Below are 56382 nucleotides of genomic sequence, written 5' to 3'. Positions count from 1 at the left end.
CTTGTTCACATGCGCGACCCAGTCGCGTTCGGCCTGCTCGGTCGCCTCGATCTCGTTTATTCCGTCACGCCGGCAATGGTCGAACAACGCGACTAGCCAGTCGACCTGCTCCTCGGTCGACAGCAATACGTTGCTCAGCAATGACGGGCTGCCCGGTCCGACGATCACGAACATGTTGGGGAAGCCGTGCACCCCGATCCCGAGAAAGCTGACCGGCCCCGCCGACCATTTCTCACGCAACGTGCACCCGCCGCGACCGACGATCTCCGGCTTCAGCAGCGATCCGGTAAATGCGTCGAACCCGGTCGCGTAGATGACGATGTCGAACGGATATTCGGCATCTCTGGTCCGGATGCCGTGCTCGGTAAAGCGCTCGATCGGGGTTTCGCTGATGTCGACGAGCGAAACATTGGGCCGGTTGAACGCCGTGAAATATCCGCTGTCGACCGAAGGGCGGCGCGTTCCGAACGGGAAGTCGCCTGGCGTGAGCTTTGCGCGCAAGTCTGGATCATGGACCTGTTCGGCGATCTTGCCGCGGATGAACGCCGACGCGGTATCGTTCGATTGCTGGTCGAGCAGGATATCCTTGAACGTCAGTGCAAAGCCGAAGCCTAGCCGGTTCCACGCGGTCTCGAACGCGGCGTTACGCTCCGCTTCCGGCACGTCGATCGCCGCGCGGTTGTCGGGCACGAAGCCGAGACCGCTCGGCGAATTGCGCGCCGCCTCGCGTCGTGCGGGATAGCCAGCCTTCACCGCCTGGTCCTCGGCATCGGTGACCGGTGCATTGGCGGCGGGGATCGAGTAATTCGCAGTGCGCTGGAAGACGGTGAGATGTGCTGCGTCGCTGGCGATCACCGGCGTCATCTGAACGCCCGATGATCCCGTGCCGATGATCGCGACGCGCTTGCCGGCGAAATCGACCTTGTCCTTCGGCCAGCGCGCGCTGGAGATGACGCGCCCGGTAAAGTCGTCCTGACCAGGATATCGCGTATCCTTGGGCGTCGACAATTGTCCCACCGCGAGGATCAGCTTTTCGGCATTCCAGCGTCGCCCGTTGCTCGCCTCGACGATCCAGCGTGCGGTCGCTTCGTCGAACGTTGCGCGTTCCATTCTGGTGCGGAGTTCGATATCGCGACGCAGGTCGAAGCGATCGGCGACGTGGTTGATGTATCGCAGGATCTCGGGCTGCGTCGCGTAGCGTTCGCTCCAGCGCCATTCCTGTTCGAGTTCGGGCGAAAAGCGGTAGGAGTAATCGTAGCTTTCGACGTCGCAGCGCGCGCCGGGATATTGATTGAACTGCCAGACTCCGCCGATATCGTCGCCCGCTTCGAGGACGGCGACCGAGAACCCCTGGGAGCGCAGCGTATGCAACGTGCGCAATCCGCCGAACCCGGCACCGACCACCAATGCGTCAACGAACGTCGTCATGGACCTCTCCTGTGCGCCGGTAATCCCTCATTTCTGCATGCTCGTCAACGGTTGTGTGGAATATTATAGCCACTTGGTTCCATCGCATTCGTCCCGCGAACCTGATCGATTTTCCACGACTACATTGACGATCGCGTTTGCGCGGGATTAGATTGTGGTCGTCGGCTCGGGTCGACCAAGGATTGACCTCCGGCCGGTATGGCGTCGCGCCGTATCCGGACCGGCAATGGCGAGGTACGCAGGAGATGATGGGTTCGGTCGCCGATCGGCAGCGGGCGTTGCGGGCCGCGATGCCCGTCTGGAAGCCCCGGACGCTGCACGCGGTGCTCGACGATGCGGTTCGCGCGACGCCGGATCGCCCGTTCGTGATCACCGACGACCAAAGCTGGACCTATGCCGAGATGGCCGCTTGGTCGAAGCGGCTCGCGGCCGGGCTGGTCGCGCTCGGCGTTACGCCCGGCGAGAAGGTCGCGCTGGTACTCGCCAATTATCCCGAGTTCGTCGCGATCAGATATGCTGTGTCGCGGATCGGCGCGGTCTGCGTGCCGATCAACATCCTCAATCGCCGCGACGAACTCCGCTATCTGCTCGATCAATCGAATGCGGTGCTGCTCGTCACGATGGACCAGTTTCGCGGCGTCGATTACCTCGACATGCTCGACCAGATCGCGCCGGGATGGGAGAACGCGGGCGGAGGCGACGGTTTGCCGAACCTACGCCACGTCGTGGTGCTGCCGACCGGGGAGGCGCCGGATCGTAAATCCGCACGGACGTTCTCGTCGCTTGAGACCAACGACGCCTGGGCGGATATGCCGGTCGATCCGCTCGCCGTTTGCGACATCATCTACACCTCGGGCACGACCGGACCGCCAAAGGGCGTGCTGCTGACACACGACATGCTGATGCGTACCGCGTATGGCAGCGCCTATGCGCGTGCGTTCGAGGATGACCGCCGCATCCTGTTCTCGCTGCCGATGTATCATGTGTTCGGCTACGTCGAAGGACTGCTCGCCGTGCCGTTCGTCGGTGGCGCGATCGTGCCGCAGTTGCGCTTCGACGCCGCGGCGACGCTGGAGGCGATCGCCCGGCATCATGCCAGCGATGCCTTGTTGATCCCGGCAATGTCGCTCGCGGTGCTCGATGCGGCGGGGGCAGGGACGTACGACCTGTCGCGATGGCATTCGGTGCTGGCATCGGGCGGACGCGCACCCGAACGCGTCTGGCAGGGGATCCGCGAGGTGCTGGGGGTGGACGAGATCACCACCGGCTACGGCATGACCGAGACGACCGCGTCGACCACGGTCACCCGTCCCGACGATCCGGTCGAGCGGTTGCTGACCACCAACGGCCGCCAGCGTGACGTCGGCGTCGCCGGCGATCCGAAGGACGGCGGGCGGCTCGTCACCTACCGCGTCGTCGATCCCGGCACGGGTACGTTCCTGGACAATGGCGAGACCGGCGAACTCGTCGCCAAGGGCTACGGCGTGACGCCCGGCTATTACAACAATTCCAAGGCGACGGCGGTGGCCTTCGATGCCGAGGGCTGGTTGCGCACCGGCGATCTGGGCCGGATCGACGACGACGGCTACATCACGCTGCTGGGCCGCACCAAAGAGTCCTACCGCTGCGGCGGCGAACAGGTGCTGCCGACCGAGATCGAGGATCTGCTGACGACGCATGCCGACGTGGCGCAGGCGCATGTCGTGCCGATCCCTGACGAACGGATGGGCGAAGTCGGCGTGGCGTTCGTCGTCGCGCGGCCGGGCGCGACGCTCGATCGATCCGAGTTGCAGCGACTGATCGCCGACCGTCTCGCGCGCTACAAGGTACCGCGACACATCCTGCTCGTCGATGCGGCAGCCATACCGACCACTGCGTCCGGCCGGGCGCGCAAATTCCTGCTGACCGAACAGGCCCTGCATATCCTGGAGCTGCCATGACGACGATCTTCACTGCCCCCGACCGTAAGATCGCGATCGTCACCGGCGGCGCGCGGGGCATCGGCGCGGCGATTGCCACGCGGCTTGCGGCAGAGGGCCACGACGTTGCGGTGTTCGATCTGGACGCCGACGCCTGCGCCGAGACGGTCGGCCGGATCGAGGCGACCGGAAACCGCGCGCTGGCGGTCGCCGTCGACGTATCGAACGAGGATGCGGTCGTCGCTGGAGTTGCGCGCGTCGTCGAGAAACTCGGTGCGCCCACAATCCTCGTCAACAATGCCGGCATCCTCCGCGATCGGACGCTGGCGAAGATGACGCTGGACGATTGGGAGGTCGTGATGGCGGTAAACCTCCGCTCGGTCTTCTTGATGTGCCGCGCGGTGCAGCCGCATATGCGCGCCGCGCGCTGGGGCCGGATCGTCAATCTGTCGAGCATCGCCGCGCTCGGCGTGATCGGCGAGGCGAACTATGCGGCCGCAAAGGCCGGGGTTCAGGGCATCACGCGGACATTGGCGATCGAACTCGGCCGTCACGGCATCACCGCCAACGCGGTCGCCCCCGGTTTCGTCGTTACCGACATGACGCGTGCGGTTGCCGCACGCATGAACATGCCGTTCGAGGATATGGTGACCGAGATGATGACCGGGATCCATGTCGGGCGCCCCGGCGTGCCCGACGACATCGCGCAGGCGGTCGCGTTCTTCGTCGACGAACGGTCCGGCTTCGTGACGGGGCAGGTGCTCTACGTCGCCGGCGCGCCAAGGGGGTGACGCCGCCCGCCCTCGCCAAGCGCGACGCGACCCCTTAGTCCGGCATCTCGTATCGAAGGGCATCAGAGTGGCAAAGCAACCATCGTTGATCGGCAAGCGGCGGTCCGCCGCGGGTAAGGAGCCGCGCGAGTCCTATCAAAACCGCCGCCAGGAAATCTCCGAGGCGGCGATCCGCGTCTTCCACCGGCTCGGCTACAGCGCCGCGAGCGTCAGCGCGGTCGCGGCGGAACTCGGCGTCGATCGCGCAACGCTGTATTATTATTTCTCGTCCAAGGAGCAGATGTTCGACGAGATCGTCCGCACGGTCCTGGAAAGCAACGACGAACTGGCGCGCCGCATCGCCGACAGTCCGATCAGTCCGGCGCGCAAGCTGCGCGAGCTGATCACCGCGTTGATGAACTCCTACGGCTCCAATTATCCGCTTCTGTATATTTATATCCGCGAGGACCTGACGCATGTCAGCGACACCCGATCGAGCTGGTCCGAACACATGCGGCAGCTCAATCGCAACATCGAGCAGTCGGTGATCGACATCGTCGAGCAGGGCTATGCCGACAAGAGCTTTCGCCGGGTCGGGGTGCCGCGGATCGTCGCGTACGGGATCCTCGGCATGCTCAACTGGTCGCACCGCTGGTACAAGCCGGATCGTGGCGCATCCGCGGACGAGATCGGCAAGGTGTTTGCCGAGATGATTCTGAGCGGGCTCGAATCGCCCTATTGACTGCGCCACGCCAGGCGGAGTCGTGAAAATCGTACGTCTATGATGAGATTAACATACTCAACGTGCGTTGTTTGAAAGAACGAATGGACGAATGACCGAACTTGGCAAGCGATATACGCGTGGCGAATGTCTGGGTGTGGGTCACCGCTGTCGTAGTCGTCAAGAGGTCGACCACGACAGAGGTCTCGGCTACCTTTATCAACATGCTTGCGAGATCTGATCAAACCGACGATCTCGACCTCGACCAGGACGGGGCCGAACTCTTCGCCCAGGCCTTGGATGAAGCCGCGCTTACCCGCCTTGAGGCCGCCCTGGCTGCGCTTCCAACGAATGTGCCGGGCGTTCGGATCGGGGAGGGGCGCACTCTTAAGCCGTTTCTAGAAGTCGCTGGATCAATCGGTGGGATAGCAGCCACCGCGCTCGGGCCCGATGCTCGTCCGGTTCGTGCGATCCTGTTCGACAAGACGTCCGAGCGTAACTGGGCGCTCGGCTGGCATCAGGACCGCACGATCGTGGTAAGGGAGCGGATTGGCGCAGATGGATTTGGACCGTGGACGTTGAAGTCCGGCCTGATCCAAGTCGAACCGCCGTTTGATATCCTCGAGCGCATGGTGACCTTGCGCGTGCACCTGGATCAAGTTGATGCGAACAACGCTCCGTTGCGCATCGTGCCTGGCTCGCACCGGCTCGGTCGCTTGAGTGAAGCCGAAGTGCAGCGCTTGGTGACGACCTCGGGCGAGCGGCTCTGTCTAGCCGAACGCGGCGACGTTTGGCTCTACGCTACCCCTATCGTACACGCCTCGCTGGCCGCTAATCCCCCGCGACGCCGTCGCGTGATTCAAGTCGATTATTCGGCTGATGCCGCGCCATATCCACTCGCTTGGCACGGCATATAGGTGGTAGATTGAGCGCGCGCGTCCGAACGGTCCTGTTCGTTTGTAGCCAGAACAAGCTGCGAAGCCCTACCGCCGAGCAGGTGTTCTCGCGTCGGGAAGATCTCGAGGTAGACTCCGCCGGGACCAACCATGATGCCGAGAACCCGCTCACGGCTGAACTCGTCAGCTGGGCCGACCTGATCTTCGTTATGGAGAAGGCGCAACGGCGCAAGCTTCAGCGTCGTTTCCGGGCGGCTCTGACAGGCACGCGTGTGATTTGCCTGGAAGTGCCGGACAATTTTGCATTTATGCAGCCGGAGCTGGTCCGGCTGCTCGAGACGAAGGTGAGCAGGCACCTACCAGCACGCGCCAGGACAACCGAGAAGCGGTCACAATCGGAACATGAATGAGCGGCGGTTTTCGGGAAGCGAGTAGGCCGGTCTGAATGTCGTCTATTGGGTCTTTCGGCTGTCGGTCCTCTAAAGGTACACCATGATCAAGTTCACCAGGAACGGTAACGCGAGCGCTCATGGGCAGGTGTCAGGCATCGTCCGCCGGTTCGCAACCGAGCGGTGTCTTGGATTGTTTGGTTGTATGAAGGAGAGCAACGATGGTGACCGCCCTGCAAGCCGAAGAGCCCGGTTTTGAAGCCGACGTCAACGAACTACCGGACGACAACAACGGGCTAGAAGATACCCTTGAGGATAAACCAGTCGCCGACGAACCAGAGCCAAACGATCTTGAGAAGGCGCAAAAGGAAGGTGCGGAGGAGCGAGAAGAGGGCGGCTTATACTGACATAGGTATGGAGACGACGTGGTCCGGAGCGTAACCTGCTCCGGACCATTGAACCAGTTGAATCGGAAACGTGCTTCGACGCTAAAGCGCCACGTCTGAAGTCGTCAGCAGGATCGGTGGCTCACCACCAAGGCGTTTAACAAATTCACGCTGGGCGATGCGGTGAATGTCGCTTTCGAACTCGATGAAAACCTCGACCGCAGTTTCTGGGTCAATTCCTTCTAGCGCCGGGTTCGGCATTTCGGCCAACGCTTCGCTGGTGATCAGAAACTCGACGGGACCAAAGTCGGTCGTGCCGGTGAAGCCGATGCTATCACGCTCCGCCACCCAATATCCGTCGCCGCGCTCGAACCGGACGCTGGACTTCACCATAGTTATTACTCCTCTACGGTTGGAGTGGACGGCAAATGCTCGGCTAGGCCTGCGATCGCTTCGCCAGTGAACGTCGTACTGGAAACCCCTTCGATCTGAACGGCATGATCCGTGGTCAAGGTCGCCGCTTCCCTATGTTCAGGGTCCAGCCTGACCCAATCCCGCACGGCTCGCTCTAGGTTCGTCACTTCGGCAATATCGGTGTCACCGCGGGCCACGTTTTCCAATGACGCACTCATCCGCCAGTTGATGTCCGGAGTCTTGGCGCTTTTGCCCCATGTCGCTTCTGTCATTGTCAGTCACCTTACAGGGTTCAACGGCTAGAATAGCACAGGCGATCGGGCATGGTCCGCGTCCACTGTGACCAAGCCTTCAACCCGCATCAGCTGCGAGGGGTAGGGCGCAACCAAGTCCTTCAGATCGTCCCAGGGGGCGGTCAGCCAACGGTCGTAATCCTCGTCGTGTAGGATGACCGGCATGGCCTTGGGGTGGATGGGGGCCACGATCGCGTTCGGCTCCGTCGTCAGGAAACCATAGGCATTGTCGCGCGCGGTCGGACGCCAGATCCCTGCAAAGGCGAAAATTGGGCGGCTGGGCACGTCAAACCAGTGCAAGGGCTTCTTGCCGTCTTCGCCAAGCGCCAACCCATATTCAGAAAAAGCGCTGACCGGGACGAGACAGCGTCGCGCCGGCGTCGTCAGCATCGATCGCCAGAAGCTGGAGTTCAGGTTCCGCACGTTCGTCACGTACTTGGTAAGTTTGACCGAGGGGTCGCGCGCGCTGGGCACCTGCGTCGGCACGCCCCATTCCATCCGCTCGAGCTTCCGCTCAGCACCGTCCTGTACGATCACCTTGCCGTAGAACGGTGTCTTCTTGCCAGTCGGGAAAATGTCACCGACGGGGTATTCCTCGTCCCTCTCATAAGGAGGCCGGATACCGAAGGTGACCCCAAGGTCGGCATCCTTCGCCGTCATACGATACCGGTTGCACACGAAGCGTATTCCTAGGGTTGGCGCCGACGAGATGATCCCGTCGGCGCACGCGTCTTACATCTTGTCTTTCAGCCCCTTGGCGGCCGTGAACGCAACCTTCTTGGAAGCGGCGATCGTGATCGTCTCGCCGGTCCCGGGGTTACGGCCTTCGCGCTCCGGGCGGTCCTTGACGGTAAACTTGCCAAACCCTGGGATCGAAACCTCCTCGCCCTTCACGGCTGCGGCCGCGATCTGGTCGAAGACGGCGGTGATCGCCTTCTTCGCGTCAGCTTCGTTCGAACCGGTCGCCTCAGCGACGCCCTTGGCCAGGTCACTTACGTTCATGCTATTCGTACTCCATTGGAAAGACCGGCGGGACCTTAGCCATGGCGAACGACGAGACAAAGACCGTACTGGACGAGTCGAGCGTCGCGGCGGTTCGCCTCACGCTGAGCACGCTCGCGGGTCATCACGTCGCCGAAATCTTTGAGGCGGCCGCAGGGCGAGGGCCGATCGCAGATCTGGCGCCCGAGGCAATGCGTGCCCGAAACATCGATCTCTAACGGCCAGCGACACGCTCGCGCGTGACGCGAGGATCCTCATAGAGATCGCGGATCGCGCGGAGCCGAAAGACATTCCACCATCGTTGCCAGCGATGCTCGGCTGCATCGTGGATCATATGGCAGCGCTGACAGAGCGCCTTGAGGTTCGAAGGCGCGCTGTTGCCCGGATCATGATCGAGATGCGCGCAAGCCAGGACGACATAGGTCACGCGGACCGACGCCAGCACAAACCCGGCTTTCATGGAAATACGCTTGCCGCGGTCCGACCGCCAGCACCGGACATCGGCATCCCACCAGCGTCCGTCGCCAAGATGGACCACACGGCGCAGGTGTGGTCGACCGCATCCCTCGCATTTGGCTCCGGCACGATCGAACCGGACCGTCTGCGACAGCTGCCGCCAGTCGATCGGGTAGAGCCAGCGGTTCTCGGGGCGGATCGGCATGACGATTCTATGAGTCACCCACTGGGCAAACGAAAGCGAATAATTCGCCATTTGTTGCCGCTTCGTATTTTTTTCGTTCCTCTTCGTACGCCGAGGAGGAAGTCGGGTCATCAGCCCGGATCGGGACGATCAAACCGCTTGCAATGTAGGACCTAGTAACGGAACATAAAGGGAACGAGTAGAGTCTTAGACCATGATGTCCCCCGTCCCCGCGTCCCTTGCAACCAGCCTTGCCCACTTGCGGATGATCGCCACGCCGGTCACCGACTACCGGGTGCTGCCGTTCGGCGTGGCTGCGATCGATAGCAGACTTGGGGCTGGAGGCTTGCGTGCCGGCGCGCTTCACGAGGCGACGGCGCGTAGCGGATCACTGGTGGATGATGCCGCAACGACACTGTTCCTTGCCGGTATTGCGGCGCGCGAGGCGGCCAATGCGAGCGGTCCTGTTTTGTGGGCCACGTGCCGCACCGACCTCTACGCACCGGCTTTGGCTCAGGCAGGCCTTTCCTCGTCTGATGTTATCTATGCTCAGCCCTATGATGACGCAGCGTTGCTCGCGGTAATCGAGGACGCGGTTCGCGACGGGACGCCATCGGCGATCATCGCGGAAGCAAGCAAAGTGTCCATGGTTGCAACCCGTCGTCTGCAGCTGGTGGCAGCGGAGGCCGACATGCCAGTGCTGTTGCTGCGGCGTCGACGCGGCCGTGACCAGGATCCTTTCTCGGAACCATCCGCCGCGTGGACACGCTGGCGGATCGGCTCCGCGCCTTCGGCGCGGCTGGAGGTCGCGGGTGTAGGACGAGCAAGATGGACGGTCGAACTGGCGCGGCAACGCGGCGGTGAAGGGTTTTCCCTGATAGTGGAGGGCAGCGATGAGACGGGTCGTCTCGCTGTTCCTGCCGAACTTGGCCATCGAGCGGCTGAGACGGTTGGAACGGCCCGCTACGCGGCTGCCTGAACGGCCAGCCTTGCAATTACCGGTCGACGACGATCCGGGTGCCTGTTCGGTGCCGCGGGGCGGCGGGTGGCGCCCTGGCGCCCGCTGGGCACGCGAGGGTGCACAATCACGCGGGGATGTTAAGGCACAGATCGCCGCGTTACCAATTCATGCGCAGCCGCCCATGCGCGAGCTTGGCCGCCGATCAGAGGCGGCGAGCCACCCGTACAAGGCCCCGGCGCCCGCCATGCATTTCATCGCGCCTGTAGCGCCTCCAATTGAGCACGCGCCGCTTGCGCTAGTCGGCAAGGTTGGCCGGCGCGAAGAGGTCGTGCACGCCTGCACCGGTGCTCAAGCGCTCGGCATCCACCCCGGCATGGCCGCCACCCATGCACGCGCGCTGGTGTCGGATCTCGACTTCCGGCCAGCAGAGCCTGAAGCCGACGCGGCGCTACTCGATCGCTTAGCGCTACTGGCGGTCCGTCGCTGGTCGCCGATCGCGGCGGTGACGCCAGCCGATGGGCTTTGGATCGACCTTGCCGGCTGCGAACACCTGCACGGAGGGGAAGAGCGGTTCTGTCGTCGTCTGATCGCCTTCTGCCGTCGCGCAGGCTTCACCGCCCGCGTGGCGGTTGCCGACACGCCGGGTGCCGCGCATGCAATGGCTCGCTTCGGCCGGGACGATCTGACGCGCGTCGAACCGCGTGGCACCGTCGAGGCGCTCAGCCCGTTACCGATCGCCGCGCTGCGCCTGACGCCCACGGCATTAACTGCGGCGCGTAAATTCGGCTTCGAGCGGATTGCGGACCTCCTGCCGGTCGCACGCGGACCGCTGGCACGGCGACTTGGCCTACCAGCGATAACGCGGCTCGATCAGGCCCTGGGCGGAATGGCAGAGCCGCTAACGCCGCGCGAGGATGCCGAGGTGCCGGCCGTCGAGCGGCGCTTGCTGGAGCCGATCAGCACCGCCGAGGCGATCGAGCAGGTTATGGGCGACCTCCTGCGCGACCTCGCGGAGCTGCTGCAGGCCAAGGGGCTTGGCGCCAGGTCATTGCGCCTGACCGGCCTGTGTGTCGACGGCAGTGAGCAGATCGTGGCGGTTGGTACATCTCGGCCGACGCGCGAGGTGAAGCATCTTCTGCGGCTGCTGAAGCTGCGCATCGAGCGCATCGACCCGGGCATGGGCCTCGAGCAGTTTTGGCTGGTAGCCCCGCACACCGAGCCGCTCGACGCGGTCGACCTTGGCGCTGTCCTCGCCGGTGAGACAATGGTGCGCGATCCGTCGCGCCTGGTTGACCTGATCGCCGGACGGATCGGGGGGCATGCCGTCTTCCGCATAGCGCCCGTCGAAAGCCATGTACCCGAGCGGGCCGTTGTCCGCTCCGACCCAAACCTGATGCCAGGAAGCTGGCCGAGTTGGCAACGCCCGATCCGTCTCTTCGCGCATCCGGAGCCTCTGCACCGAGTCATGGCGCTGATGCCCGACCAGCCACCGCGTCGGTTCGAGTGGCGCGGCAAGACATACAAGGTCGTCGCGGGCGACGGACCTGAGCGGGTCCACGGCGAATGGTGGCGCCGCGATGCCGAGGTCTGGGCTGTCCGCGACTATTACCGCGTCGAGGACGAGGGTGGCGGCCGCTACTGGGTCTTCCGCCGCGGGGATGGCTTCGAGGATGACACGGGTGATCTGTCCTGGTGGATGCACGGGGTCTTCGGATGACCCATTATGTCGAGCTTCAGGTGCTGACGCACTTCTCGCTGCTGCGGGGTGCATCCAGTCCGGACGAGCTGTTCGCGGCCGCGGCCGTGCTTGGCTATCCATCGATTGGGGTGAGCGACATCGGCACCGTTGCCGGCGTTGTGCGAGCATGGGAGGCCCAGAAAGCAACCGGCGTCCGCTCGATTGCCGGCACGCGCGTTGACCTGTCGTGCGGCCGGCGACTGCTGCTGTACCCAATCGATCGCTCGGCCTGGTCGCGGATCACCCGGCTGCTGACCGTCGGCAAGAAGCGGGCAGGGAAGGGCGGTTGCCTGCTGCACTGGCACGACCTCGAGCCATGGTCAGAAGGCGTCGTTGCAATCCTGCTGCCGAACGAGGCGAACGAGGAGAACCTTGCGGCACTGGCCGATCTGAAGGCAGTCTACGGCCGTCGTGGCTACTTGGCGCTGTTCCAGCGGCGCCGACCGGGAGACGCGGTCCGCATCGATGCGCTTGCTCGACAGGCGGGCGGTGCGGGCGTGCGCGCCGTCGTGACCGGCGACGTGCTTTACCATGCACCCGACGCACGGCTGCTGCAGGACGTGGTGACCGCGGTGCGCGAGAAATGCACCGTCGACGAGCTTGGCTATCGCCGCGAGGTCAACGCCGATCGCGCGCTGAAATCACCCGACGAGATGGTCCGTCGCTTCCGCGCCTACCCCGACGCGCTGCAGGCCAGCGTCGACATTTCGCGCATCTGCACCTTCGACCTTGGCGAGCTTCAGTATCAATACCCGCATGAGAAGCTGATCGACGGACTGACGGCGCAAGAAGCGCTTCAGAAGCTGGCCACCGAAGCGGTCGAGCGGATGTTCGATGGCGACGTTCCGCAAGCCTATACCGACCAGATCACGCACGAGATGCGGTTGATTGGCGAGCTTGGCTATGCGCCCTATTTTTTGACCGTTTACGCGATCGTCCGCGAAGCGCGCCGACGCGGGATCCTGTGTCAGGGGCGGGGCTCGGCTGCCAATTCCTGCGTCTGCTTCGTCCTCGGCGTCACCTCGATCGACCCGATCAAACACGAGCTCCTGTTCGAGCGCTTCGTCTCCGGCGAGCGCCGCGAGCCACCCGATATCGACGTCGACTTCGAGCATGAGCGCCGCGAAGAGATCATCCAGTGGATCTACGAGACCTATGGTCGCAATCACTCTGCGCTGACCGCCGTCGTCACGCGCTACCGGGCGCGTGGCGCGGTACGCGACGTTGGCAAGGCGCTTGGACTGCCTGAAGACCTGACGTCATCGCTGGCGGGTTTGGTGTGGGGCTGGTCGGCCGACGGTGTTGGCGAGAAGCAGGTCGAAGAGCTCAACCTCGACATCGGCAACCGCCGCCTCCGGCTCACGCTGGAACTGGCGCGCAAGCTTATCAGCGTGCCGCGGCACATGTCGCAGCACCCAGGCGGGTTCGTCCTGACGCATGACCGCCTCGATGATCTTGTCCCGATCGAGCCCGCGGCGATGGAAGACCGCCAGATCATCGAATGGGACAAAGACGACATCGATGCGCTGAAGTTCATGAAGGTCGACGTGCTAGGTCTCGGCATGCTGGGCTGCATGAACCGCGCTTTCAACATGCTCGAGGCGGACAAAGGGCTGCGGGTAGGGCTTGCCGACCTGCAGGACGATGATCCCGACGTCTACGCCATGATCTCGAAGGCCGACACGCTCGGCACCTTCCAGATCGAGAGCCGGGCGCAGATGTCGATGTTGCCGCGGATGAAACCGCGCCGCTTCTACGATCTCGTCATTCAGGTCGCGATCGTGCGGCCGGGACCGATCCAGGGCGACATGGTCCACCCGTATCTGCGCCGACGCGAGGGACTGGAAAAGCCGGAGTATCCGCGGCCGGAACTGCGCGCGGTGCTGGAGAAGACGCTTGGCGTGCCGCTCTTTCAGGAGCAGGCGATGAAAGTCGCGATCGTCGGTGCCGGATTCACCCCGGCTGAGGCGGACCAGCTGCGTCGGGCCATGGCGACCTTTAAGGTGACCGGCGGAGTATCCCATTTCAGCGAGAAGCTGGTCGAGGGCATGGTCGAGCGCGGTTACCCGCGTGATTTCGCTGAGCGCACCTTCCGCCAGCTCGAGGGCTTTGGTTCCTACGGCTTCCCGGAGAGCCATGCCGCCTCCTTCGCCAAGATCTCCTACGCGTCGTCGTGGATGAAGCATCATCACCCCGACGTGTTCTGTGCAAGCCTGATGAACGCGCAACCCATGGGGTTCTACGCGCCGGCGCAGATCGTCGGCGATGCACGCGCGCACGGTGTCGAGGTTCGGCCGCCATGCGTCAACGCTAGCCGGTGGGACTGCACACTGGAGAAGAACGGCGGGCGCTATCTCGCGGTACGGCTTGGACTGCGGCAGATCCGCGGGCTGTCGAACGCCGATGGCGCAAAGATCGTCGGTGCGCGTGAGCTTACGGCCTTCGAAAGCGTCGAGGACGTTTGGCGGCGATCGGGGGTACCGCGCGCCGCGATCGAAAAGCTGGCCGATGGCGACGCCTTCCACAGCTTCAGCGTCGATCGCCGGCAAGGCCTGTGGAAGGTGAGGGGCCTTGGCGACGCACCGCTCCCGCTATTCGCCGCGGCCGACCGCGTGGCCGAAACCTTCAGCGCAGAAGGCATTGAGCCAGACGTCGCGCTGAGACCGCTGACCGATGGCCGTGAGGTCATCGAGGACTACCGCGCGCTGCAGCTGTCGCTTCGTGCTCACCCGCTGACGTTCGTGCGTGACGAGTTGGTCAGGCGCGGCGTCACAAGGTGCGTCGACCTCGCCAACATCCGCGACGGCCGCCACGTCGAGGTCGCGGGCATCGTCCTGGTCCGGCAGAAGCCGGGGTCCGCCAAGGGTGTTCTCTTCATCACGATCGAGGATGAGACCGGGATCGCCAACGGCATCCTCTGGCCTGATCGCTTCGAGGCCCAACGCCGCACGATCATGTCCGCCTCGATGGTCGGCCTGAAAGGCAGGATCCAGAAGGAAGGCGAGATCATCCACGTGATCTGCGACCGGATCATCGATCACGGCGACCTGCTGCACCGGGTTGGCGACATGTCGTTTCCGCATAGGACTGGCCGCGGTGATGCTGGCCAGCATCCAGGCTCACCCGATCGCGGTGACAAGGGCTGGAAGCCGGAACCGCGCAACAGCTACTGGCCACCGCACGCGGAAGGCATGGATCCGGAGGAGGTCGTGCGGTTCAAGTCGCATGACTTCCACTGATCCCGTGTCCACGCTGCCAAGGCATCAGCGTGTCGTGATCGCGCTGTCCGTTCACATTCTGCGCTGTGGCGTGTCGCGCTGTTCCGAAGCCCGGGTCGATGTTCCGGAGATCAGGCTGGCCCTCAGATGCCTGCTGCCGCATTGCCCCGAGAAATGGCCACTCGCTCTCTACTGGGACTCTGGATCGCAGACGAACGAGATCGGTCGCGCCCAGGGCGTCACCGCGGCGTTCAACGGTATTGTCCGCCAGCTGCGCCGCGCAGGCTGTTATGAAGAGGTGTCTGAACCGTGAGTATGAGACTACCGCGAGCGGCCGTTGCTCGCGTTCCGGAAGGCACGCGTATCGTCAGCGTGGAGCGCATGTCGCGGGCGTTCACCAAATACCATCTGGATGACGGACGCGCGCTGCACCGGTTCAAGATGGAAGAGCCGCACGCCACGCCGCATGACCACCCCTGGAGTTTCGACACCGATATCCTCGATGGTGGCTATGTCGAAGAGGTGTTTCACCTGGATCCAAGTGGCGGTTGGCACAGCAAACTCGTTCGTCGGCTATCCGGCGAAACCTACCACGTCGACGCTGCGCACATTCACCGCATCGTCGAGCTGCCAACAAGCGAATGCTGGACGCTCGTTCGTGCAGGTCCCCACACGCGGGAAACCCGGTTCTGGCGGTTCGGCGACATCGTTCAGTCCCGGGCGTGGCATGAGCGACGGTGGACGCGTTTGGAATAGGCCGTCACGGCGAGAGCCAGTCCACCGCGATGTTCAAGACGGCATTGGCCGGGGAAGAGTATCGAGCGCTGCCGATACCTGCAGGCGCAGATCCTCGTCGCGGGTGATCTCCAGCATCGCGCTCAGGCTGCTGCGTGCGCCGGCCACATCACCAGCGACCAGCTGAAGTCTGGCTCGCTCCCACCAACCATGGGCGTGCGTGGGCGCCACGATCGTCATACGGTCGTACAGGACCAGCGCGCGTGCGGAATCCCCGGTCTGCTCGGCACGGGTCGCCTGGTTGAGCAGCAGGCGGACGAGCGCCGACCGGTTCGACAGGGGAAGCATCCCGTCGGAAAACCGGGCCTGGCCCGTCATCTGCTCCAACAAGGCTTCCACCTGTTCAGGGGCGACGATGCGACCATCGTTGAAGGGATCGATGATCAGCGCATCCGATGCGTCGCCGAGGCGGACCAGGACGTGGCCGGGGGTATTGAGCGGCATCGCCGACCATCCGAGACGTCGTGCCATCGCCACATAGAGGATCGAAAGGCTGATCGGCAGACCGAGCCGGCGATCGACGACCGCGATCAGGTCCGCATTCTGAGGGTCGTCGTAGTGCGTCCGGTCGCCGGAGAACCCGAACTCTTCCACCATCACGCTGCTCAGGGCTTGGGCCTGAGCGATACTACCTACTGCGTCGCCGTCAGCAGCGCGCAGGGCTATTTCTATGTCGGTGAGCTCGTCGAGATATTCATCAAGATGGATACCGGGATGATCGAGCGCTGCGAGTTCGAGCGCAGCCAGATCGAGCTCAATTTCGCCGTCTTCCATCAGCCCGAGATGAAGAATGCTATTGGTCATGAGCCGTTAGATGGGGGGCTGCTTCGATCGTTTCTATGGCAACGTTCGGGTAAGCGGCCCGGCGTACCCCGCGTCATGTGCGATCCCACCATGCTGGTGCGGCAATCCACCCGAAAGCCATCATCACGATTCTGGATCCGGCAGACATCGATACCTGGCTGCGCGGATCCTATGACGATATCGTTAGCCTGCACAAACCCTATGACCCTGCCAAAATGACCGTCTGAGAGCCTGTCTTCGCAACCCGCAGCAAGGAACGGTAGCGTTCGGCCATCCTCGGCAAGCAAACAGGACTGCGCCGAACGATCCATTGTGTCCGCTACGCGTTGTGCGACGGTAACAGGGAGCCGAAACGATGACGCAGGATGACGAACGTTGGATGCGTGAAGCGATCGCGATCGCGCGATCGAAGGGTTCCGATCCCTCGACGTCGCCGCTGGGGTGCGTGATCGTCCTCGACGGCAAGGTTATCGCGGGCGAGCGCAACCAGACGAAGGAATTGCCGGACGCGACCGCGCATGCCGAGATGATGGCGATCCGACGGGCGTGTGAAAGCACGGGGGAATTGGAACTGCGCGGTGCGACGCTCTACTCCACGCTGCAGCCCTGCGGCATGTGCACGATGGCGTCGATCTGGTCGAAGGTCGGCCGCGTCGTTTACGGGGCGGGCCGCGATGATGTTCATGTGATGTATTTCGAAGCGCAGCACGTCGACACGCTGGCATTCATCGGCGACGCCTACCGCGACGATATCGTCATCGAGGGAGGGTGCCTTCGCGACGACTGCGCCAAGCTCTATTATGGTCCCGACGCTGAGCTACCAGTCGACGAGCAGGCAAATCTATAGCGTGCTGAGGCGGCGCTAAACCGAACGAAACTTACCCCTGAGTCGGCGCGTTGCGGTGGTGCCGGAGCAGTTTGCTTCGCGGCTATCCGCTCAGCGAGGACACTATCATGGGCCTGTTTTCCAAAGACATCGTGACGTTCGACGACCTGTTCCTGCATCAGCTGCAGGACGTTTATTACGCGGAAAACCAGATCACCAAGGCCTTGCCGAAGATGGTCGACAAGGCGACGGCACCAGCCCTGAAGCAGGGTTTCGAAACCCATCTGCTTGAGACGGAAGGGCAGATCACGCGCCTCGAGAGCATCTTCGACCTGCTTGGTGAGAAGGCAAAGGCCGTGACCTGTCCGGCGATCGACGGCATCATCAAGGAAGCCAACGAAGTCGCTGGCGAGATCGAGGACAAGGCGGTGCTCGACGCTGCGCTGATCGCGTCGGCACAGGCGGTCGAGCATTACGAGATCACGCGGTACGGTACGCTGATCGCCTGGGCGAACCAGCTCGGCCGCGCCGATATCGCAGCGATCCTGAAAGAGACGCTCGACGAGGAATATGCGACCGACGACAAGCTGGCGGCGATGGCGACGTCGAGCGTGAACGCAAAGGCGGAAGCAGTTACCGCATAAGCGTTTCAGTGTCGGGGGGCCGATGCCCCCCGACCAGTTTCCAGCTTTTCATGAAAGGCACGTTCGATGGCCGACGATATCGCATTCACGCTTCCCGAAGCCTTGCGTGCGCAAAAGCACATGCGCGATGCGCTAGGCCTGGGCGAGGAACGGTTCCCGGTGCCCGCCTTCATCAACATGGTAAGCGACGAGATCGAGCAGCTGCGCGACGCTGGCAGGACCGATGGCGAAATCGCCGCGCTTGTCAAAGAATCGAGCGGTCATGCGCTCACCGAAGCGGATATAGCGCGCTACTACACGCCGGTCGAAGACCGGCACTCCAACGAGCATTGAATCCGCCCCTACCAGGCCAGCGATTACGTCCCTTGTCAGGGGTAGGGGCACAGGTTTGCTGTTCTGATCAGGACCACCGATCGCCGCGTCGGAGTAAGCAGGAACAGATGGCGACTGGGGGGCTTTATAACTGAAAGCCGTCTGGAGTGATCTTATGTTCAAAAATGCCGTGATCAAATCGATTGAGCTTCACGGTTTTCCCAGTTCGGTTGGCGTTGCTCCGCTGCCAAGTCGGCAGGAACGACGTCGCGAGGCAGCAAAGGCAAAACGACTGGCTCCCAAACACTGTGCGTGCTGCGCCCCGGACCAGAACTGATGGTCGCAGACCGGCCTTCGCCAATGGAAGCCAAGCTCGTAAATGAGCTGCCGGTCGAACCGGGCTGGCAATATGAGCCCAAATGGGACGGTTTCAGAGCGCTGGTCTTCCGTGATGGCGAGGCCGTCGACATCCTTTCCAAATCGGGAAAGCCGCTCGGGCGCTACTTCCCTGAGATCGTCGCACTCGTCGCATCGGTCCCGCAGGAGCGTTTCGTGCTCGATGGCGAGATCATCCTGCCGATCGCGGACATCCTCTCGTTCGATGCGCTTCAGGCACGGCTGCATCCGGCGCAAAGCCGGATCGATCGTCTGGCGAAGGAGACGCCTGCGCAGCTGATGCTATTCGATTGCCTGGGCGTCGATGATGCCGACCTCAGCAGTGCGCCGCTCTCGGCTCGCCGGAAAGCGTTGGAGTCGTTCCATGCGCGACATGCTCGCGCTGGTCTCCTGCTGTCGCCCTGTAGCGACGAGATCGACGACGCTGCGGCCTGGCTGGCGACGAGCGGCGGGGCGCTGGACGGCGTCGTCGCGAAACGGCTGGACGAGCCTTACCGTGGCGGGGAACGCGCCATGCTGAAGGTGAAGCAACATCGGAGCGCGGATTGCGTCGTAGGCGGCTTCAGACGGGTGAAGGAGGGTAGCGAGGTAGCATCGCTTCTGCTCGAGCTTTACGATGATAACGGCAAGCTCAACCATGTCGGCTTCACCTCAGGTATAGCCGCGGTCGATCGCGCGGCGCTTACCGCGAAGCTCGAGCCACTGATCGAAGCACCGGGCTTCACTGGTAAAGCTCCCGGCGGTCCCAGTCGCTGGAACGACGGTCGTGAGAGCGAGTGGGTCCCCTTGCGGCCAGAACTCGTCGTCGAAGTCCTGTACGATCAGGTGACCGGGAACCGGTTCCGGCACGGTACGCGCATCCTGCGCTGGCGTCCCGATAAGGCACCTGAGGCGTGCACGATGGATCAGCTGGAGCATGAGCTTCGCCCTGCTGAACTGGGTATAGCGTCATGACCGGTTCCTCCTCCAGCGATCCCCTGGCGAAATACCGGGAAAAGCGGGATTTCGCCAAAACCGCCGAACCTGAGGGCAGGATCGCCAAGGCGGGAGGCAATCGCTTCGTCGTGCAGAAGCATGCCGCGTCTCGCCTGCACTATGACTTGCGGCTCGAACTCGACGGCGTTCTCAAGAGCTGGGCCGTTACGCGAGGACCCAGCATCAATCCCGACGACAAACGGCTCGCAGTCCGCACGGAGGATCATCCGGTCGAGTACGCCACGTTCGAGGGCACGATCCCGAAGTCGGAATATGGCGGCGGGACCATGATGTTGTGGGACACAGGAACGTGGGAGCCGCTCGCTGGCAAGGACCCGAGCAAGACGCTGCCTGAGGGACATCTCCACTTCTTCCTGCATGGGCATCGCCTCAAAGGCGAATGGATGCTCTTCAGATTAAAGCCCCGCGGGAAGGAAAAAGGCGAGAACTGGATCCTGCGCAAGGTCACCGACGACCAGGTCGGCGGATCGGAGGATCTTGTCGGAACACACCTTACGGGGGTGGTCAGCGGACTTACTATGGAACAGATCGCCGCAGGCGAGGGAGGCAAGTCGAGGGCGCCGGCAACGCCCACCGCAAAGCCTGCGACGAAAGCTGCAAAAGCACGAGCGACAAGCCGTAAGAAGGCAGGCTCACCCCCGCCATTCCAACCTGTCCAGCTCGCGACGCTCGTCGATCATGTGCCCGCCGGCAACGCCTGGCTGCACGAGATGAAATATGACGGGTATCGAACGCTGGTGGCGGTCGGCGGGGGGACGGGCAGGGCCTATACGCGGTCCGGGTTGGACTGGACGGACAAGTTCGCCGGCATTGTCGCCGACGCCGCAAAACTGGATGCGTCGTCTGCTCTTATCGATGGTGAGGCCGTGGTCGTCGATGCCGACGGCAAGACCAACTTCCAGGCGTTGCAAGCTGCGCTCAAAGGAGACCCGGACGCGATCCTGTACTACGCGTTTGACCTGCTGGCACTCGACGGTGAGGATCTGACCGGACTACCGCTATCGGAGCGCAAGGCGAAGCTTGCGGCTCTGCTCGCGGGCGGCACCGACCGGATCCGCTACTCGGATCATATCGCCGGCCGCGGCGAGGAGCTGTTCGAGACGTTTTGCGCCGAAGGTCTCGAGGGTGTCATCTCGAAGCGCGCGGACGCGCGCTACGCCGGCTCGCGGTCCGGCAGCTGGCTGAAGACGAAGTGTATCCAGAGACAGGAGTTCGTCATCGTCGGCTGGTTGCCGTCCGACAAGCAGCGAGGGTTCAAGTCGCTCCTCTTGGGCGTCAACGAGGACGGTCATCTCCGCTATGCCGGCAAGGTCGGAACAGGGTATACGGGCGAGGAGATCGACAAGCTGATGGATCTGATGACGCCGCTGGCCGTCACGAAGCCGACCGTCGCCGCACCACGCACAGCCGTGCGCGGCGCACGCTGGATCAAGCCGCAGCTGGTGGCCGAAGTGGCGTTCATGGAAGTGACGAGCGACGGGGTGTTGCGCCATTCCAGCTACCTTGGCTTGCGCCAGGACAAGAGACCCGAGGCGGTCGTCGTCGAGAAGCCTGCGCCCGTTGCCAAGCTCGAGGCACCCGAGCCGTCCGTCGTCCGAGTGACCAATCGGGAACGGGTGATCTTTCCAGAGTCTGCGATTACCAAAGGCCAGCTTGCCGACTACTATCAAGCCGTCTCCGGTATCATGCTACCCTGGTGCGGAAGTCGCCCGATAAGCCTGGTTCGGTGTCCGCAGGGCAGGGGGAAGAAATGCTTTTTCCAAAAGCATGACGCCGGAAGCTTTGGCGATCATGTCCACCATGTCGGGATCGCCGAGAAGGACGGACATGACGAACCCTATTTGTTCGTTGACGATGCCGAGGGTCTCGTCACCTGTGTCCAGATGGGTACGATCGAGTTCCACGGCTGGGGTGCGCGGATCGAAGATGTCGAGAAGGCTGACCGGCTGGTGTTCGATCTCGATCCCGATGAAGGCCTCGATTTCAAGGACGTCATTTCCGCGGCCCTTCATGTCCGCGACGTGCTGGCCCAGATGGGCCTTGAGACTTTTCCAATGGTGACGGGCGGAAAGGGTGTCCACGTCATCGCGCCGCTGACACCGAAAGCCGAGTGGCCGGCTGTGAAGGATTTCGCGCACCGCTTGGCGATTGTCCTGGCCCAGTCCGAACCCGATCGATTTACCGCAGCCCTTGCAAAGGCCAAGCGAACCGGACGCATCTTCATCGACTATCTTCGCAATCAGCGCGGGGCGACGGCTGTCATGCCGTATAGTGCTCGTGCTCGCGAGGGCGCTCCCGTTGCCGTCCCCATCACGTGGAAGGAGTTGGGGAAACTCGACCGCGCATCGGGCTGGCACATCGGCGATGCGGGTGCGCTGCTGAAGCGCGCAGCGTCAAAGGATCTCGTCGGTTGGGGACGCGCTGACCAAATTTTGCCCGACCTATGATCGACTCTGTTCGCCTGGTGCTTCGATGAAGATCGCAACCTACAACGTGAATGGCATCAACGGTCGCCTGCCGGTGCTTCTGCGCTGGCTGGAAGAAGCACAGCCCGACGTCGTCTGCCTGCAGGAACTGAAGGCGCCGGACGAGAAGTTCCCATTGAGTGCAATCGAGGCGGCTGGCTATGGCGCGATCTGGCAGGGCCAGAAGAGCTGGAACGGCGTCGCTATTCTCGCTCGTGGCGTAGAACCCGTCGAGACGCGGCGCGGGTTGCCGGGCGACCCGGACGACGTGCAGAGCCGCTATCTCGAAGCGGCCGTTGGCGGTATCCTGATAGCCGGGTTCTATCTGCCCAATGGCAACCCGCGGCCGGGCCCGAAGTTCGACTACAAGCTCGCCTGGATGGAGCGCCTGATTGCTCATGCGGCCACGCTGTTCGACACCGATGCGCCGGTCGTGCTGGCCGGCGACTACAATGTGATGCCGACCGAGATGGACGTCTACAAGCCGGAACGATGGATCAAGGATGCGCTGTTTGCGCCAGAAGTCCGAGCCGCGTTCTTTCGTTTGATCGACCAAGGTTGGCTGGATGCGCTACGGGCAAAACACCCGGACGAAACGATCTACACGTTCTGGGATTACTTCCGGGACGCGTATGGCCGCAATGCCGGGCTTAGGCTCGATCATCTTCTGCTGAACGCCCCTGCGGCAGCACGTCTGGCGGATGCGCAGGTCGATCATCACGTCCGGGGCTGGGAGAAGTCCAGCGACCATGCCCCTGTCTGGATCAAACTGAAGGCCGCGAGACGGAAGCGTTCCGCAACCTGATTGTCGGGCCGACGCAAGCGATCATCACACTGTATACTACATATGCGTCGCTTAGGCAGCCCATCCAACGCCGCTCCAACTTGTAGGCGCAGGTCGCCATCCCTCATGAACTCGATCATCGCGCTCAGGCTATTGCCGCGCCGGTGACGTCTGCGCATTTTGACGTGATGCGGCTGACCTTGCCGGTAGTCAGGCGCTACCGCGCTGACCGTTTACCTTGCCAGCTGCAGCATCGAGCTTCTCTCGGTCGTTTCCGACCTCGGCAATCAGTTCACGCGCCTGCTGCGCACTCAATCCATGCTTCTGCGCGAAATACTCGACCTCGTAAGGTTCGCTACCCGAAACACGGCTGCGATCACGGCCGTCGGTCTTGCTCTTGTCGTCTGCCACTGCGTGTCTCCAATACGTTCTGATGCGAAAACGCTTGGCCTGCCGGGCGTTTCCTGCAGACGACGCCTAATTTCACTGCCTGAGTTGGCTTCGGCATTCAGGCTGGGTCGCCCATCAGTGCCACTAAGTGACAGCTATCGAAGCGCCGATACGGAAATGTATGGTGGAGCAGATCACTCAGTCAGATGAGGCGCTCTCGTTATCAAGGCTGCGCGATCATCGGTTATGGCAGTTTTTTCAGGACCATCCTCGCGAGACCGCGACGAGCACAATCGCGAGCGACATGACGAACAGAGAAAGCCAGATCGCGATCTGGCCAAAGATATGCAGCACCAACCCCGTCCAAGAGTAACGACGGCGCAACAGGACGGCGCTGCCAACGGCGACGAAGAATGCGACCGTCGTAGGCATGGTGATCGAGGGAGACCGGGATAGGGAGGCTTCGGCAAGCGGTGCCAATCCAATCGCCATAACCAGCAGCCAAGAAAACCCAAATGTCAGGGCGCCAGACATGTCACCGAGTGCCGGGGGGCGGTGCTGAACAGACTGAAAAGCCTTACGCTCGTGCGTTGCCGTCGTGCTCATTTCGCTGTACCATTTGTTAGAGAGGTGCGCCGTGAAAATTGACCCGACCCAGCCCATCTACTTTGATACCGACATCAAGGCCGGAACCGGTCGTGGTTTTTGGCAGCTTAACCCGCCGCCTGAGTTTGACTGGAGTGAGACCTCGGAGGGCGACTACGCGTCTGCCGCCGAAAAGACATGGGTTGGACGGTTCGTTCAACGTCTCTTCTTCGCGGTGGTCCTTGGAGTGATCGCGATCGGCGCGCTCGACATGGTGATAAGGTAATCTCACCGCTCCGGACCTGTGGGGCCGGTCGCTAGGGAAAACCGTGCGTCAACATCACGCCGATGTTTCTCGCCAAGGAGTTCAGACGTTCCAGCGGTGATGAGGCCTACCTCACGATCCGTCGAAGGTTTGCCGCTCGAAACAGGATGGGGGGATGCGACCCCGCTACCTCCGGAATAGCGACCTACGATGCTCCCCTCGGAAGCCACACCAGGCAGTTCCATGCCTTCTAGCGCTGGATTGCTGAGGGCGCTCTGAATGTCGCGTTCGATCGCTTCCGATCGCTGATTAGCCCACTTCCCGATAGCGGCGTTGCGCATACCCTCTTGCGTCGAACTAAGGTTCGTTTCCCACAGGCCGGGCAGGACACCGGAAGGTGCGTTTGCCACCTCCTTGTCATAATACCGGGCAAGATCTTGGCTGAGATCCTGCGTAAGGTTAAACCCTGAGCTTTCGGCGAAGCTGGCGTGCTGCTCCAGCGACTGGGAAAGTTCCCGATAATGACGGGCTTGCTCGTTGTAGGACTCAATGCGGCTGAGCGATTCCTCGATAGCTTTGGTTCGGGTTTCGCTTTGCGAGGACCGGGAAAACTCACCAGATTGACTGAAAGTACCTTCGTTTGTGCTAACGGTTGCACCAGTCGAATGGTCGCGATTGATGCCATTCGTCGCCGACACTGCATTATCGCGGCTACTCGATGCGCTATCGCTATCGTTGGTTGTATCCGACCGCGTATAATTTTGATTATAGCCAACGGTCGCACTTGCCTGGACACCAAGAGCGCTGGCTGCCTTGCCAAGCAAGCCTCCTCCGCCGCCCTTGCCCCCAACTCCAACGCCAGCAGTAACACCTCCGGTGACGGCATCTGACCAGCTAGTGCCCTTGCCGGTCTCGGACTGCTTACGCGTTCCGTTGCCGACACTCTGGCTATTCTGGACGCCGTCGCTCCCGGTGATCGTATTCCGATCACTGACTTCGGTGTTACTCCCGCTACGAACACCGGAGCTTGAGTCGAAACCAGACGAGTTCTCGCTCGACCAAGAATGGCCGTTCCGAAGCGCATTAAGGTGCGAGACCTCGCGACGGCTTGCCTGCTCGAACCCGTCAGCGACGCGCGCTGCCATCGTCGCCTGCTGGCTTTCAGTGGCAACAGAGCCTTGGCTAAATTGCGGCTTGAACCCGATATTCGACATGGCGCGCGAGTTGTCATAAACATTCTGGCCGTCGCCAAAACCGTTCGTCGTCGCGCCGTTGTCGTGCCGGAAGCTGGATGCAAATGCACCGGTCGAGAATGCAGGCGCATCCGACCACTGGTTGCTCTGACGCATGTTGGACGTCGAGTTCGAGAAGCTGGCATTACCATAGGAGTAATTGCCTGTGGTCTGCTCAGCGGCTGCAGCCTCCGCAGCGTTCTGCGCGGGCGATAGCACCGATGTCGCCTGGCCCGAGATACTCATAGCGCCCTTGGCTAGACCCGCGGCGAGGAACGGCACGCTCATCAACATGAAGCCGGCGATCGTCGCGGTTTCGGCGTTTACCGCGCCAATACCTGCATAGGACCCCAACGACATGCCGCCATCCGCTACACCCTGAGCCGCGGCTGTCGCACGCGTCATGCAGATCATGTGGAGGATGACATAAAGCGGCCCCCACGCGGCCAGATAGAAGAACCCGGTCAGGTAGCCCTTGAGCGCGCCGACCCCGGTCTGCGGCATCAGGAACAGCGGGAAGATAACCGGGAACATCGCATAGAAGACTACCGTCAGAACGATGTTCAGGATCGGCACCCAGCTCATCGCCTGCTGCGCGATCGAGTTGTACGTGTTGCGCGCCTGGATATCAGCCCGCGTCGTGGCGAACGTATCGATCGAGGCCGCACCAGGACCACCGGCCATGCCGTCACGCGCCTGCATGAATGCATTGATCGCCGTATTCTGCCGAACGATGTTTTCGTAGCCGGCGCTGGACGCCGTGAACGCCTGATTGACGATCGGAACATCGGCCCGCAGCTTCGCGGAGGCGACGGCGGTCGAGAGCTTTGGATAGCTTTCCTTGGCCCAGAGCAATGTCTGGGCGTCGATCATGGTATGCCAAAGACCATCAAGCATGCCGTAGGCCTGCCGGCAGCTGACGATGCTGCTGGACGTTGTCGCGCCGGAGCGTTCCACCCAAGGTTGGGACCGCGCAGCAGAGCCGGGCCCCATCGTTGCCCAGAGGTCTTTCGCGGAGGCAAGATCGGTCATCGACTTCTGACCGAGCATGACGTCGCCGAACACGCAGTTTTTGAAATGCGACGACAGGTTGGTCGCGAACTCGGCGTCGCGGATCTGAAAATTGCGCGTCGCATCGAGCAGACGGGCACCATAGACCATGCCGTTCGACGAATAGCTAAGCTGGCTCGGCATCGTGAAAACGGTTTCGGCCGTCCGGGTCAGCCAGTCACCGACCTGACTGGTAAAGCTGGCGATTACCCCCAAGCCGAGGGGTACGTTGCCGACAACGGCGGGAGCCAGTGACGGGTTAATCCGGTCCGTCACCTTAACCGTGACGGTCGGGACCATAAGGCACATGTAGATGAGCGATGAGCCAAGGAACCAGTTGAGCCAGACGCGCACGTTCATGGTGAAAGCGACGGCAAGAAGCGAGTAGATCAGGCCAAGGACCATCACCACCTGTAGGAGGGAACGGTAGCCGCCTCCGCCTGTCCAAGCTGCTACCGCGTTGAAGGTGTTGACGATGTATTCGCCACCGCCAATCGTGAAGACCTCAACCATGCTCCGTCACCCGTCCTAGTTGAGGCCTTGAGCACTCAGGCCCCGCGAGAAATTCAGCGATGCGGACATCGCCGGCGACATGCTGTTCTGAAGCGTGGATTCGAGCATCACCGACTTATTGATAAGCGCGATCGTCTGATTGAGCGTGGCCTTCAGTTCGACGTTGCGCTGAGCATACCGAATGCGTGCCTCCGCAAGCTGGTCACGCCACATCTTGCCCATTTCCGCGTCGGCAGGCTGGACTTGAACGGTCGACTGGCTGATCCGGTCGAGCATGTTCTCGATCATGGACGACAGAAGGTTGACCGAGACGATCTCGGCAAGAGCGCTGGTCTCGCCGTCGGCAAAGTTTTGGTGCGCCATCGCCTGTACCGCGAGCATCTTGTAGAGCGGCAGCGTCGTCATGTTGAGCAGCTGCTGTTCCTGAGCGTCGAGCGCTGCATCGGTACGGATCTTGCCGTTGATCGAGTCGATCATCGCCTTGATCTTCGTGCGCAGACCCGGCCCGGGCCGCAGCGTCTGTTCAGTCATGTTCAGGCACTTTTCGTCGTCGTCGCAGTGCAGGATCTTGACGGGTGTGCCGGTGCCAGCGCCATCGAGAAGAGCCGTAACCACCGCATCCTCGGCAGGCCCGACGAAGCCGACGATCGCACCCTCTGCCGCCTTGGGATTGATGACGATTGTCCCGACCAGCGTCATCAGGAACTCGGAAAACTCCTTGTCGGTGCCGGCGAACTTGTTCGACTTTTTGATCGCATCCCAGGTGTAATTCCGTGGGTTGCCGGGAATCTTGTCGGCCATCGCCGGATCGGTGTTGGCGTCGAGCGTAGCGTCCTGCTCCCCACCGGCACCGCAGCCCTGCCGGGAGCGCGCCCAGTCGGAGAACTTGCCTTGGCTGTTACCAACTGCCGCGCAAACCGTAGATCGTGCACCGGCCATCTTCGGCCAGACCGATCCAACCAGCCCTTGCGCCGCCTCGCACGACGAGATGTTCATCTGGTTCATCTGCTGCGCCTTGTTGGCCATGGTATCCATGACCTTGCCGATCTCAGGCGAGACGCTGTCGATCGCGAGCTGGAAGGCAAAACCCAACGCGTTGTTGGCAGTCGCCTTCAGCATGGCGACCATCTCGGCGCCATTGATGAAGCTGAAGGAGCCGGTGAACAGATCGATGCCACCGCAGCCGGCGGATACCTTAGGCATCTGCAGATTGAACGGCTGCACGCTCTTTTGCGGGAAGCGCGTCCAGACGTTGCCCATCGAATAATAGCCGGCGGTCTGCCCCTGATAAGCGCTCGGTCCGGTCACGTTCGCGGCACCGCCCGCGTCCTGGAAGAAGCTGTCCATCTGCCCCGCGACATCCGCGCGCGCCATCCCAACGGGGATCATGCTTGCGGCACCAAGGCTCATACCGACGGCCGCGGTCCGGCAAAGGAGGGCGCGGAAGGGGGAGGGGCGAGGCGAAGGGGCGTTCGACATCAGAAGTCACTCCCGACCTTGGCGTTGATGAGCATGAAGATCCGCTCCATCACTTCGTCGGCCGACATGATGCCAAAGCCGATTGGGACGGTCTTGCGGGTGACGGTATCGAACAGCACCAGTGCCGGCGTTGCGAGCGGCACGCCCATGCGCTGACGCTGGCCGCTGTCGACGACGTAGTTGGGGAACTGGCGGCTTGGACCACCGTCCGTCGATACCGCCATCACTGTGATGCGGTGGCTTTCGGCAACCGAGCGCAGGATCGGCGAGAAGACCTCACAGGCAGCGCAGGACTGCGCGAAGAAATAGAACATGCCGTAGCGCTGACCAAGGCGCGAAAGGACCTGGTCACGCGTCGCGGCGCGGTTGTCCGTCCACGCCCGCTTGCCGACGGTCGAGACCGGCCGCTGCAGCGTGTAGTCGATGTCCGGGTTCTGCCAGAGCGCCCGCTGCCAGGTGTCGGAGAAGGTAGACGCCCGATCGAGCTGCTCGCGCTGGTAGCGGACGTAGGCGATCACATTCGCCTCACTCGGCTCCAGGATGGCGCGGGCTTTTAACTCGTCCAGCTGTTTGGTGATCGCTTTAAGCTGTGCCGTCGATGACTGCTGCGGTTGCGTGGACGCCTGCGGGCCGGCCGGTTTGGCCTTGTGCCGCTCGCAGTAGAACCACTGGCCGAGCTTCCGCTCGCCACAGTAGAAGTCGCCTGTTTGCTGCTGCTCCGCGGTGTCAGACGTACGATCAAATTGGGACTCGACCACCACGTTGCTGGCCTGCGCATCTTCGTCATCGATCGCCTCCGACATCGACGCGCTCTGCAGGTCCACGGCCTGTGCGAGCGCAGGGGTTGCGACAGGTGCGGTCGCGGCCAGCAGCATAAGAACGATAGCGGTCAGCCGCCCGTCACGCTTAGTCTTGATCGTCGTCATCATCATGCTCCCCGTCGAGCTCAATCATTGCGAGTTTGAGAACTGACATCATCGCGGCAACGTCGAGCATCCTGGTGCCCTGATCGAGCATCCGGACGATGCCGCGAAGGTGGCTGCGGCCGTGCTTTCGCCCCTTGATGGTCGCGCGCATTCCGGTCTCCCGGCGGACAAGCCAGCCCTTGTCGGCCATCCGGGGAAAAGCCTGCTCGACCTCATGCGGATCAATGTCGCACTGAAACCAATGCGAGATGGTTTGCGCGACCTCGCCAGCCGAGGTGCCCCGGCCGGACCGGTGGATGCGGAGGAAAATGGCAAGATCGAGCACCGACATGTCGATCGAACATGGCCCCCCCGGACCGCTTGCATCATTTGCTCCCGTGAAGGTCATAGTACCCCTGAATTTTGGTTTGAATGTCGGCCATCACGGAGACCTCACTGGGTAGCTTTGCTGCGTCCATGAACTCCGCATAGACCTCGGAAAAATTCATCTGGGACAAGTCGAGGCGTTGAAACTCCTCGATCGAGAAGCCCTTGCAGGTCTCGTCTTTGGGTTTGCCCCAAGCCTTGCCAATCTGCTGGCGACCCTGTTCCTGGAGGATGCGCGAGAGCTTGCTACCGAAGCAGCAATAGGCGTCCTTCGACGTGACACAGATGCCAAGCACCTTGTCCGAACAGTAGGATCCAACCTTGTGGCAGAGTCCCTTGTCGTCCTTCTCGTCGAGCTGCTTTTCGGCCGAGCTACACAGCCACGGCGTCAGAAGCGGGACGCCGCTCCCTGAACAGCAATTCGACGCACCGAAAATCTTCTTATTGCAGGTGCCCCGCTCGCCCGAAAACACGGTCAGATTGGCTGGGTCGAACTGCTTGCCGGCATCGCCGATCGAATGGAGTGCGACGAGCGCATCCTTGAACTCGGTTGAAGCCTCGCGCTCGATCGTCTCGCAGCTGCCATTCAGGCAATAGACGTCACCGCCACAGACATACTGCTTGTCAGTCGGTGCTTTATCGTCGGGCAGGGGGCAGCTGTAGACGCGCTGCGATACCTTGCAGGCGCCGCTTTGCGGATCGTCGAGGCACTCGTCGCGGAGGAATTTGCACAGCTTGTTGTCGTCGAGCGCGCTGCAATCGCTGGCCAGCGTGAGGCGCTGACAGGTGAAGGAGCGCGACCACGCCCAGCACGCCTGCGTCACCGACACACCGTCGATAATCCGGGTTTCAGGGCCTTCGGTGCAGACTTCGGCCGCTTGCGGAACGCAGGTCGTGTCGGCCGCCAGCGCCGGGCAGGTGCCTTCGTTGCGGGCGACGGTAACGCTGACCGTCCCTTCCTTCTTCAGATAGGCCGTACCAGTCGCAAAGTTGTGGTGGCTGGCGATTTCAGCGGCCGACAATTCGGCATTGCAGGAATACAGCTGCGCCGTGCCGCTGACATTCTTCTTGCAGTATTTGCGGTAGCCTTCGACGTCATTAGCGCCACCGCCAAGATCGATCTGCGCGTCGCAGATGTGCTTGGAGACCGGTTCTGCCCGGCAAACCCCCGCATTGACCTTCGCCTGCATGACGCTGTTTTTGGCGAACCCGTAGCCCTCGTTTTTGTCGAGAACGGCATAGTAGAACCAGCGCGCGGTGTTGACGACGGTAGGCACGACGTTTCCGCGGCAGGCCTCGACCGTGTCCGTAACTTTCGACCCCTTGTTGCAGGTAGCCTCGTAATAGCCCTTTGAGCCGACGGAAGGAGGAAGGGCCGTGCATGTTCCCTCCGCACCGCCAAGGCTTTGACCGCCCAGATAGGTGTCAGGGTCCTTCTCGATCGCGGTGCCGCGCGAGGTCGCCGCCAGGATCTCGGCATTGCTGAAAGTCGCCCGCGTGCGTGCGCGATTGGTTACCGTGCCGAACGCCTCGTCGGTGCCAGCCTTCGAGCCACCGTCGACTACCAAGCGGTCGGGATCGTCGAAATAGACCTTCTCGGCCAGATCGGTGCCGCCATATCCCGGCAGCTGCGCGAGCTTGGCATCGTTCGGGCCAAAGCTTTCGTCAGCACGCATCGACTTTCCAAGATCAGCGCCCTGCTTGCGTGCTTCCTCGATCGTCGTCTGTGCGACGACGCCGCTGGTGGCGCCCGCCAGGATGCTCAGTAGCAAAGAGAAAGCGACGCGCTTCACTCAGACGCTCTTGCTGAGGTTACGCAATGCGACGGATGCCACACCGGCACCGGGGCCGTGCGCCGCGACGAAGGTGTCGAGCACGTAGCGAACCGAGACGTTGCCGGTGATCTTGTCGTGTGTCGGCACCGAGGTGGTGCAATTCAGGCCGGAGCAGAGATCGAAGTCGGTCGAGACGGCAACATAGGTCGGGACCGCCTCGACGTTGAATGCACGAAAGAGCCGCGGGTCGATGCCGACATTGGACAGCTGATCTTTGTCGGTGACGACCTTGCCCAGCATGGCACTGAAGGCCTTCATCGAGTTGTTCGGGAAGCCCCGGAAGACAACCACACCGCCCGCCTTGGCCGTGTCGGCAATGAGCTGACGCAAGGCTGCTGGCGGCATCGACAGGCTGGCAAAGGCGATGAACTGCGGCGCGTCACCCCTGGTGCCAGCGACATTCTGGCTTGCGCCCTTGATGATTTCGTCGAAATCGAACGCGCCGTCACCGTTCACCCGTAGATCCGCATTTGCGAGCGATGCGAGATTTGCGCCGCTTTTCGCCTGGATGGCCACGGCTTCCCCGCGAAAGGCATCGCCGCGGTTACGGACGTGTTCGGCAAAGATGTCGGCGTCACCCTGCATGGCGGCCGAGCGGCGTTTGATCGCCTCAAGGTCGAGCCCGTCGACGGTCTGTGCGATCGCCTGGATGCCGGCGAGACCGACGAGTGCAGCGATGACGATGGTGATGCGGCGCATGATCGTCTCTCCTCAGAGCACGCAACAGTTGCGTTTGCGCCAGACGAGGTAGCCCATGTCCTCACCCTTCACGGGGAAGGACCGGCCTGCCTGTGGTGGCATGGTGGAGGCCCCAAGCGGCGAGCAGGCCATCTTGCCGCTGACCATCGGGATCGGGTTGACCATCTGGACGCGGTATTGCTGCTTGCGCAGAACCGGCATCGGATACTTGTTGCAGAGGCCCTTCGAGCCCATCGTGCCCCAGGCTAGACCTTCGCGGTGGATCTTGAACGCGAAGCGGGCAAGCGCGAGACGCGACGCCTGCACATGGCCGATCGAGGCGGCGATGTTGCCGTTGACCGGATACATTGGACCCTGACACCCAGCACACCAGAAGGTCGCATCGAGCGGCAGCTTGGCGGTTGCCGCGATGCAGTCGCCGGCGCACGCAGCCTGTGCGATCGGCGACGAAAACAGCACGGCTTCCGGGTTGATAAGCGCGGTAAGCGAGTCATCCTGCCAGAGCGGGTCGACCTCGGTCATGTAGGCGATGTCGAACGACGCCTGCTCGAAGCACAGGAAATCGGTCAGGATCTCCATCCAGTACAGGAGCGGGTAGACGTACCAGTGGACGTGCCACTTGGACGTGTTCTGGCCGTTTCCGCCGGTCTGCGATGGTCCAGACAACTGGCCCTGACCGATGTCGAAGCCGGGCGCGATCTTTGTGCCACCCAGATTGACGAAGCACCACGGCTTGGTGGTGACGTCGGCAAGACGAACGGGCTCCCAGAAGCCGGCCGAAATGCCGATGCGCGGCACCGGACTGCCACATGCGCAGACGGGGAGGGACGGGTTTTCCGTGTCGGCGCGATTGCTCGGCCAGATCTTGAGACCGCCCACCGAAAGCGGGAACAGGCACGACCAGCAGACGTCGGTGATCGGGTTCACGAATTTGCCCGAGCACTTCGATTGCGCCTCCGCGCGCGGGCTGAGTGTCGTCGAAAGCACGAACGTACCCAGCAACAGCGTCAGGAAGCGCAAGAGCTTCATGCGTGCTCTTCCGACGACTGTGCGGCGTCGAGGAACGCATTGTCGGCGCGGTTCTTACGGAAAACGTAAAGCGCGGTATGCAACGCGGTCGTGGCCAGGATCGCCGCTACGACGAACGAGGCGGGACGGCCGAACAGGGCAACAAGCGGCGAGATTGCGATCACACCGATACCCGACAGCACGCAGAGCACCTGGAAGGTCCGGCGCATGGTGCGCAGGTCGTCGGTTTCAGGTGCAGCCATCGGCGTGCGCAGGAGGTCGAGCCACAACGGCATCAACTTATTCCCTTCAGCTTGATTTCCGAGAGCTTCAGGACGCGGCCATTCTGCACAGCAACGGCCGGGGTGTGCCGAATGCCGAGTTTGCCGGTGAGGCGACCTTCCTGATCGAAATAGAAGCGCCGCTTGCGGTTGGTCATCTCCTCGATCGGCGAGCCGTTCACGAGGATGATCTTGGCTTTCATGTCGCTGTACTGCGACGTGGCCCATTCCATTTGTGCGGCGTCATCGCCGTCGACGAACACGAGGGCCTGATGGACCGCTACGAAGTCGAGCGGGTTCACCGTCTGGCCGGCACGGGCGATGTAGTTGCCCTGCTGGTCCTGAACGTCGCGCTCGATGACGATCGTTGGATCATAGGCCCAGCTGCGTGGCTCCGTTGCCGCGGTAATACCGGCGACGGGCTTCGGCCGACGCACGCGCGCCTCGGACCGCTTGGCGAACTCCGCGTTCATGCGGTCCATCCCGCCGGTGGCTTGGAGACGCTGCAGGCGGGCCTCGATCGTCGTCAGCAAATCTGGCTCGATGATCGGAAAGGCCTGGCCGACGACGCCGTGGTCACTGGCGATCGCAACGGAGGAGGTCAGCAGCGCGCTGACCGCGAACATCACACAGAGATCGGGGGCGGTCCTCACAGGATTGGGTCCCCGACGCCAACGATCTTGTTCGAGCAGGCGTAGCCGATCGCGGCATAGCGGCTGTCGAAACCGTCCTTGTGCGGGCTGCCGACATAGTAGCAGCCCTGCGGGATCACGCCCGTCGGGCCGGCCACCAGCGGCTCACCCAGTTTGGTGAAAGGCTTCATGTGGCTGACGAGCTTGCCGACGACGAACACATCCGCGCCGCGGTGCACGACGGTATCACCCGGCATGCCGTAGACGATCTTGCCGAACATCTGCTTCTTCGCACCGAAATGCTTGATGACGAGCGGCACGGCAGGCGGCGCGAAAAAGACGTATTCGCCAAGCTTGGGCACTGCCGTCTTGTGGATGACGAATGCCCAGTTCGGCAGCGATTCCGACGCGTTGATGAGCAGTCCGTGCGTGTCGCGCCACTCGGCGATCGCGTTCAGCGAGATCCCACCGGCGACGAACAAGCCAAGCGCTGCCCAGAGGTGTTTGCGGGGACGGAAGCCCTCGGCCGCTGCTGGCGCCGCAATTGCCTTACTGGCCACCGGGACCACCAAAGCTTGAGACCATGGCGCCGGCAACCGACGGATCAACCGGCGCGACGTCCTGCGCAGTGGCGGGGGCAGGCACTGCGGCAAAGGGGTTCGGCGCGGCGGGAACGGGTGCGACCTGCGCCATTTCGACAGGCGCGATCGCCGGCGCGGCAGGCACCTGACCCTGCATCATCGAGCCCATCTGCGCGGGCGTCGCCGGCATCGGTGCCCTCACCCCGGAGGCATAGACGGCTCTCGCGACGTCCGCGGTGATATCAGGCACGCTCTTGGACAGGACTGCCTCGCCGACGAGCACGACCTGGCCAGCCGCACCGCGACGCTGCAGCTCCGTATCGAGCGATGCCATGAACGTGCGCATCTGCGCCTGGACCTGGCCGGGCGGGGTCGCGCTGCGGGCCTGCGCCTGCACGTACTCGCCAACGATCCGGGACAGGTCTGCCTTGACGATGTGCTGCGGCTCTTCAGCTATCACCAACTTGGTGACCCACATGGCCCATACCAGCGCTAGGACGAGGCCGGCAGCGATCAGCAGCTGCGCGGCGGTGTAGCCTGCGAACACCGTCTTGCGCCGGACAGTGATCGCGGCAGGAGCAGTCACAGCGGGTTCGGCCGTGGGGGTGTCAACGGCCTCGGTCATGCGCCGTGCTCCAAGTGGGCGGCACCACGCGGCAAAATAGCGTGACGGCGGAAGAACATGATCGCGCCGGAGATGACCATATGAACGATACCGACGATCATCTTGAACTGGTCGAGCCGGCCAATGTCCGCGGCGAGGTAGCGGCTGGTCAGGTTCTGCAGATGGTTCATCATGCCATCGAGCGAGAAGCTGCCGAGCGCCAAGAAGAAGAGGACGAACACGCCCCACGTCATCAGCAGCGTCGTGGCCAGGAAGCCCGCGAAGTGCAGTCCGAAATAGAGGAGGTAGCCGTAGTCGACTTTGCGTGTCGCATTGAAAGGCTGAATAACGGTTGCCATGGTGGTCACTCCGCTGCGATCGCCAGCGCGTCATCGGCGCTCGGATCGGTCCATTTCTCGGGGTTGTCGGGGTAGGCGACCCGTTCGATCGCCTCTTCCATCGTCAGACCCTGCGCGAGCAGGTCATGGATCGCCGCGAAGGTGCGGGGCGATGACGAGTAAACCGTCGCAGAATAGGGATCGAGGACGAGCCGGCCGACCGCCAGCGTCTCTGGACCCTTGATCATCACGTCGGAATATTCGGAGCCGTTGCGCTTCAACGAGCGGAGCAGCGCGTCGGTGTAGTCATCCATCTCGAAGCGATCGTGCTTCTTGAAGTCGGCGATCGTCTCAGCCTTTTGCTGGAGGATGACGAACCAGTCGCTGTTCTCGAGTGCCGCCTTCGACCCGTCCGACTTGTAATAGTCGTTGAGGCTCTGCGTGGCGGTCACCAGCGACGCGCCGTATTTGCGGCAAGTACGTGCATAGGCTTCGATGAAGTCGGCCATCGAGCCGCCCTTGAGCATCTGCCACGCCTCATCGAGCAGCAGCGCCTTGGGGACAGAGCGGTCCTCGCGACGCATGGCCTGTGACGCCATGAACATGATTGCCGTCAGGGCGACGGAACGAAGCTCCTCGCGCGACGACAGATCCGACAGCTCGAACACCGTCAGGTTGTTCTTGAGCTTGAAGGACACCTCGCCCTCGAAGAAGCGGCCATAGGTGCCGTTAGTCGAGAAGGGCCGCATCGCGATCGCGAGATTGATGGCGAGCGGGTTCTTGGTCTCGTCGAGCGCGGCAATGACGTCGTTGACCGAGCCCTGCCGACCTTTCTCCGTCCAGACCTTGTTGATCGCGCCATCGATCAGGCCGCGCTCGGTATCGTCGAGCTTGTCGATGTGCCGCGCCATCTGGTTCACGATTGATTTCAGCATCGCGAAGCAGTCCATGAGGTAATCCTCATCGGTCTCCGCCAGCACTGGATCGATCATCGAGAACGGATTGATGCAGAAGCCCGACGACATCGTGAACTCGACGAACGCGCCGCCCTGCAGTTTGCAGGAGTGCTCGAACGAACGGCCGTCGTCGATCACAACGACCTTGGCACCGGCGCCGACCATCGAGGCGCACAACTCCTGAAGGGCCACCGACTTGCCCGAGCCCGACTTGCCGAAGACGGCCACGTTATGGTTGCCCGCCGTGTTTTCGAATGGCGACCAGAAGAAGGGCTGGCCGCGCCTGCCGATCAGCATCAGGTGCGGGTTGTTGCCGCCAAGATATTCGCCTTGCAGCGGCATCAGGCTGGCAGCGGTCGTGGTCAGTACAGTGCGCAGCCGCTTCATGTTCTTGAGGTCGAACGACAGACCATTGGCCATCGTCATGGGCATCGCCGCGAGCAGGCCCTGGATCTGCAGATAGCGATCATCGAGCAGATCCCAGCCTGCCGCGCGGTACACCGACTTCAGGATGCGCTCATTGGCGTCGCCCTTGCCCTTCGGGCTGAACGAGGTGACCGAGTAGAAAGCCTGCACCAGCTTGCGGCCCTGGCGCAGCTCGTCCTTCACGAAACGCCACTCCTCGGACTGGTCCTTCAGCTGTGGCAACATGCGCGCGGACTTGCTGTCGGCGAGGCTGGTGGTACGCATGAACTTGCGGCCGGCGCGTTGCCCGGAGGCCTCCGCGTCGGGGAAGTCGAGGCACAGGTTGGTCGAGACCGGGCAGGGCATGCGCAGCTTGTCGGCGAACATGTCGCCGATGAGCTTGGCCATGTCCCAGGGCGCCCAGCGTTGCGGCAGGTTGCGCACCGAGAAGGAGCGCACGTCAAACGTGTCCGGGTAGATCTCGCCGATCTCCGGGGCATGGTCGACGGTCTTGCCAGTCGGACGGAACCGCTCGGTGCGTAGGAGGATGCGGTCAGGCTCGATCCTCATTTCGAGGTCGTGACGCACGGCCTGGTCTGCGATCGGGTCGAACGGATTGTAGGTGATCGTGTCGTCACCGGGTGCCGTCGTGGGCGAGGTGATGTCATCGATCCACGAGATGAGGCCCTTGGGGTCGACTGCGCGCGCATGGACGCCGAGCGACTCCAGAGCCGAGATCAGCCCTTCCATGACTGAGGTAATTTGCTCGTTCGAGACGCGGCTCGATTCCGGGGTGGAGTAGGACAGGCCGAGACGGTGATTGCGCAGGCAAAAGGGAGCCGATGCCGACAACGAGTTCCATACGCCGCCCATCAAATACTCGGTACGGTGTCGCGCCATGCGTTCGTAAATGCCCGATGCCGAATAGCGCGGCATGTACCACTGCGAGAGCTTCTCGCTGATGCGCGGGCTCATCCAGCCATGGACCTGCAGGGCACCCGGCGTCGGAATTCCTTCGGACAGCAGCTGGGCCAGCATTTCGTGGCTCTGCTCGGTTGCGCCGATCATCGGGGTCGCTTCGAGGAAGAAACCGCGTGAGGCGCTATTGTAGTAGATTTGCGTCTTCGGATCGTAGCTGCGGTAGGGCAGCCAATGGACAAGCCGCGGGACAACCGAGTCCGGACGGCCGTTCTCAGGCTTGGCGGAGTCGCCGAGGAGCGTGGCAAGCAGGCCTTTGAAGATGCTCACTGGACAACTCCGGGGAACGAGGACGCGCGAAGCACCGGCAGCGGGTTCGCCGTCTTTACCGCCTCCCGCGCTTCAGGTTCGGCGCGGGCAAGGCCCGCGCGGACGGCCGGGTTGGCGCCGACCGCGGCGATCGCGGTGCGACCGGCCGGGGTTACGTACTTCGGCGCAATTACTGCCGAGGTGGTGGTGACGGCCGGACGGACAGGCGCGGGTGAGGAAAGGGGCTTGGAGGCTGTGGTCATGCCAACCGCGACCGGCAAGTTTGGCGTGGGGGACGCAGACTTCGAGCCATAGGTCACAGCGGTCGGGGTGCGGATTGCCGATGGCGACACCGAAAGGCGGCGCGGCGCTTTCGAGAGCCGACGCACGACCTGATCCTTGATGTCACCGACAGGATCCGCCTGAACGCGAGCGGCAGCAACGGCAGCTGCGCTTGGCATATCCGGATCAGCAGTCGCGGAATCCTCCATGAAGGGAGGATCGGCACGGTCGACAGCTGCAAGCAGCGTGTCGCCGCCCGTTGCCGCCTGAACCTGTGCTGGCGTCGTCGCGACAGCGTTGCTCGCCAGCGCGCGCTGCCATTCGCCGCGCTCGACGACGGCATGGACCGCGGTCTGTTCGTGGAGGCGACCGGCACCGTCGATCTGCGCCGGGAAGACGATGCGAAGCACGCGTTCCTGGCTACGCGCAGGCGCAGCGGCAGCGGTATCGAAACCGCGGCCGGCGCTTTGCGGCGCGCTGTACGGGCCAGCTGGCGTAATCATGCGATCGCCATCCTCGCCCGCAATCATCGCCAGCGCGCGATCATCGATCGTGGAGCTAGGCGCGCAGATGCCGTCGGGTGCGACGCAGGTGAAGCTGCCCTTGATGTTACCGCCCATTGTCGTGCAGCCGGTCATCATGGTGCCGGAGGCGAGGGCGACGGCGAGACAAACATGGACCTTATTCACGATTGGCCTCCAGCGACGAAGGAGGCGAGCGCCTCCTTGGGACGATAGCCCTCGATCATCGCGCCATCGGCGCGGACGATGACGGGTGTTCCGTTCAGGCCGTGCGAGCGAGCGAAGCGCTCATTGGCATCGAGGCCTGAGGTGTCGCAGGTTGCGGCGTTGCGCAGAGTCTCGCCGGCATAGGCCTGATGCAGCGCGGTCTCGCGGTTCTTGGCGCAATACACCTGATTGGCGAGGTCACGACTTCCGAGAACAGAGATCGGACGTTCGACGACACGCACGTTCATCGACCGCAACGTGTTCGAGAGTGCCCGGCAATAGCCACAGCGGAAGTCGCTGAAGACCGTAACCGTCTTGCCCAACTGATTGCCCCACACGATCGCGCCATCCTTGGGGAGACCGTCGAGCGAAATGCGTGAAGGGGTTGTCGGCGAAGCAGCGCCGGCAGCCTTGGCGATGGGGGGCTCGCCGCCTTCGGGTGCGTTGTTGGCCTTGGCTGCGCCGCCAATCAGCATGTCCGGGTTGATCTCGAGGAGGCGAGTTGCGGTCAGATCCTGCCGCGTCTCCATATCGTAGACACGACCGATGACGAGGTAGCGTCCCGAGCGATCGACGTAGAACAGGTTGTTGCCGGCCGTCACTTCGCAGAGGCCATCGACGATCGCACAATCGACCTTGCTGACCTGCGTTTTGGGCAGGCGGGCCTTCAGAAGGGCGATCACCGATGCGTCTGCCGGACGAAGCGCGGCATAGGCGGCCTTCGCGCCGATCGCGGCAGCAACGAACGCTGCAATGACCAAAAGAAGGACCAGCACCCGACCAACGGTCAGACGCCTGTCGGCGGTGCTATCAGTTCCGAACATAAACACCCTCCAGGAAGACGATCTCGACGTCGACGCCGGTCGGCATTTCGATGACCGGCTGGTACTGCTCGGCACGCTCGATCAGGTACTTCGAGACGTCCTTGCCTGTCTCTGACGCACCGCCGCCAAGGGCACGAAGCCCGACGTTGCCGAGATTAGGCGTCTGGTTGATACTGCCGTTTCCGGCAGCGGTGTTGATGACCGGCATGCTAAAGGCCGAGTTGAGCGCTGAGCCCGCCCCGCCGACCAGGCCGGCGAAGAAGGCTTGCATCGCCAGTGAGCCCTCTCGGCTGACGACGCGGCCACGAACGCCAGTCTTGCCGCCGAACGCGATGAAACCCTTTACCTCAGATACGGCATAGCGACCGCCCGGTTGCGGGCAGGTCATCTTCTGCAGCTTTACGTAGACCTTCTCGCTCGAAAGTTCTGCGCGCGCCGCACCGTTGATGAGACAGCCCTGGATTTTCGTCGTGAGCAGCTTGCCATTCTGCAGCACCGACCGCGCGGGGCCGGTGACGCGAAGGACGACAGGCAAAGGATCAGTCTGGCTGTTGGTGCCGGCTGCGGCATCGACACCGACGATGACCTTGGCGCTGGCAAAGCTGTTGGGTGGAAGGTAGTTCGGACTGTCGGTGTAGACCGTGCTGCCCTTTGAAACCTTCGAGGCATTACCGGCCTCGGCGGAGCCAAACGAGACCATCTTTACTTCACTTATGCGCGTAGGTGGAAGGTCCGGACCGGGAGTAGCGCCTGCCGCGCCGGAGCGACCGTAGAGGGCGGCGCTACCAGGACCGTACATTGCCTGCGGCCCGGGCATCGGGGCAGGCGCTGCGGCACGCTCGTTGACCTGGCGACGCAACTGATCGTTTTCGGCCTGATAGGCGGATACGACGCGCTGGCCATCGCTCGACATCGACTGGTTCTGCGCGCGCATCGCATCGAGTTGTTCGGCAAGCTGCGCGACGCGGGCGTTCGTACCTTCGACACCCTTCAGCTGGTTCTCGTTGGACTGGAAGCGGTTTTCGGACTGCGCCATCCACTCCTGCTCGGACTTGGTCTTGTTGGTCATGTCGCTGACCGAGACCGTCTTCCTGTCCGCGCTATCGGGATCGATCTTTTTGGCCGCGTCGTCACCACCGAAGATCCAGAAGGAGGAGGCGACGAGGACCACGCCGCACCCGACAGCGAGCTTCATCTGCTGCTTCTTGCGGGTCTCTACGTTGCCATCCAGTTCCGACGCGATCGGGGATACACCGTCGCCGTCAACGACTTCAGGAGCGTCGAGCGGCTTACGCTCGCGAGAGAAGATATCTTTGATGCCCATGGCTTAGTTTCCGTTCCGCGAGACGAGGTAAGCGGTCGTGACCCGACCCGGCGCGAGCTTGGGTTCGGCGATCGAGACCGCGAGCGCGCTCGACGGCGCCACACTGGCCTCGGTCAGCACCGTTTCCTTGGTGCCCTTGTTTTCGATGCGCAGGACGCGGCCGGTGAGAGCGTCGCCGTGATATTCAGCGATCATCTGAACCTTGAGGTCGCCGACATAGACGGGCTTGAGCGAGCGCTGACGCATCTCGAAGCCGTCGACCGTCTTGTTGGCGTACATCGCCTGCACCAGCGTTACAGCGGCCTCTTCCGGCGAGGAGGTTTGTGCAACCTTGGTAGTCGTAACGGCTTCCGCAGCGTCGGCCTTGGCAATCGCGGGGTTCGAGACGAACACTTGCACGGCCTGATCGCCGCTTATCCGGCACTGGAACTTGTAGACGTAGCCGCGCTTGCTGGTGCCGAAGAACGACAGGAGCTGGCGGCCGAAGCCCTCCGGGACCGATAGGTAAATGTCGCCGCGGACCGGCTCGTTGACGACGGAGAAGTCGTCCGAGGGGTTGCCCGTATTGATCTTGGACACACCAGCGAACTCGTCGCCGACGAGGCTGATCCGGGTGAGATCCTTGGCGGACGCGTTGCAGGATACCTGCGCACCGTCGTCGGCCATCAGCGTCTGGTCGCCAGCAGCGAAGGCAGGGGCCGCAAAGACGAAGATCGCCACGGCAATTAGAGCGGCACCGGCGATGCGGCTCAGCCAGCAAAAGTTGCGGCTGGAGAGGGCAGTGCCGAGCGCAGCACTGCCAAAAGCGTAGATTGCGGTCACATCGCAGCTCCCGGACGGGTCTTGGGTTGGACCATGCTGAAGCCGACGAGCTTCAGGGTCATGCCGGCATATTCCCAGTCGTAGACAAAGGTCCGCTGCTCGGATGACACGATTTTCTGGCCGATGACCGTGTTGAGCTTGCCCGACACGGTGGACTGGAGCGCCTTGGGGTCGATCTCCATGCCCTCGAGCGCAAAATACTGCGACATGCTGGAGCCGCGCTGCTCATCGACGATCTTGAGGAGGTCGGCTTTGATCTTGCCCTGCGACTTGGGCGAGACGATCGCGAGAACCGACTTCATCCAGTAATCGAGGCTGCTCGGCGTGCGGTTAAGCGTCAGCACGGCCGTGTCGCGGGTCACAAGCTCCAGATACTCGCGCGAGACACCCGACGTGGACAGCGTGACCGGCGAGCCAAGAACAGGCTGCAGCACGATTTCGCGGCTACGTGTCGCCGACATCAGGAGCAGGAGCGCAACAAAACCGGCAAGAACCAGTGCGGCTATACCGAGGACATTACGCTGGCGAAGGACGCGCTGGCTTTGCGCGTGCTGGTAGGAAAAATCCATGTCAGCCCACCATTAGTCGGAGGTAGGAAGGTGGCGTGGCGCGCAGCGACGGGAAGCCGCCTGGCAGATGCCAATACGCCAGATGAATCAGCCACGACGTTGCCCGTCCCGCCTTTGCCCTCCTAAGGGCCCACCAGCCTAGGACGGCTAAGCCGATCCCGATGACGATGTGTTGGGACAGGATCCCCCAAGTAAAGGGGATAACCATCGCGAGGAACTCGTCGAGCGTCCAGAACCCGATCAGCTCAGGATCGTCGAGGTGCGATGGGATCACGTACTTATCGGCTGACATCACGCCACCTTCAAAAACGGTGCCGGCGAAGCTGCTATCAACGCCGGCACCGGGTCGGTTCAGATGGTGGCGGTGACGGTCGAGGTGACGATCGGAATGCCGGTACCGGCGCCGACGCCCACACCGACCGGGATCGCGACCTGGCCGAGCGAGAAGCGGCCCGAGGCCAGGCCGACGACGCCGCCAGCGAGCGACAGGACGGTGATGATCTTGCCGCCCGAACCTTCGAGGAAGCCGGTGAAGGCATTGAGTGCCGTGTTGAACGTAGCGTCTGCACCGGCGAATGCCGGCGAAGCGAGAACAGCGGCTGCTGCTGCCGCACCAATGACCGCCAGGGCGGTCGTCTCGGCGCGACAGCCGATCTTGAACGTGGTCTTCATGATAAGGAGTCTCCTTCGATCGAGCGCTGTTCAGCGCGCCCAAGAGGAGATTGGCCGGCAGCAATCTTCAGTCGCAAATGGAAATCGTCGGAACATTGCTAACGCTTATGCATTTCTTAACATTCCGAGCCGATCTTGCCTTTTTCGAATCACCTTGCCCGACTGGGCCGGGCGCCCGCCCGGAATTTCAGGGCACCTGCCCGAGAGACGCGGGCGGCCTGTTTTGGGATACCCGGTCATCTAGTTTGGCATCCAGATCGTAACTGGTTTAGCTGTTACGCTGCAGAATGCGGTTTTCGCCTTTTATGAGTATGCAAGGGTCCGGATTGGACCCGGGATTGAAGGTTGACCAAAGTGACGGCTGAAAAGGCGTTTTATATTTCCGTCTCGGATCACTATTTCCGGCTGACCACCGAAGGTGTCAGACTTTTGTCGAACAAGCATCGCTCGTATTATTCTTTGCCTATGGTCATAGACGAACGCGCCGAGCGTGCTTCCGACTTGGTAAATAGCTATGACGCTGAGGACATGCGAAACCATCTTCGCATAATCTCGAGCGAGGGGGAGGTCGAGATCGACTTCTCTATCTTAGAGACCAGCGCCAGCACGATCGAGGCAGCTGCACTCTCGCTTGGTGAGGCACTCGGGCAAGAGGTTCTCTTAGCTGACGCTGTGTCGCTGGTACTTTTTGACCTCATTGTTGAACGGAATGCTACGGAGGTTCTCACAAAGCTTGGGCTTTCCGCTTCTGAGGCCGAAAATTATCGCGTTTCCCTGAAAAAGAAAGATGCGAACGTCATCCCGTTGCGACCTAAACGACCATAACCACTTGTTTCGAACCAGCTTTAGGGTTGCCTTTTACGATTTGGTGAGTCTACCCATAAGCCATCAGCCGGGAGAATGGCGATGGGCGAAGCGACGCGAAGTTGGGCGGAAAACCCAGCGGGGGCAATTCCGAGTTTCGAATTAGAGGATTACATCCTAGCCAGGATGGACCTTGCACGGGTAAGCGTCAGGGAACTGGCGACATTGACAAAAATCGGTCGGAGCCGTCTCCATGACGGGCTTCACCGTAAGGTCGAAAAGCGTGTCGCTCTCAAGATGCCTGAGATAGCAGCTATCCTCGAGGCATTGGGCATCAGCAAAATCGAAGCAATGTATGCTCAGGATCTGCTCCAAAAAAACGAGGCGGGAGTCGAACTAAGAGACCTCCTGAAGGTCATATCAATGGTACTCGGCGTCGTGACCGGCCTTCCTGAGCAGATCATTACCGTTGTAAGGCATGTTGACGGTCTCGGTTTTGACGATGTTCGACCTGAGCACGGCGAAGCTGCTCAAGAGCTGATAGTACGAGCTATAGAGGTGGAATACCAAAAAATCGGTATGCGCCGGTCCAAACGGCTCGACGAGTTTGGGGCGGAATAACGGGTCCCGAACGGCTCGTTTGGTTATACCGGGATGGTACCGTTTCCCCCCTCTCGCGGACTCAGTGAGATAGGGTAACTGAAAGCACGAGCGATACTCTAAGCTGCTACTCTCGGCGAGGGAGGGACGCGTCGCGTGACGACGTGCCTCTCGTGCTTTCAGTTACTCTATCTAATGAAGCCCTTTTTTTGGTGCGTCCGAGATACGGAAACTGAAAGCACGAGAATTTCCTCGTCAAAGAAACCGAAAGCACGAGCCAATGCGAGCGACTTCCCATGCCGCTGCCGTTTAGGCTGTCGCTATCGCCGAGTCCGGAATCACGGGAGGCGATCTCGAGGTCGCTTGGCCTCGCGAAACCTAATTGAGGGAATGCCGTGCAAAGAAGAAAAGCCCGGCAATAGGTCGGAGCTTTCGGAATTTCGGAAGTGCTGCGTAACAACAGCGGCATAGCCAAATTACGATGATGCAGCGGGAATGCGTGCCTAGCGCGCCACGGACTTCTGCGTCCGCACGGAAATCCAAAGGGGGTTCTCCGAATGAATTCTATTACCTTCGCTCCAGGGGCTGGCCATCGGCGAGTAGACGAACGCACAGCATCGACTGGACGGATCGCTGAAGGCTTTTCCGGGCTTCCCGAACGCGTAAGTCATCGGCATGTTCTAACAGCTTTTAAACGTGCGGCTCCCTATATTGGTGTACCATCTCGCCTTGTGCATGCGGTTGACACACTGATGAGTTGGTCGCGGGAGGTAGACTGGAGTGAGGGACAGCGCCCGATTGTCTTTCCTTCTAACGAAACGCTCAGTCAAAAGCTTGGAATTGGTATTCGGCAGCTTCAAAAGCTGCTGAACAGTGCAACGCGGTGGGGGCTGGTTGCACACCGCGACAGCGCCAATGGCAAGCGTATCGGAGCAAGGGGAAAAGACGGCCGGCTGATCTATGCTTACGGGATAGATCTTAGCCCGCTTGGCGTGCGCTACGATGAATTCGTCCGCATAGCTGACGAGGGGACAGAGGCGGACTTGCGCATAAATGTTCTTCGAAAGCGTCTTACCGCAGCCCGCCGCCGCATCAGCAGCCTGGTGCAGCTTATCATCGACGAGGAGATCGGAGGTGTCGATGCAACCGGCATCATCGAAAGCACTCAGTTGGCTACTCATCAGATGCGGAAGGTTCGGGATGAACGTTTGCTCCAGGCGTGTGTTTCAAAGCTGGAAGGTCATGCGGCAGCGCTCGATGAGCGCATTAGGGCGGTTTCGGCGAGGGATAACGAGGAACGGGAATTGGTAAAAGATTCACCCTCGGGCGTCTTAAACGACACCCACTATACAACTACAAAACAACCACCCATTGCTAAAGCAACATACTGTAGAGGCTTGGCGAGAAGCAGTAGTGAGCGAGGCTACGACGTCCGTAACAACGAGCCGCAAAGTGAAGTTGAGGCGGACCTAGCCCATCACGGCGTTGATCCGAGCTTTATTGCCGCCGTGGCTCCCGAGTTCATTTCGTGTCCTCCCGAGCAAATGACATGGGGTATTATCATCGGTGACGCCGAGAGGCTCATTGCCCAAGCTGCAATCCCAGCCAATGTTTGGTATGAGGCTTGTCGACTAATGGGTCAGAAAGGCGCGGCAGCCTCGGTTATCGCGACGGCCCATAAACACGTTCGAGGCGATGTCGATCGCCCCGGAGCGTATCTTCGCGGCATGAATAAGAACGCCGCCTCGGGAAAACTGAACTTGGGGCGGACTTTTCATGGCCTGAAGGACCACGCCAAAAGGCAACCAGTCCGATCGCTATCGAGCAGCTCAGACCTTCGATCCATAGGCCAGCTTTTGGCGACAGCGCTGAGGTCTGAAAGTCGGGTCGGGCCGGCATTGCTGTGAGTGAGGATAGGGTAACCGAAAGCACGAGGCCTAGCGTCTCCTTTCGTTGTACCCTGACGAGATCCGGCGATCGCGACCGATTGAACCGCCAAAGCTCGTGCTTTCAGTTACCCTATGTTCGACTAGGGGTGATTCTAGACGATAGAATGATAAGAAGGGGGTGTATTGCAAAGGGGATCGATGATGGCGAAATCACCAGCGATAGCGCGGCAGATTTCACTGTTCGACATGGACAGCCCGCTTCACGGAAAAGTCCGCGGCGAGCGGAGCATCATGGACTACCCGTTCTTCGTGCTTTCGAAGAATGCGCACCTTGAGCCTATCGAGTACAAGCATGACCAGGTGACCATTCAAATCCGGCCAAGCGCAACCGGTGTTGCGACAATGTGGGACAAGGAAATCCTTCTGTATGTTGCCTCCCTCGTTGCGCAGGCGATAGCTGATGGCCAGATCTCAGATGAGGACGTGACTTTTTCAGCTCATGACTTCTTTCGCATCACCGGAGTCGAGCGACCGTCGGTACGCGATTACCGGCGGTTTGGTGAAGCGCTGGAACGCCTTCAAGGCACTCAGATAAAGACGAATATCGAGACCGGATCAAAAATCGACCGGGGCTGGTTCTCGTGGCTGTCCGAGGCGCAGGTCGAGTACGAGAAAATGGCGAACGGGGACGAAGTCCTTCGCTATGTGCGCGTCCGCCCATGCAATTGGCTATACCGCGCAATCAAACGTGATCAGCGGATCTACCATTATCACCATGACTATTTTCGTTTGGGTGCAATCGAACGTCGTCTTTACGAAATTGCCCATTGTTACTGCGAAGCTGGTCCAATCGACATCAATCTTGAGGAGCTTCATCACAAAATTGGTTCTATGGGTCCAATGAAACGGCTAAAGCAGCTTCTCAAGAGCATTGAAGCAGAAAACCGGCTACCAGAGTATGACGTCAGCTTGATCGAGGTCGTATCCGGCGAACGAACAGACTCGCTTGGTCGTCGCCGTAAATCCGTCACTACATCGGTTCGCATGAAGCCTAGGCAGAGGTCAATTTCTGCTTAGAAGCGCTGCATCGCGGCGACCTTGGTATAGCCCGCTGACCGATTATAGATCGGGGAAGGCGAGCGAGCTGGCGACGTCAGCCGCGACCAGTTCGCGATAATGGCTGAGACGTAAGCCTGTGTTTCGGTGATGCGCGGGACCATGCCGCCGTGCACGCGACCTGGACCTGCGTTATAGGCGGCCAGCGCCAAGTGAACTTGGCCGAAACGATCAAGCTGTTGGCGAAGATAACGGGCACCACCACGCATGTTCTGCAGCGGATCATACCGATCGACGCCGAGGCCAACCGCCGTCCCCGGCATTAGCTGCGCGAGGCCGTAGGCGTTCGCCGTAGATGTCGCGATTGGATTGTACCCGCTCTCGCGGATAATCATCGCATCGAACAAACCGGTCGGGATACCATGCTCGCAGGCCACCGCGCTCATCATCCCATAGTAGGCGGCACGACGCGCCTCCGCACTCCGTGCGAGAAACCCTGACGGACGATAGGACAGCGGAGCACAACCGGGTTTGAAAGAGACGGGCTGGACGGTGCTCCCCCCGCGTAGCCAGCCCGGAACCTGAATAGATGAAAACGCCGCAACACCCGTGGGCTCGCCACTCATAATAGGAGCACCCACCGGGGTTACCGCCGCTGCAGCGATTTCCTGCTGCATGCGGAACTGAACGTAGCGGCGACTAAGATCATGGACCTGAAAGGCGTCCGGCAACGGCGACGGCTCGGCTATTGCCGCTGATGGAGGGATCCCGGGCAAAGAGCTCGTGGCATCGGTGGGCAGACTCCCCGTCATCGAGATCAGCTGAACCTTCCGGAAGGCTGAGCCCTTTGGAGCGGCACCGGCTTGCGAACCGACGATCAGAGCGGCGCAAAGGCCAGCAGCAGCGAGTGGATAACGCACGGAAAACCCCCATTGGCCTTGATATCCAAGAGTTGAGGTCAAGCGGTTTGTGCTTGTCAAGACCACCAGACCTGCCGAAACTGGTCCCAATCAGCGCCTGAAGGTCACTCGAACATGTGGTTGATCCACCGCGATACCGACGGAAACAGCGGGGATCGGATCCCGCTGCCGTCACCCCTGCATGACGCGCTGGTGCGCTGGTATGTCGGCGACGGCTCGTTCCACGACGAACAAGCTGGCGTGACGCTCGTCCAGAATGCCCGGATCGGACACCGCTGGATCGCCTGCGACTGTCTGGGACCGGGTAAGGCCCCGCCCATCCTGACGCCGGCTTACCTCTCCGAGGCCGAAACCTACTATTTGCGCCGGTTGACCAGCACCAAGCGGCCGGAGCACCGCACCGATTGCCCCTTCTTCCGCGACCAGGCCACCAATCGCATCACGGAAGTCAGGTCCCACAACACCCCGACCGATCCACCGTCAGGCTTTTTCGAAGTCTTGCGACCAGCGCCGGAGAAGCTCGCACAGCGGCCTGAGGACGACAGTCTCGACGATCGGACCCGCAACGCCTCGACCCCGCGGCTCGCGCGGCTCCTATGGCGCCTGCTCGACAGCGCCGGCTGCAATACGATTGCCCCGTTGGGTATGGGCTACGAATGGTCGATCAGGGAAGAGTTTGCATCGCTCGGCCGTGCGGCCGCCAAGATCGAGATCGCGCCGGGCGTCGAGCTGGCCAGGGCATTCTGGACACACGCGCGTCCCCTCGAGACGAACACGGTCTATGGCACGCTACGCGCACTGGCGCCGAAGTGGCCCAAGACGCATGCTCCGCAAGGCTTCGTGGCGCTCTATGCAAAGGCGATCAAAGGCAATGAAATCCATGTGCCTGACGGTGAACCGGTCACCATCGCGACGCGCGTCCAATCGCCCTCGATCCGGGGTAACCACATCAGCGGACCGTACATCGTCCTTGTCGTTGCTGGAGAATATCCCGAGGCGCGCGGTTATGCGCCCCTGCGCGCCTATGCGCAGCCGATCTACAATGGACGCATGTTCGTGCCTGTGGAATCCGACTTCGAGCGCAAGGCGCTACGCGCAATCCTCGATACCCAGCGCGTGTTACATGCCCGCGGTGTCGACATGGCCATCAGCAAGCCGCTCTTCGATTCAATGACACCAAACGGCCCCTGCCGGCCCGACTTCATCCTTGAGGCGAGGTCGCGAATGACGGGGGAATTGCGGACGGTTGTGGTGGAGGCGATGGGATTTGACAGCGACGAGTACGAAGCTGCCAAGGCGGTGACGCACCCTCGCATGGCGGTCCTGGGTGATCTCGTGACGCTAGATAGGTCCGAAATGGATCAGGATTCTGCGTCGACCAAACTGCTTCGGGTTCTGGATATTTGAGCGATCAGCTCCAAGTCATCGTCGCAGCAAAATAACTAACGATTCCAAGCGTTACCGGTGTCGACAGTAGATACAGCTTTTGCCAGCGCCACCACGCCTTTGGCAGGAAAAGCACGGCGCCACGAACACTTCGAACATATTCCCAGGCCTTGTCCCGGTACAAACCGTGGACCGTCACGGAGACTGACATAGCCATGGCGATTGCGCAGCACATAGCCGCTGCCAGATAAATGGCGATCCAGTTGGCAATCTCGACCTGCGAAAACTGGTTCATCGACACCTCGAATGAAAAAGGGCGCGGTCGACAAACCTGCGCAGAATGATTCTAGTTCCAAGAGCAGCTTAGCGGCGAGATTTTAGCAGCTGGTAAATGAGACGGTGCGCCACTTGGTCCGTCAAAAAAATGGAGTGGAGAGGGAGGGTAAGAAAGGGGTCGCGGAAAGCGGCCTTAACCTTCCACCCCAGGGCGGCCGGAAAAGGCAGCCTTCAGCACGAGGCCTGTAGCCATGACCAAGTACGTCCTTTTCATAAGGGACCACGGCGCCAAGGACGTCCTAGATTTCCATCCGAGCGAGATGTCCGCCAAAAAGGCTCTGGCCGCCTATGTGACGAAGAAGACAGGGCGCGATCTGCCATCCGACCCGGAAGCGGCTGTCGAGGAGATCGCCAACTACTTCGATCGTGACAAAACCTTCTACGCGATCGCCGGCGTCCCCGCCGGTGCGCACTAAGGGGTATGGGACATGGCTATCATCGCCAATCGACCATCCCAGCACCTCGTCGATCTGGTCGGCGCGCTTGGCGGCACCTGGCACGGGAACAGCGCGATGTGTCGGTGCCCCGCGCATGCCGACGGTACGCCAAGCCTCTCGATCAGGCAGGGTGACCGCGGCCTGCTGGTGACCTGCTTTGCTGGGTGCGACGCCGGCGACATCCTGCGTGAGCTGGACCGGATACCAGTCGGGCGCCGATATGAACCGCCGGTTCCGGCCCAGGCAAAGGGTACGGCCAACATCGACCGGCTGTGGAACGAGGCCGTCAGTGTCTCCGGTAACCTGGCCGAGCGCTACCTCGCGTCGAGGGGGCTGTTGCCGGTGCCAACCGACGTCCGCTTCCATCCGCGCTGTCCGCTAGGTCCCAAACCCATGACTGTCTTCAAGCCGGCACTGCTGATCGGGGTCCGTGAAGCGCAGCGCCTGGTCGCCTTTCAACGCATCTTCCTGAAGCCCGATGGAGGCTATTTCCAGAAGACGACGCTCGGCACGCTTGGTACCGGGGCATGGCGGGGCGGTGGCCTTAGTGCGACCATTGGCCTGGCCGAAGGATTCGAGACGGCGCGCGCCTGGTCCCGGATCCGCGGAATGCCTTGCTGGGCAACGCTTGGCTCGCGCCGGCTCGATCTCGTGACGATCCCTGACAGCGTTACAAAGCTGATCCTCGCGGGCGATAATGATCTCGCCGGACGCCGTGCGGTCGCGCGAAGCATTGCCCGCTTCGCATCCGACAGTCGTGTCATCGAGGTCGACTACCCAGTGGGCTACAAGGACTGGGCCGAGGCGCTCGAAGCGGCAGAGAGAGGAGAGGGAGGGAGGCGGTGAGCTGTCGGATTGGCAGTGCAACCTGAGGGAACCTGCCATGTTCGATTTGCTCGATCTTCCGCCCGTCACCGATCACAGTGCCGCGGCACGCATTGCCGGGTTGCTGGCATCGGGCACGCCGATCGCCCGCCGCGATCTCAATCAGGCGATGACAGCGGCCTTTGGCGGCTCGGACGCCGACGGTCATTGGACGCAGCGCGACAGCTTCGAGATGCTCGAACACGGCATTGCGCTCCATCTCGCGTCGCAGCCGTACCAGCTCACTGGCATGTCGGACGTGGCACAGGCGTCGGCGATCATGGCGATGCTGCCGACCCAGACGGTCCGCAGCGAGGAACAGATCGACCTCCAGCAATTCTCGACGCCGGTCGATATTGCGGCGATCGCTGTTTTGATGGCCGCGATCGGTCCGCACGACATCGTCCTCGAACCCAGCGCCGGCAACGGCTTGCTGATCGTCCAGGCACCGGCGTGCGCCAGCCTGCAGCTGAACGAAATCGACACGAAACGCCGCGAACGGCTCGCCGGGATTTTCCCGGATGCGATCGTCACCGGTCACGACGGCGCGGCGCTGGTCAGTCTGCACGCGCGACTGCCGAAGCCGACCGTAGTGGTGATGAATCCACCCTTCTCGCGCAGCGTCGGTCGCGGCGCCGACGATCTCGCTGCGCTTCGCCATCTCCAGGCAGCGATCCGCCGCGTCGCAAAGGGCGGTCGGGTGGTAGCGATCATGCCCGACTGGTTCGCGCCAAGCGCACGGCTGAAAGCGGCCTATGAGGCGGTGCTGACCGGCTGCACGGTTCGCACCTCGCTGCGGCTTGAGCATTGCTACCGTAAGCACGGCACCGATATCGCGGTGCGGCTCTACGTCATCGACAAGGTGGCAGGCGGCACCTCGCACACTGTTATCCAGCGCAGCTCGGTCGCGGGTTTCCTCGACGCCGTGACCATCCCGCCGCGGGCCTCGCTTGTGGCTGATACCCCGATAGCGGCACTACCGGTGCCCAAACCCAGCCTGTTCGGCGCGGCGCGGCAAGCCAAGGCTATGGTTGCCCGCACGTATCATGCACCGGTGCGCAACAACGTACTGCCGGTCAGCTACAGAACGCTAGCTACGGCCGCACCTCTGGCCGATCAGGTTGGTTGCTATCTGCCCTACCGGCCAAGCCGGATCGTGTTCGACGTCGCCGGCGACCACACGACCGCGCTGGTGGAATCCGTGGCGATGGGTTCGATACCCGCACCCATTCCGACGCACATTGCCCACCTTCCGGAGCGCACGGTGACGGAGCGGATGCTGTCCTCATCGCAGCTCGAGACCGTGGTCTATGCGGGCCATGCCTGGGGTCAGCTGCTCCCCGGGGCGTTCAAGCCCGCCAAGGAGGGCGTCGGGCTCACCATCGATCCCGAGGGCAGCCGTTACCGGAAGGGCTTCTTTCTGGGGGACGGCACTGGGGCGGGTAAGGGCCGACAGGTCGCGGCGTGCATTCTCGATAACTGGCTACAGGGTCGTCGCCGGCATATCTGGGTGTCGAAGAACGAACCGCTGCTCGAAGACGCGCGTCGCGACTGGACCGCGCTCGGTGGCATGTCCGGGGACGTACAGCCGGTCTCAAACTGGAAGATCGACCAGCCGATTAAACTGGACGAGGGTGTGCTCTTCGTCACCTACCCGACGCTACGCTCGATGCGTTCCGACCATAGCCGCCTGCAGCAGATCCTCGATTGGGCAGGTTCCGATTTCGACGGGGTCATCGCCTTCGACGAGGCGCACGAGATGGGCGGCGTCGCCGGTGGCGAGGGTGCCATGGGAAAGAAGGAAGGTTCGCAGCAGGGCATCTGCGGCGTGCTGCTTCAGAACAACCTGCCAGGTGCCCGCGTCCTCTACGCCTCGGCAACCGGCGCATCCGATGTGAACAACCTCGCCTACGCGGTGCGGCTTGGCCTGTGGGGACCCGACACCGCGTTCGCCGACCGCGAGGCGTTCATTGCCGAAATTCGCAAGGGCGGGATCGCAGCGATGGAACTGGTGGCGCGCGACCTGAAGGCGCTCGGTCTCTATACCTCGCGCGCGCTGAGCTTCGCCGGCGTCGAGTACGACGTGCTGCGGCACGCACTGACGCCGGCGCAGATCGAGATCTACGACACCTATGCCAAGGCCTGGAGCGTCATTCATCAGAACATGGAAGAGGCGCTGGAACTGACCGGCGTCGTCGACGGGTTCGAAAAGACGACGCTCAACAGCGGTGCCAAGGCCTCGGCACGCTCGCGGCTGGAATCGACCAAGCAGCGCTTCTTCGGGCAGGTCCTGCTCTCGATGAAGCTGCCGACGGTCATCGCCGCGGTCGAACAGCATCTGAAGGCTGACCAGTCGGTGGTGCTGCAGCTGGTCACGACCGCCGAGGCGATCCTCGATCGTCGCCTGGCTCAGATGTCGGCCGACGAGCGTGCGGATCCCACGATAGATTTGTCACCGACCGAGTATATTGCGGACTATCTGATGCGGGCGTTCCCGACGCGGCAGATGCAGACCTATACGGACGACACCGGCACCGCGCGCTCGGCGCCGATGAGCGATGAGTTCGGCAATCCCGTCCATAATCCTGACGCGCTCGCCGCCCGAGACCAGATGCTCGAGCACATCTGCGCGCTGCCTCCGATCAAATCCGCTCTCGCCGCGCTGATCGAGCATTTCGGCACCGACATGGTGGCCGAGGTGACGGGGCGCTCGCGGCGTCTCGTACCGACGTCGGACGGTCGCCAGAAGATCGAGACCCGCTCGGGGCGGTCCTCCCAGGTTGAGGCCGCGGCGTTCATGGCCGGCACGAAGCGGGTGCTGGTGTTCTCTGATGCTGGCGGCACCGGGCGCTCGTACCATGCCAGCCTCGATGCGAAGAACCAGCAGCAGCGCGCCCACTTCCTGCTCGAACCCGGCTGGCGTGCCGATCGCGCGATCCAGGGGCTTGGTCGCACGCACCGTACCCATCAGGCGACGACACCGCTGTTCCGGCCGGTAACCACCGACTGCAAGGGCGAGCTGCGCTTCACCTCGACGATCGCGCGGCGCCTCGACAGCCTTGGCGCCCTCACGCGCGGCCAGCGGCAGACCGGCGGGCAAAACCTGTTCGATCCGGCCGACAATCTCGAAAGTGAGTATGCCAAGGATGCACTCCTGACATGGTTCGCGCTCCTCGATGGCGGCAAGCTGACCAGCACGACGATGGATGACTTCTGCTCGCGCACCGGCCTTGAGCTCCACGACAATGACGGCGTCCTGAAGGAAGAGCTGCCGCCCATCCAGCGCTGGCTTAACCGTTTGCTGGCCCTGCCGATCGGGCTTCAGAACCTGATCTTCGATGAATTCCTGGCACTCGTCGAAACCCGCGTCGCCGCAGCCCGCGAAGCCGGCACGCTCGATGTCGGCGTCGAGACGATCACCGCGGATACCGCGATGGTCCTCGACGACACGCTGCTGCGCACCGATCCCCTGTCGGGCGCGACGTCGCACCTTCTCACGATCGAGATCGCCCGCCGCAAGAACCCCATCTCGCTCGAACGTATCCTCGACCTCGCAAAATGGCAGGACGACGTCGCGTTCGTGGTCAACGCCCGGTCGGGGCGCGTCGCGCTCCGGACCCGGGCACGGTCGTGGATGGACGACGATGGCCAGCCGATCGCGCGCATCGAACTGCAGCGTCCCTGCCGACGTGAGTATCTGCGCGAGGCCGATCTGCTGGAAACGGCGTGGGACGTTGTCGACCGGAAGACCTTCGAGGCCAAATGGAGCGCGGAGGTCACCGAGGCGGCGGGTCAGGTCGATACCGAGACGATCCGTCTTGCAACCGGCCTGCTGCTACCAATCTGGTCTGCGCTGCCGTCGGACCACCTCGCGGTCAACCGGATTGCGGACGCCCATGGCAATTCGTGGCTAGGCCGTCTCGTGTTCGACCAGCATGTCGTCCAGCTTTACACCAAGCTCGGGATCGCCAAGACCGACGATCTGCCGGTCGACGCGATCGCACGTTCCGTTCTCTCAGGGCGCAGCGTCGACGTCGTGCGGCCGTTCCCGATGACGCTCCGGCGATCGATCGTGAACGGCAACCCGAGGGTGGAGATCGTGGACGCACCCGCCTCGCAGTTGCCTTGGCTGAAATCGCTCGGCTGCTTCACCGAGATTATCGCCTACCGGACCCGCGTCTTCGTGCCGGCAACCGATGCCGAGACGGTGCTCGGCCGCGTCCTGAAAGGAGTCACAACGCGAGAGTAATTTCTGGTTGCGCTAGAAGAGCACAGAACGTGCCCCCAAACCGGTTACCTACCGAGGTCTCCAGTAAATCATCAAAACGGTAAGCTCCCGACAATTGACACTGGCCGAGATACCGATGGTTGACGCCTAACGGTGGGAACGGCCTAAAATTCTGTAGTTCAATAAATCGGGTCGGTGTCTTGTAACCGGCCATCTGCCGTCCCGAAATATTCCCGCTTTCCCATGTCCGACAGGCTATTTTGAGAAAACTAAATCGGGAACAGATTTCGAGAAAATAGCACCCTGGGCGCGTCACGAAATGGTTCTGTCCAGCTTTCTCGCTCTACGTTCGTTTTCGAGAAGCCCGCTCCCCCCACCGGAGGTCGCCGGGGTCAGTTTTCCACGCCAAATCGAGTTGCCCGCGGCGACAGTTCCGTCCCCCAACTCTCCGCAAGCGGTCCGTAAAGATCGG

The 56382-nt window shown here is 62.0% G+C and carries 58 protein-coding genes (1 of these 58 only partly in view); 27 read left to right on the top strand and 31 right to left on the bottom strand.

Translation table 11 applies throughout. From position 1 onward, the window contains the following. Window positions 1-1428, bottom strand: the 5' portion of a protein-coding gene (locus O6Y00_RS19865) for a flavin-containing monooxygenase (protein ID WP_353444268.1). Its footprint begins 189 nt before the window's first position; 1428 of the gene's 1617 nt are visible here — the first part of the coding sequence; its start codon is at window positions 1426-1428; its stop codon lies beyond the left edge, outside the window. Between the two features lie 182 nt (window positions 1429-1610). Here O6Y00_RS19865 and O6Y00_RS19860 point away from each other — a divergent pair, with 182 nt between their 5' ends. From O6Y00_RS19860 to O6Y00_RS19835, 6 genes are all read left to right on the top strand, one after another. Beyond that, complete coding sequence (locus O6Y00_RS19860) at window positions 1611-3368, top strand: AMP-binding protein (protein ID WP_353444267.1); 1758 nt, start codon at window positions 1611-1613, stop codon at window positions 3366-3368. Then, window positions 3365-4138: an SDR family oxidoreductase gene (locus O6Y00_RS19855; protein ID WP_353444266.1), complete on the top strand. Its 774-nt coding sequence runs from the start codon at window positions 3365-3367 to the stop codon at window positions 4136-4138. Before O6Y00_RS19860 ends, O6Y00_RS19855 begins: the two co-directional genes overlap by 4 nt. A 67-nt stretch (window positions 4139-4205) precedes the next feature. Continuing rightward, complete coding sequence (locus O6Y00_RS19850) at window positions 4206-4859, top strand: TetR/AcrR family transcriptional regulator (RefSeq protein ID WP_353444265.1); 654 nt, start codon at window positions 4206-4208, stop codon at window positions 4857-4859. 101 nt (window positions 4860-4960) lie between these two features. Next, window positions 4961-5755, top strand: a complete 795-nt coding sequence (locus O6Y00_RS19845) for a phytanoyl-CoA dioxygenase family protein (RefSeq protein ID WP_353444264.1) — start codon at window positions 4961-4963, stop codon at window positions 5753-5755. An 8-nt stretch (window positions 5756-5763) separates the two neighbouring features. Beyond that, the gene (locus O6Y00_RS19840; protein WP_056476071.1) at window positions 5764-6144 is read left to right on the top strand and encodes a low molecular weight protein tyrosine phosphatase family protein; all 381 of its coding nucleotides are present in this window, start codon (window positions 5764-5766) and stop codon (window positions 6142-6144) included. A gap of 200 nt (window positions 6145-6344) precedes the next feature. Then, a complete protein-coding gene (locus O6Y00_RS19835) occupies window positions 6345-6530 on the top strand; it encodes a hypothetical protein (RefSeq protein ID WP_353444263.1) in 186 nt (61 codons plus the stop codon). A gap of 81 nt (window positions 6531-6611) precedes the next feature. On the opposite strand, the gene O6Y00_RS19830 is transcribed toward O6Y00_RS19835, so the two are convergent. Genes O6Y00_RS19830 through O6Y00_RS19815 form a run of 4 tightly spaced genes read right to left on the bottom strand, consistent with a single transcriptional unit; the run spans window position 6612 to window position 8218 of the window. Further along, window positions 6612-6902, bottom strand: a complete 291-nt coding sequence (locus O6Y00_RS19830) for a DUF1488 family protein (RefSeq protein ID WP_353444262.1) — start codon at window positions 6900-6902, stop codon at window positions 6612-6614. Window positions 6903-6907: 5 nt separating this feature from the next. After that, window positions 6908-7195, bottom strand: a complete 288-nt coding sequence (locus O6Y00_RS19825) for a hypothetical protein (protein ID WP_353444261.1) — start codon at window positions 7193-7195, stop codon at window positions 6908-6910. Between the two features lie 27 nt (window positions 7196-7222). Beyond that, the gene (locus O6Y00_RS19820) at window positions 7223-7894 is read right to left on the bottom strand and encodes an SOS response-associated peptidase (protein ID WP_353444260.1); all 672 of its coding nucleotides are present in this window, start codon (window positions 7892-7894) and stop codon (window positions 7223-7225) included. A 54-nt stretch (window positions 7895-7948) separates the two neighbouring features. Further along, on the bottom strand, window positions 7949-8218 hold the full coding sequence (locus O6Y00_RS19815) for an HU family DNA-binding protein (protein ID WP_353444259.1): 270 nt from the start codon (window positions 8216-8218) through the stop codon (window positions 7949-7951). Window positions 8219-8259: 41 nt separating this feature from the next. On the opposite strand from O6Y00_RS19815, the gene O6Y00_RS19810 reads away from it, so the two are divergent. Further along, window positions 8260-8436: a hypothetical protein gene (locus O6Y00_RS19810; RefSeq protein ID WP_353444258.1), complete on the top strand. Its 177-nt coding sequence runs from the start codon at window positions 8260-8262 to the stop codon at window positions 8434-8436. On the opposite strand, the gene O6Y00_RS19805 is transcribed toward O6Y00_RS19810, so the two are convergent. Continuing rightward, window positions 8433-8879: a hypothetical protein gene (locus O6Y00_RS19805; RefSeq protein WP_353444257.1), complete on the bottom strand. Its 447-nt coding sequence runs from the start codon at window positions 8877-8879 to the stop codon at window positions 8433-8435. The two genes, O6Y00_RS19810 and O6Y00_RS19805, sit on opposite strands and share 4 nt — an antisense overlap. Before the next feature lie 244 nt (window positions 8880-9123). Between O6Y00_RS19805 and O6Y00_RS19800 the strand changes: the two genes are divergently transcribed. From O6Y00_RS19800 to O6Y00_RS19780, 5 genes are all read left to right on the top strand, one after another. Next, window positions 9124-9837 carry an ImuA family protein gene (locus O6Y00_RS19800; protein WP_353444256.1) on the top strand — a complete coding sequence of 238 codons (714 nt, stop codon included), beginning with the start codon at window positions 9124-9126 and terminating at the stop codon, window positions 9835-9837. A gap of 226 nt (window positions 9838-10063) precedes the next feature. Next, a complete protein-coding gene (locus O6Y00_RS19795) occupies window positions 10064-11536 on the top strand; it encodes a DNA polymerase Y family protein (RefSeq protein ID WP_353444255.1) in 1473 nt (490 codons plus the stop codon). Next, on the top strand, window positions 11533-14796 hold the full coding sequence (locus O6Y00_RS19790) for an error-prone DNA polymerase (protein ID WP_353444254.1): 3264 nt from the start codon (window positions 11533-11535) through the stop codon (window positions 14794-14796). Before O6Y00_RS19795 ends, O6Y00_RS19790 begins: the two co-directional genes overlap by 4 nt. A 34-nt stretch (window positions 14797-14830) precedes the next feature. Beyond that, window positions 14831-15088, top strand: a complete 258-nt coding sequence (locus O6Y00_RS19785; protein WP_353444253.1) for a hypothetical protein — start codon at window positions 14831-14833, stop codon at window positions 15086-15088. Window positions 15089-15147: 59 nt separating this feature from the next. After that, window positions 15148-15531, top strand: coding sequence for a hypothetical protein (locus tag O6Y00_RS19780; protein WP_353444252.1), 384 nt, complete (start codon window positions 15148-15150; stop codon window positions 15529-15531). Between the two features lie 33 nt (window positions 15532-15564). On the opposite strand, the gene O6Y00_RS19775 is transcribed toward O6Y00_RS19780, so the two are convergent. After that, window positions 15565-16344 carry a SirB1 family protein gene (locus O6Y00_RS19775; RefSeq protein WP_353444251.1) on the bottom strand — a complete coding sequence of 260 codons (780 nt, stop codon included), beginning with the start codon at window positions 16342-16344 and terminating at the stop codon, window positions 15565-15567. A 385-nt stretch (window positions 16345-16729) separates the two neighbouring features. On the opposite strand from O6Y00_RS19775, the gene O6Y00_RS19770 reads away from it, so the two are divergent. From O6Y00_RS19770 to xth, 6 genes are all read left to right on the top strand, one after another. After that, entirely contained in the window at window positions 16730-17221 is a 492-nt protein-coding gene (locus O6Y00_RS19770; protein ID WP_353444250.1) for a nucleoside deaminase, read from the top strand. Window positions 17222-17328: 107 nt separating this feature from the next. Further along, window positions 17329-17844 carry a ferritin-like domain-containing protein gene (locus O6Y00_RS19765; RefSeq protein ID WP_353444249.1) on the top strand — a complete coding sequence of 172 codons (516 nt, stop codon included), beginning with the start codon at window positions 17329-17331 and terminating at the stop codon, window positions 17842-17844. 66 nt (window positions 17845-17910) lie between these two features. Continuing rightward, window positions 17911-18177, top strand: coding sequence for a hypothetical protein (locus tag O6Y00_RS19760; protein WP_107955982.1), 267 nt, complete (start codon window positions 17911-17913; stop codon window positions 18175-18177). A 315-nt stretch (window positions 18178-18492) separates the two neighbouring features. Next, a complete protein-coding gene (locus tag O6Y00_RS19755) occupies window positions 18493-19506 on the top strand; it encodes an ATP-dependent DNA ligase (protein ID WP_353444248.1) in 1014 nt (337 codons plus the stop codon). Beyond that, window positions 19503-21995 (top strand): DNA ligase D, encoded by a 2493-nt coding sequence (ligD, locus tag O6Y00_RS19750; RefSeq protein ID WP_353444247.1) that lies wholly within the window; start codon window positions 19503-19505, stop codon window positions 21993-21995. Before O6Y00_RS19755 ends, ligD begins: the two co-directional genes overlap by 4 nt. Before the next feature lie 25 nt (window positions 21996-22020). Next, on the top strand, window positions 22021-22818 hold the full coding sequence (gene xth, locus O6Y00_RS19745) for an exodeoxyribonuclease III (RefSeq protein ID WP_353444246.1): 798 nt from the start codon (window positions 22021-22023) through the stop codon (window positions 22816-22818). 189 nt (window positions 22819-23007) lie between these two features. Here the strand turns inward: xth and O6Y00_RS19740 are convergent, their stop codons facing one another. After that, window positions 23008-23208, bottom strand: coding sequence for a DUF3606 domain-containing protein (locus O6Y00_RS19740; protein WP_353444245.1), 201 nt, complete (start codon window positions 23206-23208; stop codon window positions 23008-23010). Window positions 23209-23445: 237 nt separating this feature from the next. Continuing rightward, a complete protein-coding gene (locus O6Y00_RS19735) occupies window positions 23446-23793 on the bottom strand; it encodes a hypothetical protein (protein ID WP_353444244.1) in 348 nt (115 codons plus the stop codon). A gap of 31 nt (window positions 23794-23824) precedes the next feature. On the opposite strand from O6Y00_RS19735, the gene O6Y00_RS19730 reads away from it, so the two are divergent. Next, window positions 23825-24058, top strand: a complete 234-nt coding sequence (locus O6Y00_RS19730; RefSeq protein ID WP_353444243.1) for a hypothetical protein — start codon at window positions 23825-23827, stop codon at window positions 24056-24058. A 2-nt stretch (window positions 24059-24060) separates the two neighbouring features. Here the strand turns inward: O6Y00_RS19730 and O6Y00_RS19725 are convergent, their stop codons facing one another. From O6Y00_RS19725 to O6Y00_RS19630, 20 genes are all read right to left on the bottom strand, one after another. Further along, window positions 24061-26832 (bottom strand): conjugal transfer protein TraG N-terminal domain-containing protein, encoded by a 2772-nt coding sequence (locus O6Y00_RS19725; protein WP_353444242.1) that lies wholly within the window; start codon window positions 26830-26832, stop codon window positions 24061-24063. Window positions 26833-26847: 15 nt separating this feature from the next. Further along, window positions 26848-28221 carry a conjugal transfer protein TraH gene (locus tag O6Y00_RS19720; protein ID WP_435368656.1) on the bottom strand — a complete coding sequence of 458 codons (1374 nt, stop codon included), beginning with the start codon at window positions 28219-28221 and terminating at the stop codon, window positions 26848-26850. Window positions 28222-28310: 89 nt separating this feature from the next. Then, window positions 28311-29237 (bottom strand): conjugal transfer protein TraF, encoded by a 927-nt coding sequence (locus O6Y00_RS19715; protein ID WP_353444240.1) that lies wholly within the window; start codon window positions 29235-29237, stop codon window positions 28311-28313. Beyond that, on the bottom strand, window positions 29218-29568 hold the full coding sequence (locus O6Y00_RS19710) for a hypothetical protein (RefSeq protein ID WP_056678275.1): 351 nt from the start codon (window positions 29566-29568) through the stop codon (window positions 29218-29220). Before O6Y00_RS19710 ends, O6Y00_RS19715 begins: the two co-directional genes overlap by 20 nt. Before the next feature lie 34 nt (window positions 29569-29602). Then, window positions 29603-31396: a conjugal transfer protein TraN gene (locus O6Y00_RS19705; protein ID WP_353444239.1), complete on the bottom strand. Its 1794-nt coding sequence runs from the start codon at window positions 31394-31396 to the stop codon at window positions 29603-29605. After that, window positions 31397-32137, bottom strand: a complete 741-nt coding sequence (gene trbC, locus O6Y00_RS19700) for a type-F conjugative transfer system pilin assembly protein TrbC (protein ID WP_353444238.1) — start codon at window positions 32135-32137, stop codon at window positions 31397-31399. 12 nt (window positions 32138-32149) lie between these two features. Further along, window positions 32150-33166 (bottom strand): conjugal transfer pilus assembly protein TraU, encoded by a 1017-nt coding sequence (gene traU / locus O6Y00_RS19695; RefSeq protein ID WP_353444237.1) that lies wholly within the window; start codon window positions 33164-33166, stop codon window positions 32150-32152. Continuing rightward, on the bottom strand, window positions 33163-33441 hold the full coding sequence (locus O6Y00_RS19690) for a hypothetical protein (protein WP_332747199.1): 279 nt from the start codon (window positions 33439-33441) through the stop codon (window positions 33163-33165). Before O6Y00_RS19690 ends, traU begins: the two co-directional genes overlap by 4 nt. Next, window positions 33441-34052, bottom strand: a complete 612-nt coding sequence (gene traW / locus O6Y00_RS19685) for a type-F conjugative transfer system protein TraW (protein ID WP_353444297.1) — start codon at window positions 34050-34052, stop codon at window positions 33441-33443. The genes O6Y00_RS19690 and traW overlap by 1 nt, the downstream gene beginning before the upstream one ends. 23 nt (window positions 34053-34075) lie before the next feature. Next, window positions 34076-34618, bottom strand: a complete 543-nt coding sequence (locus O6Y00_RS19680) for a S26 family signal peptidase (protein ID WP_435368655.1) — start codon at window positions 34616-34618, stop codon at window positions 34076-34078. Next, window positions 34608-35264: a TrbI F-type domain-containing protein gene (locus O6Y00_RS19675; RefSeq protein WP_353444236.1), complete on the bottom strand. Its 657-nt coding sequence runs from the start codon at window positions 35262-35264 to the stop codon at window positions 34608-34610. The genes O6Y00_RS19680 and O6Y00_RS19675 overlap by 11 nt, the downstream gene beginning before the upstream one ends. Beyond that, entirely contained in the window at window positions 35261-35602 is a 342-nt protein-coding gene (locus O6Y00_RS19670; RefSeq protein WP_353444295.1) for a hypothetical protein, read from the bottom strand. Before O6Y00_RS19670 ends, O6Y00_RS19675 begins: the two co-directional genes overlap by 4 nt. Window positions 35603-35607: 5 nt before the next feature. Beyond that, complete coding sequence (gene traC, locus O6Y00_RS19665; protein ID WP_353444235.1) at window positions 35608-38190, bottom strand: type IV secretion system protein TraC; 2583 nt, start codon at window positions 38188-38190, stop codon at window positions 35608-35610. Beyond that, window positions 38187-39140 (bottom strand): conjugal transfer protein TraV, encoded by a 954-nt coding sequence (locus O6Y00_RS19660; protein ID WP_353444234.1) that lies wholly within the window; start codon window positions 39138-39140, stop codon window positions 38187-38189. The genes traC and O6Y00_RS19660 overlap by 4 nt, the downstream gene beginning before the upstream one ends. Beyond that, window positions 39137-40003 carry a DsbC family protein gene (locus O6Y00_RS19655; RefSeq protein WP_353444233.1) on the bottom strand — a complete coding sequence of 289 codons (867 nt, stop codon included), beginning with the start codon at window positions 40001-40003 and terminating at the stop codon, window positions 39137-39139. The genes O6Y00_RS19660 and O6Y00_RS19655 overlap by 4 nt, the downstream gene beginning before the upstream one ends. Further along, window positions 39990-41327: a TraB/VirB10 family protein gene (locus O6Y00_RS19650; RefSeq protein ID WP_353444232.1), complete on the bottom strand. Its 1338-nt coding sequence runs from the start codon at window positions 41325-41327 to the stop codon at window positions 39990-39992. Before O6Y00_RS19650 ends, O6Y00_RS19655 begins: the two co-directional genes overlap by 14 nt. A gap of 3 nt (window positions 41328-41330) precedes the next feature. Beyond that, a complete protein-coding gene (locus tag O6Y00_RS19645; protein WP_353444231.1) occupies window positions 41331-42149 on the bottom strand; it encodes a type-F conjugative transfer system secretin TraK in 819 nt (272 codons plus the stop codon). Then, window positions 42146-42718 (bottom strand): type IV conjugative transfer system protein TraE, encoded by a 573-nt coding sequence (locus O6Y00_RS19640; protein ID WP_353444230.1) that lies wholly within the window; start codon window positions 42716-42718, stop codon window positions 42146-42148. Before O6Y00_RS19640 ends, O6Y00_RS19645 begins: the two co-directional genes overlap by 4 nt. 1 nt (window position 42719) lies before the next feature. Continuing rightward, the gene (traL, locus tag O6Y00_RS19635; protein ID WP_031439148.1) at window positions 42720-43010 is read right to left on the bottom strand and encodes a type IV conjugative transfer system protein TraL; all 291 of its coding nucleotides are present in this window, start codon (window positions 43008-43010) and stop codon (window positions 42720-42722) included. Between the two features lie 59 nt (window positions 43011-43069). Then, window positions 43070-43390, bottom strand: a complete 321-nt coding sequence (locus O6Y00_RS19630) for a TrbC/VirB2 family protein (protein ID WP_353444229.1) — start codon at window positions 43388-43390, stop codon at window positions 43070-43072. A gap of 345 nt (window positions 43391-43735) precedes the next feature. Here O6Y00_RS19630 and O6Y00_RS19625 point away from each other — a divergent pair, with 345 nt between their 5' ends. From O6Y00_RS19625 to O6Y00_RS19610, 4 genes are all read left to right on the top strand, one after another. Beyond that, on the top strand, window positions 43736-44215 hold the full coding sequence (locus tag O6Y00_RS19625) for a hypothetical protein (RefSeq protein ID WP_132741244.1): 480 nt from the start codon (window positions 43736-43738) through the stop codon (window positions 44213-44215). 81 nt (window positions 44216-44296) lie between these two features. Beyond that, window positions 44297-44815 carry a hypothetical protein gene (locus O6Y00_RS19620; protein WP_132741242.1) on the top strand — a complete coding sequence of 173 codons (519 nt, stop codon included), beginning with the start codon at window positions 44297-44299 and terminating at the stop codon, window positions 44813-44815. Window positions 44816-45351: 536 nt separating this feature from the next. Continuing rightward, window positions 45352-46701 (top strand): plasmid replication protein RepC, encoded by a 1350-nt coding sequence (repC, locus tag O6Y00_RS19615; RefSeq protein WP_353444228.1) that lies wholly within the window; start codon window positions 45352-45354, stop codon window positions 46699-46701. Between the two features lie 183 nt (window positions 46702-46884). Next, window positions 46885-47760 (top strand): replication initiator protein A, encoded by an 876-nt coding sequence (locus tag O6Y00_RS19610; RefSeq protein WP_253069883.1) that lies wholly within the window; start codon window positions 46885-46887, stop codon window positions 47758-47760. Here the strand turns inward: O6Y00_RS19610 and O6Y00_RS19605 are convergent. After that, window positions 47757-48701: a lytic transglycosylase domain-containing protein gene (locus tag O6Y00_RS19605; protein WP_353444227.1), complete on the bottom strand. Its 945-nt coding sequence runs from the start codon at window positions 48699-48701 to the stop codon at window positions 47757-47759. The genes O6Y00_RS19610 and O6Y00_RS19605 overlap by 4 nt on opposite strands. A 72-nt stretch (window positions 48702-48773) precedes the next feature. On the opposite strand from O6Y00_RS19605, the gene O6Y00_RS19600 reads away from it, so the two are divergent. Continuing rightward, window positions 48774-50066, top strand: coding sequence for a hypothetical protein (locus O6Y00_RS19600; protein ID WP_353444226.1), 1293 nt, complete (start codon window positions 48774-48776; stop codon window positions 50064-50066). Window positions 50067-50070: 4 nt separating this feature from the next. Here O6Y00_RS19600 and O6Y00_RS19595 read toward each other — a convergent pair whose 3' ends face one another. After that, window positions 50071-50340, bottom strand: coding sequence for a hypothetical protein (locus O6Y00_RS19595; protein WP_353444225.1), 270 nt, complete (start codon window positions 50338-50340; stop codon window positions 50071-50073). A gap of 232 nt (window positions 50341-50572) precedes the next feature. On the opposite strand from O6Y00_RS19595, the gene O6Y00_RS19590 reads away from it, so the two are divergent. The 3 genes from O6Y00_RS19590 to O6Y00_RS19580 are packed head-to-tail and all read left to right on the top strand — an operon-like array spanning window position 50573 to window position 55931. After that, window positions 50573-50797: a hypothetical protein gene (locus tag O6Y00_RS19590; RefSeq protein ID WP_132741230.1), complete on the top strand. Its 225-nt coding sequence runs from the start codon at window positions 50573-50575 to the stop codon at window positions 50795-50797. 12 nt (window positions 50798-50809) lie between these two features. Further along, window positions 50810-51664 (top strand): DUF7146 domain-containing protein, encoded by an 855-nt coding sequence (locus tag O6Y00_RS19585; protein WP_353444224.1) that lies wholly within the window; start codon window positions 50810-50812, stop codon window positions 51662-51664. 37 nt (window positions 51665-51701) lie between these two features. Then, entirely contained in the window at window positions 51702-55931 is a 4230-nt protein-coding gene (locus O6Y00_RS19580) for a strawberry notch-like NTP hydrolase domain-containing protein (RefSeq protein ID WP_353444223.1), read from the top strand. The last annotated feature ends 451 nt before the right edge of the window (window positions 55932-56382 follow it).

The organism is Sphingomonas faeni, from assembly GCF_040407565.1.
GTDB classification, from domain to species: domain Bacteria; phylum Pseudomonadota; class Alphaproteobacteria; order Sphingomonadales; family Sphingomonadaceae; genus Sphingomonas; species Sphingomonas faeni_F.
The sequence above is the reverse complement of the archived record's forward strand: the minus strand, read 5'-3'. Positions and strand labels throughout refer to the sequence as shown.

Excerpts from the sequence above, each read along its gene's own strand:
- O6Y00_RS19855 (WP_353444266.1), top strand. The coding sequence starts at position 3,365 with ATGACGACGATCTTCACTGCCCCCGACCGTAAGATCGCGATCGTCACC.
- O6Y00_RS19835 (WP_353444263.1), top strand. The coding sequence starts at position 6,345 with ATGGTGACCGCCCTGCAAGCCGAAGAGCCCGGTTTTGAAGCCGACGTC.
- O6Y00_RS19830 (WP_353444262.1), bottom strand. The coding sequence starts at position 6,902 with ATGGTGAAGTCCAGCGTCCGGTTCGAGCGCGGCGACGGATATTGGGTG.
- O6Y00_RS19825 (WP_353444261.1), bottom strand. The coding sequence starts at position 7,195 with ATGACAGAAGCGACATGGGGCAAAAGCGCCAAGACTCCGGACATCAAC.
- O6Y00_RS19815 (WP_353444259.1), bottom strand. The coding sequence starts at position 8,218 with ATGAACGTAAGTGACCTGGCCAAGGGCGTCGCTGAGGCGACCGGTTCG.
- O6Y00_RS19810 (WP_353444258.1), top strand. The coding sequence starts at position 8,260 with ATGGCGAACGACGAGACAAAGACCGTACTGGACGAGTCGAGCGTCGCG.
- O6Y00_RS19805 (WP_353444257.1), bottom strand. The coding sequence starts at position 8,879 with ATGCCGATCCGCCCCGAGAACCGCTGGCTCTACCCGATCGACTGGCGG.
- O6Y00_RS19800 (WP_353444256.1), top strand. The coding sequence starts at position 9,124 with ATGATCGCCACGCCGGTCACCGACTACCGGGTGCTGCCGTTCGGCGTG.
- O6Y00_RS19795 (WP_353444255.1), top strand. The coding sequence starts at position 10,064 with ATGCATTTCATCGCGCCTGTAGCGCCTCCAATTGAGCACGCGCCGCTT.
- O6Y00_RS19790 (WP_353444254.1), top strand. The coding sequence starts at position 11,533 with ATGACCCATTATGTCGAGCTTCAGGTGCTGACGCACTTCTCGCTGCTG.
- O6Y00_RS19775 (WP_353444251.1), bottom strand. The coding sequence starts at position 16,344 with ATGGAAGACGGCGAAATTGAGCTCGATCTGGCTGCGCTCGAACTCGCA.
- O6Y00_RS19770 (WP_353444250.1), top strand. The coding sequence starts at position 16,730 with ATGACGCAGGATGACGAACGTTGGATGCGTGAAGCGATCGCGATCGCG.
- O6Y00_RS19765 (WP_353444249.1), top strand. The coding sequence starts at position 17,329 with ATGGGCCTGTTTTCCAAAGACATCGTGACGTTCGACGACCTGTTCCTG.
- O6Y00_RS19760 (WP_107955982.1), top strand. The coding sequence starts at position 17,911 with ATGGCCGACGATATCGCATTCACGCTTCCCGAAGCCTTGCGTGCGCAA.
- O6Y00_RS19755 (WP_353444248.1), top strand. The coding sequence starts at position 18,493 with ATGGTCGCAGACCGGCCTTCGCCAATGGAAGCCAAGCTCGTAAATGAG.
- ligD (WP_353444247.1), top strand. The coding sequence starts at position 19,503 with ATGACCGGTTCCTCCTCCAGCGATCCCCTGGCGAAATACCGGGAAAAG.
- xth (WP_353444246.1), top strand. The coding sequence starts at position 22,021 with ATGAAGATCGCAACCTACAACGTGAATGGCATCAACGGTCGCCTGCCG.
- O6Y00_RS19735 (WP_353444244.1), bottom strand. The coding sequence starts at position 23,793 with ATGAGCACGACGGCAACGCACGAGCGTAAGGCTTTTCAGTCTGTTCAG.
- O6Y00_RS19725 (WP_353444242.1), bottom strand. The coding sequence starts at position 26,832 with ATGGTTGAGGTCTTCACGATTGGCGGTGGCGAATACATCGTCAACACC.
- O6Y00_RS19720 (WP_435368656.1), bottom strand. The coding sequence starts at position 28,221 with ATGATCCCCGTTGGGATGGCGCGCGCGGATGTCGCGGGGCAGATGGAC.
- O6Y00_RS19715 (WP_353444240.1), bottom strand. The coding sequence starts at position 29,237 with ATGACGACGATCAAGACTAAGCGTGACGGGCGGCTGACCGCTATCGTT.
- O6Y00_RS19710 (WP_056678275.1), bottom strand. The coding sequence starts at position 29,568 with ATGTCGGTGCTCGATCTTGCCATTTTCCTCCGCATCCACCGGTCCGGC.
- trbC (WP_353444238.1), bottom strand. The coding sequence starts at position 32,137 with ATGCGCCGCATCACCATCGTCATCGCTGCACTCGTCGGTCTCGCCGGC.
- traU (WP_353444237.1), bottom strand. The coding sequence starts at position 33,166 with ATGAAGCTCTTGCGCTTCCTGACGCTGTTGCTGGGTACGTTCGTGCTT.
- O6Y00_RS19690 (WP_332747199.1), bottom strand. The coding sequence starts at position 33,441 with ATGCCGTTGTGGCTCGACCTCCTGCGCACGCCGATGGCTGCACCTGAA.
- traW (WP_353444297.1), bottom strand. The coding sequence starts at position 34,052 with ATGTTCGCGGTCAGCGCGCTGCTGACCTCCTCCGTTGCGATCGCCAGT.
- O6Y00_RS19675 (WP_353444236.1), bottom strand. The coding sequence starts at position 35,264 with ATGACCGAGGCCGTTGACACCCCCACGGCCGAACCCGCTGTGACTGCT.
- O6Y00_RS19670 (WP_353444295.1), bottom strand. The coding sequence starts at position 35,602 with ATGGCAACCGTTATTCAGCCTTTCAATGCGACACGCAAAGTCGACTAC.
- O6Y00_RS19655 (WP_353444233.1), bottom strand. The coding sequence starts at position 40,003 with ATGTTCGGAACTGATAGCACCGCCGACAGGCGTCTGACCGTTGGTCGG.
- O6Y00_RS19650 (WP_353444232.1), bottom strand. The coding sequence starts at position 41,327 with ATGGGCATCAAAGATATCTTCTCTCGCGAGCGTAAGCCGCTCGACGCT.
- O6Y00_RS19640 (WP_353444230.1), bottom strand. The coding sequence starts at position 42,718 with ATGGATTTTTCCTACCAGCACGCGCAAAGCCAGCGCGTCCTTCGCCAG.
- traL (WP_031439148.1), bottom strand. The coding sequence starts at position 43,010 with ATGTCAGCCGATAAGTACGTGATCCCATCGCACCTCGACGATCCTGAG.
- O6Y00_RS19630 (WP_353444229.1), bottom strand. The coding sequence starts at position 43,390 with ATGAAGACCACGTTCAAGATCGGCTGTCGCGCCGAGACGACCGCCCTG.
- O6Y00_RS19620 (WP_132741242.1), top strand. The coding sequence starts at position 44,297 with ATGGGCGAAGCGACGCGAAGTTGGGCGGAAAACCCAGCGGGGGCAATT.
- repC (WP_353444228.1), top strand. The coding sequence starts at position 45,352 with ATGAATTCTATTACCTTCGCTCCAGGGGCTGGCCATCGGCGAGTAGAC.
- O6Y00_RS19610 (WP_253069883.1), top strand. The coding sequence starts at position 46,885 with ATGGCGAAATCACCAGCGATAGCGCGGCAGATTTCACTGTTCGACATG.
- O6Y00_RS19600 (WP_353444226.1), top strand. The coding sequence starts at position 48,774 with ATGTGGTTGATCCACCGCGATACCGACGGAAACAGCGGGGATCGGATC.
- O6Y00_RS19595 (WP_353444225.1), bottom strand. The coding sequence starts at position 50,340 with ATGAACCAGTTTTCGCAGGTCGAGATTGCCAACTGGATCGCCATTTAT.
- O6Y00_RS19590 (WP_132741230.1), top strand. The coding sequence starts at position 50,573 with ATGACCAAGTACGTCCTTTTCATAAGGGACCACGGCGCCAAGGACGTC.
- O6Y00_RS19585 (WP_353444224.1), top strand. The coding sequence starts at position 50,810 with ATGGCTATCATCGCCAATCGACCATCCCAGCACCTCGTCGATCTGGTC.
- O6Y00_RS19580 (WP_353444223.1), top strand. The coding sequence starts at position 51,702 with ATGTTCGATTTGCTCGATCTTCCGCCCGTCACCGATCACAGTGCCGCG.